Here is a 56971-nt window from a genome sequence, read left to right as displayed (position 1 = left end):
GGGCAGTCGATGGCAGAACTACCCCCTGAGTTGGTTGTTCATTCCCGCGTCGCCGGCTGTTTGCCTTGCCATGGCTGGCCGCCCAGCCCGCTGCCCTACGTTGGCCGGGACCTGCCCATTCTCCCGACCGAAGGACGATTCCGTGTCAGTCACACCGAACAAGCTCACCCGCACCTCCCTGGTGATGATGGGGGCCGCGGTCACCGCCGCAGCCATGGCCTCCGCAGCCCTGCCTGCTTCGGCCACGGATAATAACCATGAGGCTCCGGCCGCCCCGGCCGGCTACACCGTCAAGATCTTCTCCCCCGTGGGCACCGAGTCGGCCCCGGATGACATCACCCGGCTCGGCGATTCGATCTACGTCTCTTACCAGAACGGGGTAGGCCCCCTCGGCGAGACCTCCGCAGCCGGTGCGGCCGCCAGCACCATCCAGCAGTACAGCCTCACCGGAACCCCCGGAAAGTCCTGGCAGGTCACCGGCAAGGTCGACGGCCTGACCGCCGACCCGGCCCACGACCGTCTCCTCCTGACCGCCAACGAAGACGGCAACTCCCGCTTCTCCACCCTCACCCCTGACCAGGCGAAGCCGCTGACCAACTACACCTACTCCGGCCTGACCCATGGCGGCGGCACCGACGCCGTCTCCGTCAACCACGGCACCATCCTCGTCAGCGCCTCCGCCCCCTCCGGCGCCACCGGCCCCGCCGCCTACTCCGTAGACCTCGATGGCACCACCGCAAAACTCACCCCGATCTTCGGCATCAACGCCGCCGCGACCGCCGCCAACGACCCCCACGCCGGACAGCCGACCAGCCTGGCCCTGACCGAGCCGGACTCCAACACCGTGGTCCCCGCCTCAGCCCCACGGTTCAAGAACACCTTCATGCTCGACGCCCAGGCCGACCAGCAACTGATCTTCGCCTCCAACCCCGGCACCGCCCACCAGAGCCTCCAGGCCCTGGCCGTAGCCCAACCCCTGGATGACACCGTCTTCGCCGCCCGCTCCGGCCAGACCCTGCTGATCACGGACCCGAAAGACAATAAGGTCTACTCCGTTACGGGCCCGTTCACCGCCGGCGAGGCAGTCTCGGCCGTGGTCCCCGACGCCGCCCCGTCTTCCCTCGCCGCCCTGGATCTGGGCACCGGCGCCCTCACCCCGATCAAGGAACTCGCCGCCATCCACCCCAAAGGCCTGACATTCACCGCCACTGACGGAGAAAAGCCCGACGCCCACGAGGACGGCAAGTAGCACCGCACCTACGCAAGCAGCACCCACAGACGAAATGGCCGGACCCCCGTCGGGTCCGGCCATTTTCGTCTGCCCGGAATGCGGACCCCGCGTCGGGGACGCCGTGGGTGAAGTGCCTCGATAAGTGTCCTCGCTCACTTCCGCTGAGTGCGGCCGATCATGTGGTGTCAGTGGTCGTCGACCACACGCCAAACCACTGTTCAGCGCCATACTCCTCAAAACGGTCCACCTCGGTGTAACCCAGCTTCGCCGCGACGCGCTTTGACTGTTTGTTGGCTGTCTGAGAACAGAGGACCACCGGTTCGCCCGGGAGCGCGCTGGCGAACCATCGGAGTGCCGCGGCACACGCTTCGGTGGCAAATCCGCGTCCCCACGCGGACGGCAGGAACATGTAACCAAGCTCAGCCTCACCGGCCTCCCGACGGACGTGGCCCGGGCGCTCGGAGTCGCGCCGGTCCAACGTGACCATGCCGATCATCGTTCCGTCCAGTTCGACCACGAAGAAGCCGGCACGTCGTCCGGGCGTCTCCGGCACCGTGCGTTCGAGTTCCTCGCGTGGCTGAGCGCCGCACACGTAGGTGCCGACGTCCGGGGAACTGAATAGCTTGACGAGACATGCGCGGTCACTGGCCTCGGACTCCCGGAGCACGAGGCGCTGGGTCTTGATCGGGAGTGGTGGCCACGCGACTGGTCCGAGATGTGCCATGCGCCTCATGCTAACCGGGCAGAGCAACCGCCGCGCTCCCGACGCACTCACAGTCCGGGTCTGTCCAACGCTCGCAGCTTCCAGATCAAACTCGGGACGACTTTCCCTAATTGAGGGCGCCCGTAAGCCGGTCCCCCCCACCGCGACACCCTCGAGCCGCTCCCAGGCCGCGAAAAATCCCATACAGATGCTGGGATGTGACTTTCGGGATGTAGACGGACACGCCACTTGGTCCCGCGGGCCATCGCTGTTCCTGCAGTTCCGCGGCAGCATCCTTGCCGACGCGCTTGGCCGTGGACAATCCAGATGGTCCCATGCACTTCAGCCGGTGCTCCGGAAGATTCGGGCATGAGCTCCAGGACCTGGCTCCCGCCCTTCGTGAGGGTGCGGAATCTACGTTAGATGAAATAAGCTGCCACCATCGGGCCGGACTTCGCAATGTTGGAGAAGGTATCCGCAACCTCGCCTTGGGACAAACGCGTCCGTCTATCTGAGGATTTCACCGAGCCGAAGAAGGGCTCCAAGAGGATCAGATGTGGGGTTGGATGCTGGGAACAGAGCGGTGGAGAAGCTTGAAGGTGCGCCAGTTTTCTTCGACTGCTATCAGGCTGCGCCTCGTCCTCTCGGGGTCTACAGCCGCAAGCGTCGCCACTATGCCCTGTTGGACAGCCATGGCGGCTGTCAGGGACGGGAAAAAGGAAGTTCCTTCAGCGGGGGTGATGACTATCTCGTCGGCGGACTGTTCGAGCACAGGCGATATGTTGTCGGCCAGGACCACGACTTTCGCTCCTCGCGAGTGGGCTTGGGCTGCGGCAATTACGGCGAGATCGTAGAGCCGCCAGTATGAACAAACAATGAGAACATCCCGCGACGTTATTTGCGAGATGTGATTGGCCACAGACGCCGGTCGATCGAGGAGTTCCCGCACGGGGTAGCCCGCGATCTGAATATTGTGGACAAGTGCATGTCCGACGGCCGAAAAACTTCCCTGAGCTGTGACATAAATACTTTCCGCCTCTGCGATGAGTTGAGCGATCCGCACTATCCGACCCTCGTCTGACTTCCTTAGGGACACGGCCAGAGAGTCGGCATCCTGGCGCAGCGAGGTCTGAAAGGGAGATCCACCGACCACGTGAGCGTCGGACACCTCCAACACCGACAGGTGGGCGATATGTCGCGCACGCAGGTCCCGTTGAAAATCCGGCCAACCACCGTAACCGAAGCGCTGCGCGGCCCGCGTCACGCTAGACACGCTCGTCTGAGCCAAATTAGCCAACTCCGCTGCGGGCATGAAGCTGGCTTTGGCCGGCTCCCGGACGATGAGGTTGAAAAGTTGCTGGGCGCTGGTCCCCAAGCCTTTCGCTGGCAGCAGCGACCGCAACCAGTCTTCCACCGAGTCCTGATCCTCATCATCCGGCGTGTGCGACATATTGCTAGTCAATGTCCGCGCCCCTCCTTCTGCAAAGAAACTTGCAATCGACTATTGCCTGCACTTAGCTTTGCACATTAGTGTGACCTTCACCACCTACACAGGCACTGCATCATCACACTAGCTCTGAAGGAGACCCGAGTGTCACTGACCGCAAGGCTCGACCGGCTGCCACTGAGCAAGCCGCATTACTTATTGCTTCTTATTGGGGGCCTCGGCTACACCTTCGACGGAATGGACGCCGCAGTAGTTGCTTTTCTCATGCCGGCGGTCAAAGGCTTCTTCGCTTTGAGCAACAGCCAACTCGGCCTGGTGGCCTCGGCCGCACCCTTCGGTTTCCTCTTTGGAGCCGCCTTTGCCGGTGTTCTCGGAGACAGGATAGGACGAAAAAAGGTCATGATGCTGGCGTTGGCGGTCTACGCCGTCGCCTCGTTGGTCGCCGCCGTTTCCTGGAACTTCGAAATCTTCCTCATTGCGCGCGTTATTGCAGGGGCCGGGGCCGGCGCAGAGAGCGCAATCATTGCACCGTTCCTCTCGGAATTCGTCCCCAGCAGCCGTCGAGGTTGGTTCGTCGGGGCCTTGGCCGGGTTTTTCTCCTTTGGATTCGTTAGTGCGGCCCTCATCGGCTTGACAGTTGTGCCCCTCCCGGAAGGCTGGCGATGGGCCCAGGTCATCACCTTCCTGCCCATCCTGCTACTTCTGTGGTGGCGACGGTCGCTACCGGAGTCGCCGCGGTTCCTCATTAACGTAGGCAAGGACGCCGAGGCGGAGCGCGTCGTACTGAATTTCGAAAAGCGCGTGCAGAGAGCCACGGGCGCGGACCTGCCTCCGGTCGATCCTGACCACGCAGAAGAGCCAGAGCCGGTGAAGTTTTCCCTGGGCAAGGCTCTTAGGTTCCTGTGGGGCCCGAGAATGTGGCGGATCACGGTGGTTACGTGGCTGATTTGGTTTGTAATCACCTTCTCTTATTACGGTTTCTTCTCGTGGATCCCCACGCTGCTGGTAAGCAAGGGTCTGACCGTTACCACCAGTTTTACGTTCTCGCTCTATATCTACTTGGCCCAGATTCCCGGATATTTCAGTGCCGCCTGGCTGAACGAGAAGTTGGACCGCAAGAACACTATTGCTATTTACCTCGTCGGCTCAGCCATCAGCGCTTACTGGCTGAGCACCATGACGGACCCGGTCTGGATAACCGTGTCGGGCATGTTCTTGTCCTTCTTCCTTAACGGCACCTATGCAGGTCTCTACGCCTACACGCCGGAAGTCTTCCCAACGTGGCTGCGCGCGACCGGCGTCGGACTCAGCTCCTCCTTCGGTCGAATCGGATCGATAACGGCACCCTTAATCATCGGCTTCTTCGCCACCCAATGGGGTTTCGCCGGAGTCTTCGGCATGACCACGGCGGTCCTGGCCGTCGGCGTCGTCTGCACTCTATTGTTCGCCGTCCGAACTGCCGGACGCTCCCTAGAAGACATCACAATCACGGAAACGGCTATGGAACCCGTGGGAGCCCGCAATGAATGAGTATGAAATCGCTTCCCTCGAATCCCTTTATAAAGTGGTGCAGGAGCAACTGGGCGTAAGGCTGTTCACTGTTCTCGTGTTCAGAGACGACGGTGCGGTGATGGAGCGGATCTTCTCTTCCCATCCGGCTGAATACCCTCCGGGAGGACGTAAGGTCGTTGCTCAAGACGTCGCCCCTGACTGGCTGGCGGCCTGCCTGACAGAGCAAGTGCCGTTTTTCGGGCGGACGCCCGAAGATGTGGACCGGATCTTCAAGGACTCGGAGTTGATTCGCAGTCTCGGTTGCGGCTCCATCATCAACGCGCCCATTGTCGACCGGGGTACCACGGTCGCGGCACTGAACATACTCGATGCGACGGGCACCTATACGGACGACGACGTCGCTACCGCCGTCGAAATAGCACGCCGCAGCAAGAACATGATCCTGGAGGCGATCAAGGAAAAATGACTGAACGTAACTTGCTTATCAAAAATGCCACTTACCTCGACGTAATTGAAGGTGTCTACCGGAAAGGCGACCTAAGAGTAAGTGAAGGCGTAATCTCCGAAATAGGCGAAAGCCTCACCAGCGACGGGGCTGCCCAGGAATTGGACGCCAATCAGAGGTTTGTCCTGCCCGGACTCATCGACTGCCACGTGCACGTGACGGCAGCTACGGCAGATCTTGGCCAGCTCGGGGAGTGGTCACCAAACTATGCCGCTCTCAACACTGCCAAGATTATGGGAGCGATGCTGGACCGTGGGTTCACCACGGTACGGGATGCGGCGGGCGCGGACTTCGGCCTTCACGACGCGCAGGCCGACGGCCTACTTCGCGGGCCAAGGCTATTCTTCGGCGGAAAAGCGCTGTCTCAGACCGGCGGCCACGGTGATCCCCGTCCGCGCGGTCGCCACGCACACGACGGGCACTACTGCGCCCCCCACATTGGCAGGATCGCCGACGGCGTGGACGCTGTCCGTCTTGCCGTAAGGGACGAGTTGCGCAAAGGCGCGCACCACATCAAGATCATGGTTGGCGGCGGCGTAGCCTCACCGACCGACCGGATCGATTCCACCCAGTACTCGATTTCAGAAATCGAAGCGGCTGTGGAAGAAGCCGACGCCGCGAACCGGTACGTTACGGCCCATGCCTACACCGGTCGTGCCATCAACCGCGCTTTGCGTGCCGGCGTGCGGGGAATCGAACATGGGAACCTACTGGACGACGAATCCCTGGAATTGTTCAAAGAACACCAGGCGTTCCTGACGATGACCTTGGTGACCTACTGGGCTTTGGAGCGGGAAGGCCGGGATTTCGGGCTGTCCCAGGAGAACTGGGAGAAGGTCGCATCCGTGCTGGACGGCGGCTCCGAGGCCCTTGGCAAAGCTCACCAAGCAGGAGTCAACCTAGCCTACGGAACCGACCTTCTGGGCGGCATGCACCGCTATCAGGCGAAGGAGTTTGCTATCCGGGGCAAGATCATTCCGGCAATAGACGTCATACGCAGTGCGACTGTCAATGCGGCCGCTTTGCTCCAGCGCGAGGGTGACCTTGGCGTGATCGCGGCGGGCGCAGCCGGTGACTTCATCATCACGAAGGAAGACCCAATGAAGGACTTGGACATCCTGGCTGAAAGCCGGCTGGACTTTGTCATCCAGCAAGGGGAGATCGTCAGCTCACCTGGCGCCGACGACTGACTCGACGTCAAATGACCACAGAGAGAGCGGCCCGGGCCTCTGCCCTGGGCCGCTCTCTCCCTTTTCTTGAGCGCCAATAGCTCCTCTATCTACAAGAGGGGGAGGCCCGAGGCGCGCAGATGGACAGGCTACCTAGTCTGAAGGATGACCATTTGGACTCTGCAATTCCGCGATAGCTGGGGTCCGTGCGTTCCTGACTGCGGACAGGCAGGCCAGCGAACCGCCAACTAGCCTCCGACCTCACAGAGAAAGAGGGAGGGGACAGGGACGACCTAAAAGTCCCAGTCGTCATCCTCAGTATTAACAGCCTTGCCAATCACATAGCTCGACCCCGACCCCGAGAAGAAGTCGTGGTTCTCGTCAGCGTTCGGCGACAGGGCCGACAGGATCGCCGGGTTCACGTCGGTGACGGAGGCCGGGAACATGGCCTCGTAGCCCAGGTTCATCAGGGCCTTGTTGGCGTTGTAGTGCAGGAACTTCTTGACGTCCTCGGCCAGGCCGACGGAGTCGTAAAGGTCGTGCGTGTACTGGACTTCGTTTTCGTACAGCTCGAACAGCAGCTCGAAGGTGTAGTCCTTGATCTCCTGCTTACGCTCCTCGGACAGGCCTTCCAGGCCCTTCTGGAACTTGTAGCCGATGTAGTAGCCGTGGACGGCCTCGTCGCGGATGATCAGGCGGATCAGGTCGGCCGTGTTCGTCAGCTTGGCCCGGGAGGACCAGTACATCGGCAGGTAGAAGCCCGAGTAGAACAGGAAGCTCTCCAGCAGCGTCGAGGCCACCTTGCGCTTCAGGGGATCGTCGCCCTGGTAGTAATCCATGACGATCTGGGCCTTCTTCTGCAGGTTCACGTTTTCGGTGGACCAGCGGAATGCCTCGTCGATCTCCTTCGTGGAGGCCAGCGTGGAGAAGATGGAGGAGTAGCTCTTGGCGTGCACGGACTCCATGAACGCGATGTTCGTGTAGACGGCCTCTTCGTGCGGGGTGATCGCATCCGGAATCAGCGAGACGGCGCCGACAGTGCCCTGGATGGTGTCCAGCAGGGTCAAACCGGTGAAGACGCGCATGGTCAGCTGCTGCTCGTCCGGGGTCAGCGTCGCCCACGACTGGACGTCGTTGGACAGCGGGATCTTCTCCGGCAGCCAGAAGTTGTTGACCAGGCGGTTCCAAACGTCCACGTCCTTGTCGTCCTGGATGCGGTTCCAGTTGATCGCCTCGACGTGGGTGAGAAGCTTTACTTTTTCTGTCATGACTCCGACTCGCTTTCTGAAGAGAGACTGGGTTTGGCTGAGTCCTCGACGCAATAGTTGCAGTCGGCTTTCTCAATGCCTTTATTGGTGTGATGTCTGGTGTGGGCGCTGCGCTGGCTGGAAGGCATCGGACGGCCCTTCCGTACTGCTGACATTTTCGCACGGGTTTCAGGGCTGGCCTTCTTCCCGAAGTTCGGGTTGCCGGCACCCTTCTTGGCTTCTGAAAGTGCTTCCCGCGTTTCTTCACTGACCGAGTGTCCAAACCCAGGATGCTCAGCGCCGAACTTGCCGAAGTTTGGGTTGTCCGGGCCCGAATGCGTTCCCTTCCGGTCCGCTGCCCATTTCAGACGCTGCTCGGTGCTGTGCTTACCGCCGTAGAACGGATTGGCAGAACCTGGCCGGCTGAGCCCCTTTCGCCCCGTTGACCTCAACCGGGCGGCTTCACGCTGTTCTTCGGTCCAGACGACGCCGGTCGGCCCCAGGCCGCCAGCCGCAAGGTTCAGCAGGCGGTCCCCTTCACGCCGCAGGTAGCTGATCCACTCAATCTCGGCCTGTCCCAGTTCGGGCAAACCCTCGATCCAGTCCAACTCGTCCGCGATGACGTCCGCCGGGTCTTGCTTTCGGAGCCAATCGTAGAACGGCGTTTTGCGCCCCTCGACGGCCACCCGGAAGTGCTGATGGAAACGACGACTGGCCGTCTTCGTCGTGATACCGACATAGCGGTACTCGACCTCCCGCCGAAGCCGGATGCCGTAGACCAAGCCGCCCGTCGCCGTCGTCGTTTCCATCATTTCAGCCGATTACCAGAATCAACCGATTTCGGTTACAACATACATGAAACACAGTTGTCCACCTCAGTCCCTTCCAGCGCGAGCTGGCGGAGACGGATGTAGTAGATGGTCTTGATGCCCTTCTTCCAGGCGTAGATCTGGGCCTTGTTGATGTCGCGCGTGGTGGCGGTGTCTTTGAAGAACAGCGTCAGGGAAAGGCCCTGGTCCACGTGCTGCGTGGCCGCGGCGTAGGTGTCGATGACCTTCTCGTAGCCGATCTCGTACGCGTCCTGGTAGTACTCCAGGTTGTCGTTCGTCAGGTACGGCGCCGGGTAGTACACGCGGCCCAGCTTGCCTTCCTTGCGGATCTCGATCTTGGACGCCACCGGGTGGATCGAGGAGGTGGAGTTGTTGATGTAGGAGATCGAGCCGGTCGGCGGCACAGCCTGCAGGTTCTGGTTGTAAATGCCGTGCTCCATGACGGAGGCCTTCAGCTCGCGCCAGTCATCCTGCGTGGGGATGTGGATGTTCTTGAACAGCTCCGCGACCTTCTCGGTCTGCGGGACCCATTCCTGGTTCGTGTACTTGTCGAAGAACTCGCCGGACGCGTACTTGGACTTCTCGAAGCCGCCGAAGGTCTGGCCGGTCTGGATGGCCAGCCGGTTGGAGGCGCGGACCGCGTGGAACACGACCGAGTAGAAGTAGATGTTGGTGAAGTCCAGGCCCTCTTCGGAACCGTAGTGGACCCGCTCGCGGGCCAGGTAGCCGTGCAGGTTCATCTGTCCGAGGCCGATCGCGTGGCTCTGGTCGTTGCCGCGGGCAATCGAGGGCACCGAGGTGATGTTGGACATGTCAGACACTGCGGAGAGGGACCGGATGGCCGTCTCGATGGTCAGGCCGAAGTCCGGCGAGTCCATGGTCTTGGCGATGTTCAGCGAGCCCAGGTTGCAGGAGATGTCCTTGCCGGTCTGGTCGTAGGACAGGTCATCGTGGTACGTGGTGGGCTGGGAGACCTGGAGGATCTCGGAGCACAGGTTGGACATAATGATCTTGCCGTCGATCGGGTTTTCCCGGTTCACGGTGTCCTCGAACATGATGTACGGGTAGCCGGATTCGAACTGGATCTCCGCGAGGGTCTGGAAGAACTCGCGGGCCTTGATCTTGGTCTTCTTGATCCGGGAATCGTCCACCATCTCGTAGTACTTCTCGGTGACCGAGACGTCGGAGAACGGCATGCCGTAGACCTTTTCGACGTCGTACGGCGAGAACAGGTACATGTCCTCGTCCTTCTTGGCCAGCTCGAAGGTGATGTCCGGGATGACGACGCCGAGGGAGAGGGTCTTGATGCGGATCTTCTCGTCCGCGTTCTCGCGCTTGGTGTCCAGGAAGCGGTAGATGTCCGGGTGGTGCGCGTGCAGGTACACGGCGCCGGCACCCTGGCGGGCACCGAGCTGGTTGGCGTAGGAGAAGCTGTCCTCGAGGAGCTTCATCACGGGGATGACGCCGGAGGACTGGTTCTCGATCTGCTTGATCGGTGCGCCGACCTCGCGGATGTTGGTCAGCGCGAACGCCACGCCGCCGCCGCGCTTGGACAGCTGCAGCGCGGAGTTGATGGACCGGCCGATCGACTCCATGTTGTCTTCGATGCGGAGCAGGAAGCAGGAGACCAGCTCGCCGCGCTGGCGCTTGCCGGCGTTCAGGAACGTCGGGGTGGCCGGCTGGAAGCGGCCCTCGATGATCTCGTCCACCATCTGGGTGGCGAGCTGCTCGTCGCCGCGGGCCAGGTGCAGGGCCACCATGCAGACGCGGTCCTCGTAGCGCTCCAGGAAGCGCTTTCCGTCAAAGGTCTTCAGCGTGTAGGAGGTGTAGAACTTGAACGCGCCGAGGAACGTCTCGAAGCGGAACTTCTTCTTGTAGGCGCGGTTGTAGAGCTCGCGGATGAAGTTCATCGTGTACTGGTCGAGGGTTTCGCGCTCGTAGTACTCGTTCTTGACGAGGTAGTCGAGCTTTTCCTCGAGGTCGTGGAAGAACACGGTGTTGTTGTTCACGTGCTGCAGGAAGTACTGGTGCGCGGCCTCGCGGTCGGCCTCGAACTGGATCTCCCCGTTCGGACCGTAGAGGTTCAGCATGGCGTTGAGCTCGTGGTAGCCCAAGCCCTGGTACGCGGCCGGCATGGCCGGCTTCTCACCGGGGACCGTGTGCTTCTCGACGTGCTTTTCGACGGCGGGCGCGCCGCTCCGGGTTACTTCTGTGCCTGCGACAGTCGTGTCCAAAATTCTTCCAATCCTTGTTGTACTCGGCTGACGACTTCCGGCGTCCCCATGAGTTCGAAACGATATAGGTGCGGGACCCGGCATTTCGCGGCGATGATGTCGCCGGCCATGCAGTAGTTGTCCCCAAAGTTCGTGTTGCCCGCCCCGATCACTCCACGGAGCTGTTGCCGGTTCCTCGGATCGTTCAGAAAGCGGATGACCTGCTTCGGAACGGATCCCTCTCCCCCGGTGCCCCCGTAGGTGGGAAGCACCAGCACGTAGGGTTCGGTCGCCACCAGCGCGGAATCCCTCGCGTGGAGGGGGATCCGGGCGGCGTCGACGCCCAGCTTCGCAACGAACCGTGCCGTGTTCTCCGACGTGGAGGAGAAGTAGATGAGGTGGCTGTTGGTGGTCCGCGCAGCGTCCGACGCCGGGAGGGCGGCGGGTGCCGTTGCAACAGCTGCCATGGGAGTCACCTCATTTCGAGCAGTGTTTCAGGCTACGGCGACGGAGTACGCCTGCGCCAGTTCTTCGATCTTGTCCGGGCGGAAACCGGACCAGTGGTCCTGGTCCGTGACGACGACCGGGGCCTGCATGTAGCCCAGGGCCTTCAGGCGTTCGAGGGCATCCCCGTCCTGCGAGATGTCGACGCTCTGGTAGGTGATGCCCTTCTTATCCAGCGCGCGGTAGGTCGCGTTGCACTGAACACAGGCCGGCTTCGTGTAAACCGTAACGGTCATGGTCCCTGTCCCCTTTGTTGAAATCTTCTGAGCTGAGTCTCTTGTCCAGCGTCGTTGGTCTAGCGTCGGTTGTCAGCCGTGTCGGTGGCCGATCCGGGTCAGGAATCCTTATCCGTTACTGGCCTTGCCTGGCGGTCTCTGCCGCTCTGCTGGAACTGTATGTCGATACTACATGTAGTGCAAGAGCCGGATGTGGACCCCAAGATGATGTATTACAAGTATGTCATTTAATGCACCGTTAATCCACAGGCGAGGGCCCTCAAAATGTCCGGATTCCAGCCATTTTCGAGGACGAAATCCACACCCTGTGGAGTGGCTATGCACAATTATTTCCCCTGCGTGTCGGTCCGTGGACGGCGTGTCGCACCAGGCCGTGGCAGTGGCGCCAAACACCAGATGTGGTGTCCGGGCACACGAAAAGGCGGACACCTGGGGTGCCCGCCTTGAACGATCGCGATTTTTCTAGCCCGGTAATCCCCGGGCCCTCAGGCCACCGGCCCGGCACCGGTCTCAGGCCGGCTGCAGAGGATCTGTTCCACGCCCATCCGGCGCTCGGCAAAGCTTCGCAGCGCGCCCACGAGGTAGAGCCTCCACACGCGGGCGATCTCCTCGCCCATCATCTCTACTGCGGCGTCATAGTTTTCCTCGAACTTCGCGTACCAGGCCTCGAGGGTGTGCACGTAGTCACGGCGCATGCCCTGGACCCCCTCGACCTCGAGGCCTGCCTCCTCGAGGAAGCCCAGGGTCTCCCCCACCGGGCGCATGTGCATGTCCGGGGCGATGAAGGACTCGATGAACGGGCCGCCGCCGGGGTGCTTGCCGCGCCGGGACATCTGCTGGACCAGGACCCGGCCGCCGGGCCGGACGTTGTTGAACAGTGCCCCGGCATAGACGGGGTAGTTCCGCTGGCCGACGTGCTCGCCCATCTCGAGGGAGGCGACGGCGTCGAACGGCCCGTCCGGGATCTCCCGGTAGTCCTGGACCCGGATCTCCACGTGCCCCTCGAGGCCGCGTTCTGTGATGCGGGCATCGATGAACGATTTCTGCTCGACGGACAGGGTGACCCCGACGACGTCGGCGCCGTAGTGCTGCGCGGCGTGCAGGCTCAGCGAGCCCCACCCGCAGCCGACGTCGAGCATTCGCATGCCCGGCTTGAGTCCGATCTTGCGGCAGACCAGGTCCAGCTTGTCCCGCTGGGCGTCCTCGAGCCCGTACCCGGGCGAGGAGTCGGTCCAGTAGGCGCTGGAGTACGCCATCTGCGGATCCAGGATCAGGGCGTAGAAATCGTTGCTGAGATCGTAGTGGTGGCTGATCGCCGCGCGGTCCCGGATCAGGCTGTGCAGCCGGCCCCTGACCCGGGCCTGGCTGGCCGGCGGCTGGGGCGGGGCGCCCAGCGCTCCGGCGGCCCGTGCGATCCTGCCCACGCCGGCCAGGACAGCCGGCGTGGGCCGGATGCCGGCGAGTCCGCGGTCCCGGACCACCTTCCAGAGGTGTACGAGGGCGGAGTTGAGGTCACCGTCGACGTCCAGCTCACCGGTGACGTAGGCCTGGGCGGCGCCCAGCTCCCCCGGCGCCCAGAGCAGGCGCCGGATCGCGTCCGGTGACTTGAGCCGCACGACCGGCGCCCCGGCCGGGCCGGCCTCGCTGCCGTCCCAGACCACGAGCCGCACGGGGAGCTCCCCGCCGACCACCGGGCGCAGGACCTCCGCGACGGTGTCCGCGAGCGGGGCGGTCATACTGCCGTTCCCTGGGATGCTCCCTGGGATGCGTGGCCCGCGGAGGACGCCCGGTCGAGTACAATCTGCTGGACGTTGAGGTAGCCGGTCTCGAACCCTGCACGGGAGTAGCACAGGTAGAACAGCCACATGCGCTGGAAGATGGGGTCAAAGCCCAGCGCTCCGACGTCCCCGGCGCGGGCCATGAAACGTTCCTCCCAGAGGCGCAGGGTCTGCGCGTAGTGTTCGCCCATGGCGAGTCGTTCCCGGACACGCAGTCCGGTCTGCTTTTCGGTGATGTCCTCAATGGCGCGCACGGACGGGATGACGCCGCCCGGGAAGATGTACTTGTGCACCCACGTGTAGCTCGTGCGGGTGGCGATCAGCCGGTCGTGCGCGATCGTGATGGCCTGGATGGCCACCTTGCCGCCGGGCGCGAGGACCCGCTCGATCGTCTGGAAGTACGTGGCCCAGTATTCGTAACCGACGGCCTCGATCATTTCGACCGACACGACGGCGTCGTACTCCCCTTCCACCGCGCGGTAGTCCTTCAGCTCGATCGTGACGGCATCGGCGTAGCCGGCCTCGGCCACACGCTGGCGGGCCAGCTCCTGCTGCTCGCTGGAGAGGGTCACGGAGTAGACGGTCGCGCCGCGGGCCGCAGCACGCAGGGCCAGTTCGCCCCAGCCCGTGCCGATTTCCAGGACTCGGGTGCCTTCCTTGACGCCGGCCTTGTCCAGGAGACGGTCGATCTTCGCCTGCTGGGCGGCGGCGAGGCCGTCCCAGGCCACGTTCCGCAGGGCGTCGCCGCTGTCCGGGAAGAGGGCGCTGGAGTACGTCATGGTGCTGTCGAGGAACGTCGCAAAGAGCTCGTTGGAGAGGTCGTAGTGCCGCGCGATGTTGGAGCGGGTGTTCTGCTCGGTGTTGCGTTCCTTGCGGGGCTGCCGCGGCAGGTACAGGCCGCGCAGTTTCTGCAGCGGTTCCGGCACGAGCGTGCCGACGCGGGCAGCAAAGACTTCCATGACGGCGGTGAGGTCATCGGCGTCCCAGTCCCCGGCCATGTAGGACTCCCCCAGGCCGATCAGTCCGCCGTCGCCGAGCCGGGCAGCGAAGGCGTCCGGCCGGTTCATGGTCATGACGGGGTAGGCGTGGCCCGGGATGGCGGCCTTGCCGAGCACGGTGCCGTCGGGGAAGCGGACTTCCAGCGGCAGGCTGCGGACGGCAGCCCGGAAGATGGCGTCCGCGGCGCGGCCGGCCACGCGGGCCTTGAGGCTCGAGGGCACCGTGGCGATGCTGGGCCAGATGGCGGCGTCAACGGTGACGGGCGGCTGGGGAACGGTGTAGGGGACCCGGCCGGCGGGGGCCGGGCCCTGTGCCCGGCCCGCGGAGGACCCGGTCGCTTCGGTCATTGTCACTGAACTGCCTCCTGTGAGGGGTGGTGTGGTTTTTTGAAGATGGGCAGCCTGCGTGCCCAAAGCCTGATGCCCTGCCAGCGGATCTGCGCGGAGACCCGCAATGGGGCGAGCGGGACGGCGAGCGCCGCGGCCAGGATGTTCCGGACGGTCGCCTCGCGGCGTTCGCCGTCCATGGTGGCGATGAAGGGCTTGTGCCCTTCCCGCTCCAGGACGATCGAGACCGCCAGCCGTTCGCCGGGTTCCGGGAGCTTCATTTGGTACTGGCCCTCGACGTCGTTGAACGGCGAGACGTAGAACGCCTTCGGGACGCTGGCCCGTCCGGCGTCGTCGGTTTCCAGGAGGTAGCAGTGCCGTTCGCCGTAGGTGTTGTGGACCTCGGCGATCACGCATCGAAGTTGCCCCGCGCTGTCGTGGCACCAGAAGAGGGTCAGCGGATTGAACACGTGCCCGAAGACCCGGGCGCTGGCCAGCATGGTGATCCGGCCGCCATCGAGCCCGATCCCCTGCGTGGCGAGGAACCGTTCAACGTTTTCGCGGAGGGTCCCGTCGGGGTCGCCCAGATGGTCCGCAACCCGGAAGCCGGCGAGCGGCTTCAGGAGGCGCGGCAGCCTGGGGAGATGGTCGACGTCGACGTACCAGCCGTAACTGCGGTAGGTAAAGGCGTTCCTGAGCGGCGTGCGCCGCACATGCCCTATGGAGGTGCGGTAGATGGCAGCCGGGGCGCTCATGGGCCCTCCGCAGCGACGCTTTGCAGGTCCGGGTCGATCGAGACGGCAGCAATAGTGGCCGGAACCCGGTCCCAGTCCCGTCCCAGCCGGGCGGCGGCCTTCACGCCGGACAGGGCGCCGTCCTCGTGGAAACCCCAGCCGTGGTAGGCCCCGGCAAAGGCCAGGCGGGTATCGCCGAGCCCGAGGATCTGCTGCTGGGCCTTCAGCGACTCCGGGGTGTACTGCGGGTGCTCGTAGACCATCCGGTCCAGGACGGTGCCGTCCCCGATGAGCCCGGATTCGCCGAGACTGACGATGTAGCGCCGGCCGTCCGCCGGTTCGAGCCGCTGCAGCCGGGTCATGTCGTAGCTGACCAGTACCTTGTCCGGCCGGGCGTCGCAGGACGGGAGCCGGTAGTTCCAGGACGCCCTGGCGTTGGCACTGGCCGGCAGCACGGCCTCGTCGCGGTGGAAGACGGTGTGATTGACGGAGTAGGGCATGCCGGCCAGGGCCTCGCGCTCGGCGGGTGAGGCGTCCGAAAGCATGCGCAGCGCCTGCTCCGGGTGGGTGGCGATCACGACGGAGTCGAAGTGCTCCGTACTGAAGCGGCCCGTTCCGAGCTGCGTGGTCAGTTCCACCCCGTCAGCATGGCGTCGGACCCCGGTGACGGGGGTGGAGAGCCGGACATCGGGCAGGGTGGCGGCCAGCTTGTCGACGTAGCTGCGTGAGCCGCCCTTGACGGTCCGCCACTGGGGCGAGCCGCTGACGCCGAGGAGCCCGTGGTGGCCCAGGAACGTGAACAGGTAGCGGGCCGGGTAGGCCAGGGCGGTAGTCGGGTCGCAGGACCACACCGCGCTCACCACCGGCGTCATGAAGTGCGAGATGAAATAGGCGCTGAACTTCTCCCTGGCCAGGAAGTCGCCCAGCGTCAGCTCCGGCTCTCCGGTTCGGGACGGTGTTCCGGGCCCGGACGGCGTACCTGGGCGGGACGGCGTACCTGGGCGGGCGAGGAGGGCTCGGGCCCGGCGGTGGAAACGGGTGACTTCCAGCAGCATCAGCAGGTACCGGCCGCGCAGCAGGGTGGAGGGCCGGGGAATGATGCCGCGGCCCTTGGCCCGGGCGCCGGCGTATTCGAGGCCGCAGCCGTCGCAGCGTACGGACATGCTCATTTCCGATTCCTGCGTTTCGACCCCCAGCTCCGCGAAGAGCCGGAGCAGCGTGGGGTAGGTGCGCTCGTTGTGGACGATGAAGCCGGTGTCCACGCCGAGCGTGGAGCCGCCCGCCTGCGGCACGTCGTGGGTGTGGGCGTGGCCGCCGAGCCGGGAATCGGCCTCGAAGAGCGTCACCCGGTCCTGCCCGTTGAGCACGTAGGCAGCGGTCAGGCCCGCCACGCCACTGCCGATGACGGCTACCCGCCGGCCCTCCGGAACCCCTGCTGCTTGCGACACTTTTTCTACTCCTGTTGCTTGGCCTGGCTCGTCCTGGTGAATTCTCTTATGGGCAATTCGAAACCAAGGGGCGGACGGATGAGTGTTAATTCAAAGCGGCCGCCTTCAGGGATTGTCCGTCATGTTTGCCGCCCAGCCCCGGAGACATTCCGCAGGTATGCCGCAGCGCACACCGCGCCGCCCGGATATGCCAGAATGAAGCGGGTTTCCGGTCCGCCATGCGCGGCGCGGCAAGCATTCCCACCAGTCGAAGGGCAGCCCTTGATTAACCCCGTCCATCTGCGGACCCTCGTTGAAGTGATCCGGCTGGGCTCCTTCGCGGCAGCGGCGGGCCGCCTCGGCTACACGGCGTCGGCAGTGTCCCAGCAGATGTCCGCCCTTGAACGCGATACCGGGGTCACGCTCTTCCAGCGTTCGGCCCGCAGCATCCAGCCCACGGACGCCGCAATGGTCATGATGCGCCACGCCGCCAAGGTCCTTACCGACATCGAGGCCCTCATGGCCGCGGCCTCCCGGACGCAGGACTCCACCAGCCAGGAACTCCGCCTGGGCATCTTTCCCAGCCTCGCCACGTATGTCCTGCCGCGGATACTGCAAAACCCTGCCTGGAAGAAGCTTGGCATCGACCTGCGCGTGTCCGTGGCCGAGCCTGCCCAAACCATTCAAGGGCTGCGCACCGGCGGCGATCTGGACGTGGCCCTCGTCTACCAGGTGGGCCAGTCCGGCCTGGCGTGGCCGCACACCGTGAACCGGCAGTGGATCGGCGACGACGACTTCCGGGTGGTGCTGCCCGCGGCCTGGGGCATCGGTACGAACTCGAAGGTGGCCGCGGACCATTTGTCCGACATGCCGTGGATTGTCCACCACCCGGGCACGAGCGATGCCACCGTGATCGAACGGCTGTTCGCCAGCTGCAACCTGCACCCGCGGGTAGTGGCGTACAGCGACGACTTCCACGCCAGCCTGGAGATGGCGGCGGCCGGCCTGGGTGCGGCCCTGGTCCCGGAACTCGCGCTCCTGCACCGCCCGGCCGGCGTCGTGGTACTCGACGTTCCCGAGATCCGGCTGGCCCGGAACGTCTTTGCCCTGCTGATCAATGAGAAGCAGACGGCGCAGGTCCAGCTGTTCGTCGAACTGCTCGCCGACACCATGCACAAGCTCGGGGGTTCCGTTGCGGGCACGGATCGATAAGGATGGGGTCCATGACTGCTACCTATTCAGCCTCCGCCCGCGTCGCCTCGGACAAGCCGGAAGAAGTGGCGGCCGCAGTCCGCGCCGCCACGGAGGAACTTCGCGAGACCCTTCGGCGGCATCAGATCGAGGCGAGCTTTGAAGACATTGCCCTGCTCGGGCACTCGGAATCCTGGGACGGCGAAGGCCAGCGGTGGGTCCACGTCGACTGGGACGCCGAAAAAGGCGCGTAAGCCACGCAAGCAAAGGAGGAACGCAATGGGCATCCAACTGAACAAGGCCGCTCTGAAGCACGCACGGCAACTGATCAGGGACGGCAAAGCCACCCGCGACGTCCGCGATGACTGGAGCGAACACGCCCCCGACGCCGGCCGGGAAAACACGTTCATCGACAACCATGGCTACGCCGAGTACGGCACCTGGCACCTCGGTGAAGACGATGACAAGACGCCGGAGACCAAGGGCCGCTACAGCTTTCCGTTCGGCGACTTCCGCCGGCTGCACCGCTGCGCCATCATTGCCGCGGAAAGCCGGGCTGCCCAAAACAGCCACGATGACATCGCCGCGGCCGCCAAGTCCCTCCTGGCGGAGCTGGACAAGGACTGAAGCTATTCACCGCCGGCTTCGGCGGCGTCCTCAATCCGCTTACGCTGGCGCTCGATTTCCTTCTCGCCCTCGTTCTCGGCGTCGTAGAGCTTCTCGTTGCTGACTTTGAGCTCGAGCATGAGGGCGTCAAGCTTTACGTGCAGGGCCGCGGTGTCCCTGTTCTGGGTGTTCTGGATGATGAACACCATCAGGAACGTCACGATCGTGGTGCTGGTGTTGATGACCAGTTGCCAGGTATCGGAGAACCCGAGCAGAGGGCCGGTGCACGCCCACACAATCAGTGCCGCGACGGCCGCCGCAAACACCCAGGCGTGCCCGAGGACTTTGGCGGTCTTGGTCGTAAACCGCGTGAAAAAGTCCGGCCTGTCATCCTGGCCAGTGGCTGCCATACCGACCTCCTAGTAGGTGAAGTACCCGGGACTTCGGTCCCTCACCAGCACTCTAGACCTCAAAGAACGACGCGACTCCGCAGCAACGTGAGAGCTCTGGTGACCGGCTCCCGCGGCCGCCGGGGACTGTGAACGCGTGCTGGGATCCGCGGCTGTGATCCGGTGCTGAGCCGTTCAGCGCTTCCGCAGCCGGCCGGCCGGTGACACGAGGGCGCTGATGATCCGATGCTTGACCTTGTTATAGGGCGGGTAGATCAGTTCCAGGGTCTCCGGCCACAGCGGTTTGGCCAGGGTGGGACGCTCATGCGAGAACGTCCGCACCGAATGTTCCCCGTGGTAGGCGCCCAGTCCGCTCCCGCCGACACCGCCGAACGGCAGCCCCGGGACCAGCAGGTGCGCCGCCGGAACGTCGAAGCACAGCGCCCCGGAGGAGGTCTGTGCGGCGAAGGCGCGCCGGGTGTCGGCGTCGTCGCTGAACACGTACAGCGCAAGGGGCTTCGCGCGGGCGTTGATCATCCGGATGGCCTCATCACGTCCGCTGACCGGCACCAGCGGAAGCAGCGGGCCGAAGATTTCCTCGTCCATGACCGCGTCCCCCGGCGCCGGACGCAGCAGCGTCGGCGCAAAGTAGCGGGTGGCGGCGTCGCGCTGTCCGCCGTGGACCACGGTGCTGCCGTCGGCCAGCTCGGCGAGCCGCCGGAAGTGGCGGTCATCGATGATCCGGCCGTAGGACTCACTCCGGGCGGGATCCGCGCCGAAAAGTTCCGAGATGGCCCCCGCCAGCTCGCGTTCCAGGGGTTCGAGCACCTCGGGCGCGGCCAGGACATAGTCCGGCGCCACACAGGTCTGTCCGGCGTTCATGAACCTGCCCCAGGCGATCCGTTTCGCGGCCTTGGCCAGGTCCGTCGAGGCATCGACGTAGGCGGGGGACTTGCCGCCCAGCTCCAGCGTCACGGGGGTCAGGTTCTCCGCGGCCGCCCGCATCACCGCCTTGGCCGCTCCCGGGCCGCCGGTGTAGAAGATGTGGTCGAAGCGCTGGGCCAGCAGCGCCGTGGTCTCGGGGATGCCCCCCTCGACAACCTCCGCGGCGCCGGGCAGGTATTCCGGAATCCAGCGGGCCAGGGCCGCCGAGGTGGCCGGGGCGTGCTCGCTGGGCTTGACCACCACGGTGTTCCCGGCGGCCAGGGCGCCGGCCAGCGGCGAGAGCACCAGCTGCACCGGATAATTCCAGGGTCCGATCACCAGCACCACGCCCAGCGGAGTGAGCTCGGTCCAGGCGCGGGCCGGCTGCACGGCCAGCGGAACCGGCACGGGCCGGGGCCGCAGCCAGGCGGCGAGATGTCGTTCCAGGTGCGCGGCTTCGGCCGTGACAAAGCCGATTTCCGTCAGCTGGGCCTCGGTGCGGTGCTTGCCCAGGTCCCGGCCAAGGGCGTCCGCAAAGTCCGCGCGCCGTTCCACCAGCATGCGGCGCAGACTGCCTAATTGCGCCAGCCGCCAGGCCAGCGGACGCGTGGCCCCGGTGTCGAACAGTTCACGTGCGCGGGCGGTGGCGGGGGCTTCGGTCTGCATCCGATCAATGTACCGCCCGGGGGCCGCGGCAACGGTCCGGTACCGGATATAAAACCTTGGGAATGCTGGAATGGGCCGGTGTTGAGGACTATGTTGAAGATATGAGCAAGGTAGCGAGCCAGCACTTCGGAGAGATCGAGCTCAACCACGGGAGGGACCATAACTTCTCCGCCAAGCACGAACTGGCGGGGCAACTCCTGGAGCTTGACCTCAATGTCAACGCGCATGACCACTTCGATGAAGCTGCCATGCACAAAGTTGACTACCGCCTGCGCTTCCTGCCTGAACTTGTGGACCAGGTCCGCGAAATGATCGCCGAGGAGCTGGAGGAGGAAGGAACCAGCCCGCAGGAATACCGGCACTTCCACTGCAGCGCCATCAAGGAAGAGCACCTGCAGAAGGTCTTCGGCGTGCAGGACAAGAGCCAGCTGACCAACGAGGTCTTCCTCAAGGCCCTGAAGCTGGGCCACGTGGGCATCTTCCCCGGCCAGCCTGAGCGGTACTTCGTGCTCGACTTCACCCTCGGAGCGCATTTCACCGACGAAGTCCTGGTCGCCTCCGCGGACGAGGACGGCGTCGTGGACGACGAAATCCTCTGGGAATCCTGAACCTCCCGGCGACCCTGAATCGACTGCTCCGTTACCGCCCTTTTGAGCGCTCAAAACGGCGTCTGCTCAGCAATCGATGAGTAGAACGTACGACGGCGGGCGGCCACCTTAAGGTGACCGCCCGCCGTCGTACGTGGTTGAGCCGGCTTACTTGGCGGCTTCCAGCAGTTCCGCCCGGACCGTCCTGGTGGCGTGGACCAGGTTGCGCAGGGACTCCTCGGTCTCGGCGTAGCCGCGGGTCTTCAGGCCGCAGTCCGGGTTGACCCAGAGCTGGCGGGACGGGACGTGCTTGACGGCGGTACTGAGCAGCTCGGTGACTTCCTGCTCGCCCGGGACACGCGGCGAGTGGATGTCGTAGACGCCCGGCCCCACGCCGCGGCCGAACCCGTGGGATTCGAGGTCATGAACGACCTCCATGCGCGAGCGGGCGGCCTCGATTGAGGTGACGTCGGCGTCGAGGCCGTCGATTGCATCGATGATGGCGCCGAACTCCGAGTAGCACAGGTGCGTGTGGACCTGGGTGGCGTCCCCGGCGCCGGCCGTGGCCAGGCGGAAGGACTTCACCGACCAGTCCAGGTACGCGGCCTGGTCGGCCTTGCGCAGCGGCAGGAGCTCGCGCAGGGCGGGCTCGTCCACCTGGATGACCTTGATGCCGGTGGCTTCGAGGTCGGCGATTTCGTCGCGGAGCGCGAGGGCCACCTGGTTGGCCGTCTCACCGAGGGGCTGGTCGTCACGGACGAAGGACCACGCCAGGATCGTGACCGGACCGGTGAGCATGCCCTTCATCGGCTTGTTGGTCAGGGACTGCGCGTACCTGGCCCATTCGACCGTGATGGGGGCGCTGCGGGTGACATCGCCCCACAGGATCGACGGACGGGTGCAGCGCGAGCCGTAGGACTGGACCCAGCCGTGCACGGTGACGTCGAAACCTTCGAGGTTCTCGGCGAAGTACTGGACCATGTCGTTGCGCTCGGGCTCACCGTGGACAAGGACGTCGAAGCCGAGCTCCTCCTGCAGCTCAACGACGCGCTTGATCTCATTCTTCATGAGCTGCTCATACTGCTCCGTGGTGAGCTCGCCCTTGTTGGCGCGCGCCCGGGCCGTGCGGATCTCCGGGGTCTGCGGGAATGACCCGATGGTGGTGGTGGGCAGCGGCGGCAGGTGCAGCGCCTTCTCCTGGGCTGCTTCCCGGACCGCGTAGTCGGAGCGGTTGAAGTCCGCCGGGGTCAGGGCGGCGATGCGTGCCCGGACGTCGGCGCGGCGCACGCCTTCGGCCTCGTCGCGGGAGGCGATGATGCGCGTGGCTTCGTCGATGGCCGGCTGGACCGCTGCCTCATCGGTCAGCAGCCCTGCAAGGGTGACCACCTCGACGGCCTTCTGGTCGGCGAAGGCCAGCCAGCTGCGCAGCTGGGCGGAGAGCTGGGTTTCCTCGTCCACGTCGTGCGGGACATGCTGCGTGGAGGTGGAGGTGCTGATGGCGAGCTTGGTAACGGTCTTCTTCAGCTCGGCGATCTTGTCCGCCGAAGCCTGGAGGTCATTGCGCCAGATGTTGTGGCCGTCCACGACGCCGGCGACGAGGGTCTTGTTGCCCAGTGCTGCCAGTGCTTCGGCGGAAGGAACGGCACCCTTGAAGACATCGATGTGCAGGGCGTCGATGTTGGTGGCGGCGAGGGGTCCGGACTGGCCGTTCAGGGCACCGTACGGGGTGGAGACAAAAAGCTGCGGGCGGTTGGCCACGGAGGACAGGACCTCGTAGGAGCGCTCGACGGCGGCCTGGACTTCCTCGGCGGAGGTGTCCTGGTCCACCACGAGGGCGGGTTCGTCCAGCTGGACCCAGCTGGCGCCGGCGGCGGCAAGTTTCTCCAACAGGGCGGTGTACACGGGGAGGATGTCCTCAAGGCGGGACAGCGGGCTGAAGCCGGCCGGGGCGCCGTCGGAGGCCTTGCTCAGCAGCAGGAAGGTGACCGGGCCGACGATGTACGGGCGGGTTTCGACGCCGTTGGCGAGGGCGTAGGCGAATTCCTCGACGATCCGGGTGGAGGTCAGCGCGAACGTGGTCTCCGGCCCGATTTCCGGCACGAGGTAGTGGTAGTTGGTGTCGAACCACTTGGTCATTTCCAGCGGCTGCTGGTCCTTGGTGCCGCGGGCCAGCGTGAAGTAGCCGTCGATGTCCAGCTGGCCCCCGGCGCTGAGGAGGTTGCCGAACCGGGCCGGGACGGCGCCGAGGTGGGCGGCGGCGTCGAGGACCTGGTCGTAGTAGGAGAAGGTGCCCGGGACCGCGGCGGGTTCGGTCAGGCCCAGACCCTGGAGGCGCTGGGCGGTGCCGAGCTGGATCTTCCTGGCGGCGGCGTCCAGGGCGGCGGCGTCGATTGTGCCGGCCCAGTAGGCCTCCACGGCCTTTTTGAGTTCGCGGCGCCGGCCGATGCGCGGGTAGCCGAGGATCGAGGCTGCCGGGAACGGGGTGCTGGCGGTGTTCTTTTCAGTCATGGGAAGTCCTTGGGTGGTGGTGAGGGGTGGAAGTTGGCGGTGCTCAGCTGGCGAGCTGGCCGCGGAGGGCGGCGCGCCGTGCGTTCTGCACGGACGTGCGGCGGGGCCGGGGCAGCGCGAGTTTGTCCAGTACCTCGAGGGCGCTGGTGTGCTCGTTGAAGGTGTAGAGGTGCAGACCGGGGGCGCCGGCATCCAGTGCCGCGTTGGCCAGGTCCACAGTGGCGCTGACTCCGATCCGGTTCCGTTCGGCGTCGGTGTCCGCAGCAGCAAGCCGGGCCATGAGTTTCGGCTCCGGTTCCACCCCGGTCAGCTCGCCGAGGCGGGTGAGCCGGCGGATGCTCGTAAGCGGCATAACGCCCGGAATGATCGGGATGGTGACTCCGGCCCGGCGGGCGCGGGACAGGAGGTCCGCGTACTGCTCCGTGTGGAAGAAGACCTGGGTGATGGCGAAGTCGGCGCCGGAACGCTGCTTGGCCAGCAGCACCTCGACGTCGTGGGCCTCACTCGGGGATTCCGGGTGCCTCGTGGGGTAGGCGGCGACGCCGACGGCCACCTTGCCGGCGCACAGCAGAGCCGAGCGGCGCTGTTCCACGCGGCGGATGAGTTCGATCAGGTCCTGGGCGTAGCGCAGTGAGCCCTCAGGCGGTGTGCCGCCGTCTTTGGGCCGGTCGCCGCGCAGGGCCAGGATCCCCCGGACGCCGACGTCGAGCAGTTCGCCGATGATCTCGGCCAGTTCCTGCGGGGAATTCCCGACGCAGGTCAGGTGGGCCAGCGGGCGCAGCGTGGTTTCCTGCACGAGCCGGTTGATGAGCTCGACGGCGGTGCTCCGGTTGGAGCCGCTGGCACCGTACGTCACGGACACGTAGTCCGGGTCCGTGGACTCCAGCTCGCCGATGGTGGTCCAGAGCGATTCGGCGGCGGCCGCCGACCGTGGAGGAAACAGTTCGTAGGACAGCGCAACGGGTGCCGCGCCGGCCAGGTTGGAATGTGCGTCAATAAGGCTTGGTGGTGACATTTGCGTCCTTGGCTGTGAGCCATCGGCGGCAGCCGCCGGAAACCCGGAGAACCGGGGAACGGGAAGACACTGCCGTCGATGAATTGAGTTTGGGAACACGGAGAGAACTCCAGCAGGACGCAGCCGCGACTGTTACGCCTGATACGAAGTTATCCGTGAGCAAATGTCAGGCCCACATGGGGGCACCCACACCCTCCTCGGCTGCCCGGGGGCCAGCCTTCAGCGGAGGATCGCTGACACGTTACTGAGGTAACTTGTATAGAACTTTAGGGGCCCGCCGCGGCGCGATCAAGTCCGCTCCCGAATTAAGACGCGGCTTTACGGTTATTTTCGCGGCCGGGCAGAATATTGTTCGCCGGAAGGGCTGAACCGCGATCCCTCCCCATTGCGGACGTGCGGGGCTATCCTGTTGCCATGATCCAGCTTCCAGCCAGTTACCAGGAGTACCTCGCAGGCAAGAGCGAGAGTTTCATCAACACCGTCAGGCCCGTCCTGATGCAGTCTGCAGCGGAGAAGATGCACGGGGTCCGGATTCTCGTGCTTCCGCACGGCCACCAGGCGCACCTGGACGAGAACCTCCCGTTCGGCACCGTCATCGAAGACATCGACTGAGCCGGTCAGCGGCGCCGGACAGCCGGCGCCGCTGACCGTTGCCTAGCCCTCCAGCAGGAGCCGCTGCGAACGCGGCGCCAGCGTGTGCTCCAGGACCAGGCACGCCGCGCCGACGGCCCCGACGTCCTCACCGACGCCGGTGCCGACCACTTCTAGGCCGTGGATCTTCCGGGTGGCGCTGTTTTCCACGACAAGATCCGGGACCAGCTTCAGGTACGTCTCGGAGAGGCAGCTCCAGAACGGTCCGCCGAAGACTACGCGGTCCACATCCAGGGTGTTGGTGATGACTGAAACCGCCCGGGCCACGAACACGGCGGAGCGGTCGATGATTTCGGCGGCCCTTTTGTCGCCCCCGTAGGCCTGGGCGCACAGCTGGGCGAACCGTTCCTGGACGGCGGGACCGTTGTTTTCCCCGCGCGGCCCATCAAGCACCCCGGCCTCCTCGGCCTGGGCCACGAGCACCTGGGGTATGGCCGTGGACTTCACACAGCCGCGCAGCCCGCAATCGCAGAGGGCGCCACCCGGGTCCACGACAATATGCCCGATTTCGCCGGCGTTTCCGGACGTGCCGCGCACCACCTCGTCGTTGAGGACGATTCCGCAGCCGATCCCGGTGCCCATGTACATGAAGATGAAGCTCCCGGCGCCGCTGGGCCCCCCGGCCCAGGTCTCCGCCACGGCCGCGCTGGTCACGTCCTTGTCCACGAGAGTGGACAGGCCGGTGGCTTTCACGAGGGCGTCCCGCAGCGGAACGCGATCCCAGCCGAGCAGCAGGGGCGGGTCGACCACCGTGCCCTCGTTGAGGTCGATGGGGCCCGGAGACGCGACGCCGAGCCCGGCGATCTTGGCGGGGTCCACGCCGGAATCGGCGATCAGCTGCCCGATTTCGGCGGCAATAGTGTCAATGACGGCGCCGGGGTCGGCCCCGGACGGAGTCTTGATGCGCGAGTGCTTGACTACGGCGCCGACGAGGTCCAGGACCACGAAGGTCGTCACCGCGGGGTCCAGGTGGACGCCGACGGCGTACATGCCGGCGGCGTTGAGGCGCAGCATGGTCCGGGGCTTGCCCGGGCCGGTGCCTTCCTTGCCTGCCTCCACAATCAGGTTCTGGTCCAGGAGGCGGCGGGAAATGTTGGAGATCGTCTGCGGCGACAGCCCGACGATCTGGGCCAGTTCCACCCGGCTCAGGCCGCCCGGCGAACGCCGGATCGCATCCAGGATGACCGTGAGGTTGAAATCCCCCATGCGGGGCAGGTTCGTTCCGCGTCTCGGCGCGGGCTGCCGGATCTCGGTCACTGATACCTCTAACGTCTTCGGCGGAAGCACTGCTGATCTCAGAATCGTACGTTACGAGCGGGCCTGCGCCCACACGTGCGCTTCATGGTCTCCCCGTTTTATTCGGCCTGCCGCCGAGTGCTCGCCGTCACCGTGAATTTCGGGTTCCTGCCCACCTCGCGCGTCGGGCCCACCAGCCGTTCCAGCGCCGGACGGTAGTGCAGGTGGCTGTTGAAGACGGTCCAGAGTTCCCCGCCCGGCGCGAGGACCTTCGCGGCCGCCTCGAACAACTTGATGCCGGCGCCGGAGTGGACCGCCGACTCCAGGTGGAACGGCGGGTTGAGCAGGACCAGGTCCGAGCTTCCCGCGGGCAGCGCGGACATGGCGTCGTCCTGGACAACGTCGATCTGCGCCTCCAGCCCGTTGGCGCGGGCCGTCGCCAGGGCGGAGTCGACGGCGGCCGCGGACCTGTCCGTGGCCGTGACCCTGGCGTCGGGGTTGTGGCGGGCGTACATGGCGGCCAGGATTCCGGTGCCGCAGCCCAGGTCGACGGCGTGCCGGGCGTGCGGCATCTGTGGCAGGAACTCCAGGAGGAAGCGGGTACCGATGTCAAGGCCGGTCCCGGCGAAGACGGCTCCCCGGGCGCAGACCGTCAGCCCAAGCTCGGCGTTGGGCTCGGCGACGGGAAAAGGCGGAGCCGCGGTGACCGGGCGGGGATTCCGGGCCAGCAGGACCCGCGACTTCTGCCGGGCGAGCTGGGGCTGGACCTCGCCGAAGTAGCGGTCCAGTACTGCATTCATGCCGTGGCCCATGTGTTTGACCCGACCTCCGGCGAGCAGCACGACGTCGGACGCCGCATGGCGGGCCACGGCGTCGGCGATTTCCTCCAGCTCCGCCAGGGACTTGGGCAGCTGGACCAGCACCACGGACGCAGCCTCCAGCAAGGCGGCGCCCAGCGGGAGTTGCTCAAAGCCGCCGTCCACGCCCAGGACGTCGGCATTGCGGCGCAGCGCGCGTTCGCCCGTGATGAGGTCCTGGTGCACGCGCACCGGCCTCGGGGCCCCGAGCGCGAGTGCCCCGAGCGTCAGGGCTCCATAGCGGTCCCCCACCACGGCGAGCCTGCTCCCTGGCTCCAGGATCCCGGCGGCGGTGTCCAGCAGCAGCCTGTCGGTGGCGTCCCAGGCCTGCAGGTTGGCCGCCTCGACGTCCGGGATCCTTCTCAGGCGGGAAAAGAGGGATTCGAGATTGATGTCCGCCACGCGCGAGCTTCCGCCTTCTCTGTTCAGTCATGGGTGTTCACGGCCAGCATCAAACCTATCCTGCCCTGCCAGCAGCCGGACGATGCCTGCCACTGCGGCCCGGCCGGCCCGGTTGGCGCCGATGGTCGATGAGGACGGCCCGTAGCCGACGAGGTGGACCCGCGGCTCCGAGGCAACCTGTGTGCCGTCCATGGCGATGCCGCCGCCCGCGCCGCGCAGATGCAGCGGGGCGAGGTGTTCGAGCTCCGCCCGGAAGCCGGTGGCCCACAGGATCACGTCGGCGGCCTGGAACGTGCCGTCGGCCAGCCGCACGCCGTCCGGCTCTATCGCGGTGAACATCGGGTGCCGGTCAAGGACGCCCCGGGCGGCGGCGGCGCGCAGGGCCGGAGTCCAGATCAGTCCGGTCACGGCGACGACGCTCTGCGGCGGGAGGCCCTGGCGGACCCGCTCCTCCACGAGGGCGACGGCGTCGTGCCCTGCCTGGCGGTCGAACGCGGCGTCCCGCCAGAGGGGTTCGCGGCGGGTGAACCAGGTGGTGGAGGTGACCTTGGAGATCTCATCGAGGAGCCCGACAGCCGAAATGCCGCCCCCGACGACGATCACGTGCCGGCCGCGGAATTCTTCGGCGGAGACGTAGTCCGCGACGTGGAGCTGGCGCCCGCGGAACGAGGCCTGCCCCGGGTAGATGGGCCAGAAGGGCCGGGTCCAGGTACCGGTGGCGTTGATGAGGGTCCGGGCGGACCACTCACCGCGCGAGGTGGTGATCCCGAGCAGGCCGGCAGGATCATCATCCTGCCGCCGGACGGTCTGCACCCTGACCGGCCGCTCGATGGCCAGGCCCAGTTCCTCCTCGTAGCCGCCGAAATAGCGGGTGAGGAAGCTGGAACTTGCTTCTGCCGGGTCGACGGCCGGCTGTCCGATACCGGGCAGGTCGCTGATGCCGTTGACGGTTGCCATGAGCAGGCTTTTCCAGCGGTGACGCCAGGCGCCGCCGGGGCCGTCCTCGGCGTCGAGCACGATGTACGTCCCGGCCGGGCCGCCGGCGGCGGGTTGGGGATCCGCGGCACCGGCGGCGGCGGGTTGGGGATCCGCGGCACCGGCGTCAACGGCTCCCGGATTCGTTTGCCCGGGGGTCGACGCCCCGGGAGCCGCGGCGCCCGCGGGTGCGAAGCCGCGGCGCTGCAGGTGGTACGCGGCCGAGAGGCCGGCCTGGCCGGCCCCGATGACGGCGACGTCGGCGAACCGCGGCCCGGATCTTCCTGACGACGCTGGCGTAGAGCTGGGTGGGACCGTCGCCGTCGACTGTGCAGTCGATGTCGTGGTCGCCGACACCGCCGTGGACGCCGGCGACCCGGCCCCGGCCGTCATGACCGGGGGCATGGGAGCAGGACGTCGTTCACGTCCCCCATTTTAGTGGCAGCAGCGGCCGCCCCGATGAGGGAGCGGCCGCTGACGGATCCGTGATGCGAAGAAACGTCCGGGCGGGAGGCTCCTCGCGTCGACAAATTACGTGATTGTGGTGCCGGTGAGCGGGGACCAGGAGATCCGTCCTCCCTGGTAGTTCTGGGTGACGCTGCCGCCGCCGGTGCCGTATTCGTCGGAGGTCGGGTAGCCAAGACGACCGGCCAGGAAGCCAGTGGACGCCCAGGCCTGGCGGATGGCGCCGGCCGTGGGGTGCGCGCCGGTGGTGGCGGACCAGATGATCGCTCCGCCCTGGTAGTCCTGGTAGCAGCCGCCGCCGGGCTGCCCGCAGACCACATCCGAGGTCGGATACCGCAGGATCCCGGTCAGGAATCCCGTCCGGGCCCAGGCCGCGCGGACCTCCCCGGAGGTGGGGTGCGCGCCCGTGGCTGCGGACCAGATGATCGCTCCGCCCTGGTAATCCTGGTAGCAGCCGCCGCCGGGCTGGCCGCAGACCACATCCGAGGTCGGATAGCGCAGGACCCCGGTGAGGAACCCTGTGCGGGCCCAGGCCGCGCGGACGGACCCTGACGTGGGGTGCGCGCCCGTGGCTGCGGACCAGATGATCGCTCCGCCCTGGTAATCCTGGTAGCAGCCGCCGCCGGGCTGCCCGCAGACCACATCAGACATCGGATAGCGCAGGACCCCGGTCAGAAACCCCGTCCGGGCCCACGCCGCGCGGACCTCCCCGGAGGTGGGGTGCGCGCCCGTGGTCGCGGACCAGATGATCGCCCCGCCCTGGTAATCCTGGTAGCAGCCGCCGCCGGGCTGGCCGCAGACGACGTCGCCGGTGGGGTAGCCCATGAATCCGGTGAGGAACCCGGTGCGGGCCCAGGCCGCGCGGACCTCCCCGGAGGTGGGGTGCGCGCCCGTGGTCGCGGACCAGATGATCGCCCCGCCCGGGTAGTCCTGGTAGCAGCCGCCGCCGGGCTGCCCGCAGGTTATTGGTGTGGTTGAGGTGCCGAGGCCCGGGTTCGCGGCCGCCGCCGCCTGGATCTCGGTGGTGGCCGCGGGCGGGACGGTTCCCCCGCCACCGCCGCCGCCGCCTCCTCCTCCGCCGCCGCCGGGGAGCGTGCCCGGAACCGGACCTGGGGTTTCGGAGCCGCTATTGATGATCACGTCGTCGGCGTAGATGTCGCCCATCTGCTGGTCGTGTTCGGCCCCAAGCTGGGCCATATCGAATTTTGTCGCACTGATGCTGACCGTTTGGGCAAAGACAGACTTGTCATCCCACCAGATCTGCACCCCGGTCGTCGCACCCTTGGGCACGACGTGCATCACCAGATGATGCCAGGTGCCCAGGGCAACGGTGGGAACCAGGGTGGTGTAGACGAAGCCCTGCCCGCCAAGCACCCGAAGCACCAGGTCATTGGTGATGTTATGCCGGAAGACGTCGAGGTACCTGATGCCGCCGGAAAAAAACCGGAAGTACGGAACGTCGTTCCCCGCGACACCCTCCGTCGTGATGTTGAACCAGCCGTCCGTGTACGCCTCCTTCATCCCGGATGCCAGGCCCACGGACATTTTGGCGATCGAGCCGTTGTCCGTGGTTGCATGCAGATGAGCCGAGCAACCTGGAGAGTGCGAGAACGCGGAGGAGACCGAGACGGTTCCGGTGAGCGCGGTGAAGGGGGTGAACGGGGACAGGGCGCCCGATTCAAAGTTCGTGGCCGCCGCCGTCGTCCCGGGATATGGATCCGCGGGCGCGGGCGTACCCGGTGTGCACGCCGCGGGGGCAGCCACGGCCGGCCCGCCACTAAATGCGATCGAACCCACCAGCGGTATGCCAAGCGCAATTGCCAGAAACAGCCGAAGAAGCCTTCTCATTGATCTGCCCTCCCACATCGTGATCTGTTGTTCAGCTCCGGGGATGCAAGGTGTCTGCCAATTGGGTCATACCCACGATCGGACCCAGTTCCGGCGGCCACGTACCCCGCCAACGCAAGCGTTCCGCGCCCTCGGGACCAAGCCTCTTCTGTACGGCGCTGCGCGTTATTTAAGTTCACGGATTCCACACACTTCGAGGGGCTCCACTGCCCCGGGCCGCACCGCTCCCGACACTGATCGGGAAGGGCCTGCACTAGTCCCGCACACGAGCCCGGGCCGGCATCAGGGGGCCTCACCTATCGAAGTCTTCACACCGGATCACCAGGCGGGCGGGCCGCCACCAGCGTGTGCGTCTGTAATCGAGGAATGGTCTGATGGCGCATTGTGAGAGACCCGCTTCCGACTGCCAAGTTGTACCAGGCAACTAGTAATGACCACGACCCTAGGAGCCGGGACTGTCCGGCGCACGCGTAGCGACTACTCGGATTGTGGGGATCGCCACGCGTCTGATACTTGTATGTCGGGAACGGACTTCTCGGTAGAACGGGATGCGGACTGTACGCCCGGTCCGAGGCGGGCCGGACCCGGAGGAGGGCACGGGCCGCCGGCCGGGCGTTTCGGCCCATCCCAACCTCCGGGTGGGCTTAAAGAAATGAGGCCCCACTCAGTGAGTGAGGCCCTTTTCGGTGGAGCTGAGGGGACTCGAACCCCTGACCCCCTGCATGCCATGCAGGTGCGCTACCAGCTGCGCCACAGCCCCGAATTTTCTTCGGAAGAGCTGCTCCGGGCTAACTGTCTTCCCGCAAGCAACCTGATCATCTTAAACCACAAATCCGGATCACGCGAATCGGCAGGCGTTTCGGCGGAAACCCTGTTTTGGCTGTAGAACCAATGAAACGCCGGGCAGAAAAAATCCGCCGGAATCTTTCGATTCCGGCGGATTATCCGGTGGAGCTGAGGGGACTCGAACCCCTGACCCCCTGCATGCCATGCAGGTGCGCTACCAGCTGCGCCACAGCCCCGAATTTTCATTGCTTCGTCTCCGTCCGCTGACGCGTCCGAATCCGGATTTTTGTCCGGATCTCTCCGAAGCAACTCAAATATCTTAGAACAGCCTTTCCGAAAATTCCAAATCGGGCATATTCAGGCTGCTCCCGGTACGGCGGTCCGTGCCGTACCGGGCTGCTACTCCGTCTCGGTGCCCGCCGCGGCCTTGGCCGAGGCGTCGTCGCCGAGCTGAAGGTCGACGACGGGGCAGTCTTTCCAGAGGCGTTCCAGGGCGTAGAACACGCGGTCTTCTTCGTGCTGGACATGGATGACGATGTCGCCGTAGTCCAGCAGGACCCAGCGGCCGCCGGAGCGTCCCTCGCGGCGGATCGGCTTGAGGTCGAACTTGGACAGCTCATCCTCAACGCCGTCAACGATCGCGTTGACCTGCCGTTCGGACGGGGCGGATGCGATCAGGAAGATGTCGGCCAGCGCCAGCCGCTCGCTGACGTCCATGGCCATAATATCTTCGGCGAGCTTCTCCGAGGCAGCGCGGGCTGCGTGGCGGGCTGTGGCGATGGCTGAATCTGTTGCAGTCACGGGACTCCTTGTTGTGGTGTAAAACGTGTGATGGTGAAGCTGAATGCGGGCTGCGGCGCTAGCGGGCCAGGCCGGTCACGATCAGGATGATGCCGGCGATGAGGGCACAAAGGCCCAGTGCCAGCACGCCCAGCTGCAGGATGCGGAGGCGGCGGGCCCTGCCGAGGCCGGCCGTGGCTGCGTCGAGGGGGTCGAGGCCGTATGCGGAGTTCGCGGCCACGGGCGCCCTGCCGGGGAAACTCTCCTCCGGCTCCAGCGCTGCCGGATTCCCGGCCGCGGCGCCCGCGGGCGCTGCGGCTCCGGCCGAGGCCAGGGCGGCAGCCTCCGCGCGGGCCAGGACGCCGGCTCGGCCGGTCGTGGGTCCCGACCCCCGCTGGCGGGACAGCCCTGGGCGGCGCGTACCGGACTTCCGTGGCGCCTCGACCCGGGGGCCGGAGTTGGTGACGACCGGAACGTAGGACGTGGCAGGGCGCTTCATGACGGGCCGCTCCACGCCGGGGACCTGGACGAATTCCAGGGGCGTAACCATGGCAAGGTTGTTCGCGGTGGTGGGATCGTTCCGCGGCGGGGCGGGCTGGCTGTTTTGCTCGGCCAGCTTCTGTTTGGCGGCCGCCCGGCGGTTCAGCACGGCGGCACGCTCGGCCAGCGCAATCTGTTCGGCAAGGACCGCGGGATCTACAGCGTCGGAGGCCGTGGCCGCGATGTGCTCCAGCTTTGCCACCTGGTTGTGCGCCTGCTCCACGAGGAGTTCCCGCGCGGCGAGGGCTTGTTCCACCGACATGCCCGCCGGCGGCTGTCCCCCGGCTCCCGGGGCGCCGCCGTCTGTGTCATGCCCAGGAGCCTGCGGCCCCTTGGCGGGCGCGCCGTTGCCTGTTGTGTCATTGCCTGTTGTGTCATTGCCTGTTATGTCATTACCCGACGGCTTCGTGGCGGGCGCGGCGTCGGACGGCGCGACGACGGGGACGGCGCGGGTGCGCGGGGAGACAGGGACGATGGTGTTGGCGGCGGTCGCTGGGGCCGTTTCGGCGGCCAGCTGCAGGAGCCTTAACTGGCGTCGAGTGGGCGGGCCCCCGGCTGCCAGGTGGCCCTCTTTTTCCGCCAGCTCCTTGATGGTGCGGAGCGCGGCACGGTCCCTGGCGCGGACCTGCGAGGACCGTTCCGGGCCGCCGCGGGAAGGGTCGCCCGGGGCATCGACAGCGGCGTTGGGAACCCTGCGGCGCCCGGTAATTTCCGCCTCTGTCGGCTCGCCCGGATCGCGGAGGGCGGAGGGCCCTGGCGTTTGCTTTGAGGCAGGCGGAACCTGTCCCGGAAGGACGGACCCGGGTTCCTGGGTCGCTTCCGGGCGTTCATCTCTGGCCTGGCGCAGTTCGCGGCGGCTGCGGATGGGAGGCTGTTCCTGACTCATTGCAAACTCATTCGGTGCTGGCTGGTTGGTTTATCTCGATGGCTGGCCCGTACGGTGCAGGGTCGGTCCCGCCGGTATTGTCCGTGGCCCCGTCGGCGGGGTCTGCGGTGTCCGGTTCGCCGTCGTACAGGCCGTACTTGGCGATGTACTGGACAACGCCGTCGGGCACGAGGTACCAGACGGGGTTCCCGGCGGCCACCCTGGTCCTGCAGTCTGTGGAGGAGATGGCCATGGCCGGCACCTCGAGCAGGCTGACGTCCTTGCGCCCCATCCCGTCCAGGACGTGCCCGGGGCGGGTGACGCCCACGAAGTGCGCGAGCGACCAGAGTTCGTCGATGTCTTTCCAGGAAAGAATCTGTGCCAGGGCGTCCGCGCCGGTGATGAAGAACAGATCCGCGTCCGGGCGCAGCATGCGCAGGTCGCGGAGGGTGTCGATCGTGTAGGTGGGCCCGGGCCGGTCCACGTCCACCCTGCTGACAGTGAAGCGCGGGTTCGAGGCCGTGGCGATCACGGTCATGAGGTACCGGTGCTCTGCCTCGCTGACCTTTTTGGCCATCTTCTGCCAGGGCTGTCCCGTCGGCACGAACACGACTTCGTCCAAGTCGAACTTGGCCGCGACCTCGCTGGCCGCGACAAGGTGGCCGTGATGGATCGGATCGAACGTGCCGCCCATCACTCCCAGACGCAGACGGTGCCGGGCGCCGTGCTGCTTCATGGTGGCGGAAATATTAGTGGCCTTGGCTGTGGTCGTGCTTGTTCGGGTGCTGGCGGTGCGGGTCCGAGTGTTCGTCGACTGCATCGTGGCGCAGGCCCAGGTTGGAATAGGACAGCGTGATCAGCATCAGGATGACAAGGAGTCCGAACATCGACGCCCCGATCACGAACGGCGGTGCAATGAGCGGGGCCAGTTCCTCGTTGGCGGCTGAGCCAGCGGCGGCGACGAAAGTGGCGATCTGCTGCGAGAGCATGTTCTCCCCTAGTGTGTTCAAAAATTGACGACGGCGGAGGTGTCCGCCGTTCCGGTCTTCCGTTCTATGTTACAGCGTTGCTAGCCCCTGATCTGGCCCTCGCCCTGCACGATCCACTTCGTGGTGGTCAGCTCGGTCAGTCCCATCGGACCGCGCGCGTGCAGCTTCTGGGTTGAAATACCCACCTCGGCCCCGAGGCCCAGCTCGCCACCGTCCGTGAACCGGGTGGAAGCGTTCACGATCACGGCGGCCGAATCGACGTCCGCGATGAAGCGCTCCGCGTTGGCGAGGTCGTTGGTCAGGATGGCCTCCGTGTGCCCGGTGGACCACCTGCGGATGTGCTTGACGGCCTGATCGAGGCTGTCGACCATGGCCACGGCGAGGTCCAGGTCCATGTATTCGGTGGCCCAGTCCTCGTCCGTCGCGGGAACCGAGTCGATCGACGCAGGCAGGGCGGCGCGGATCCGTTCGTCCACATGCAGTGTGACGCCGGCGGCGCGCAGTGCCTGGGCAACGGCGGGCAGCACGGTGGACGAGGAGTGGACCAGCAGCGTCTCCACGGTGTTGCAGACGCTGGGCCGCTGGGTCTTGGCATTCAGCAGGATGTTCACGGCCATTTCCTCGTTCGCTGAGGCGTCAAGGAAGATGTGGACATTGCCTTCCCCGGTCTCGATGACGGGCACCGAGGAGTTCGTCACAACGGTCTGGATCAGGTCGCGGCCGCCCCGGGGAATCAGGACGTCCACGCGGCCGCGGGCCCGCATGAGCGCATTGGCGCCGTCACGGCCGTACTGGTCCACGGTCTGGACAGCGTCGGCGGGCAGACCGACGGAGTCGAGGGCGTCCCGGAGGATCGCGACGAGGGCGGCGTTCGTCGCCGCGGCAGCACTGCCGCCGCGCAGGATCACGGCGTTTCCGCTTTTCAGGGCCAGACCGGCGATATCGACGGTGACGTTGGGACGGGCCTCGTAGATAGCGGCGACAACGCCCATCGGGACGTTAATCTGGCGCAGCCGGAGACCGTTGGGCAGCGTCTGGCCGCGGACCACGTTGCCCACGGGATCGGGCAGGGTGGCGAGCTTTTCCAGGGCCGCGGCGAGGGCATCGATCCGCGTCCCGGTGAGGGTCAGCCGGTCCAGCAGGGCGGCGCTGGTGCCGCGGGCCCGGCCGGCGGCAACGTCGTTGGCATTCGCTGCCAGGATGTGGCTCTTGGCGGCCAGCAGCGCGGCCCCGATAGCGCGCAGGCCGCGGTCCTTCCAGGCCCGGTTGGCGTGCGCCATCTTGCGGGCGGCCTGGCGGGAGCGGTCGGCGATGGCGTGGACGGCAGCCTCGACGTCCGCCGCCGCTGAAGCGGCCGTGGCCTCCGGTCCGGCCTGGACCTCCCGGGCGTCTCCGGACGGTCCGGCAGAGGGCAGGACGTCAGCGGTCACGCCTTCGGCGAGCACGCTTTCGGAGAGCACGGCGGGGCGGGGGGTGAGGGCCTCAGTCATGCTCCCAGTTTAGGCGCGCGGGCAGCTCAGACCAGAACGAGGTCGTCAACATGAACAATTTCACGGTCATATCCGCGGCCCAGTGCCTTGCCGAGTTCCCGCGTCGAGCGGCCCAGCATCTGGGGCAGTTCGGCCGCAGAGTAGTTGACCAGTCCGCGTGCGATCACCGTATTGTCGGCGGACACCATTTCCACGGCGTCGCCTGCCTCGAAGTGGCCGTGGACGGCGGAGATGCCGGCAGGCAGCAGCGACGTGTGGCGGTCGCGCACGGCCTTCACGGCGCCGTCGTCGAGCACCAGCGTGCCCTGCACGGACGCGAGGTGGGCCAGCCACAGCAGCCGGATCGGCTTCCGTGCACCGTTGATGGAGAACCAGGTCCCCACGTCCTCCCCGGCCAGCGCGGCGGCCGCGTTGGCGGTGGACGTGACGAGGGCGTGGATGCCTGAACCGGCTGCGATGCTGGCGGCTTCGACCTTGGTGAGCATTCCACCGGTGCCCACGCCCGCCTTTCCGGCCCGGCCAATGGATACGCCGTCGAGGTCGCCGGGGCCGGCGACGTGGGGGATCCGTTTGGCGCCGTGCGAGGGCGGACCGTCGTAGAGCGAGTCGACGTCGGAGAGAAGGACGAGGGCGTCGGCGCGGACCAGGTGGGCCACGAGGGCGGCGAGCCGGTCGTTGTCGCCGAAACGGATCTCGTGCGTCGCGACAGTGTCGTTCTCGTTCACCACGGGCACGACCCCGAGGTTGAGCAGCCGGTCCAGGGCGCGGAAGGCGTTGGTGTGCTGGCTGCGCCGCATGAAGTCATCAGCGGTCAGGAGCACCTGGCTGACGGTGACGCCGTGCGCCCCGAACGCATGGGTGTAGCGGGCCATGAGCAGACCCTGGCCCACGCTGGCGGCGGCCTGCTGGGTGGCGAGGTCGCGGGGGCGTTTCTCCAGTCCCAGCGGCGCGAGCCCGGCAGCGATCGCCCCAGAGGACACGAGGATGATTTCGGTGCCCTCGTTGCGCTTGTGCGCGAGGGCATCGGCGAGGCCGGTCAGGGCTTCCTCGGAGATGCCGCCCTTGATGGACGTCAGCGAGGACGAACCGACCTTGACCACGATCCGGCGCGCCCCGGACAGCGCTGCGCGGTCGGGGGCTGCGCGGTCCGGGGTGCGGGATGAGCCGGGTTCGTCGACGGTTTTACTCGTCATCTGTTTCGCCCAGTCCACTCTCCTTGAGCGGCTTGGCGACCCTGCGGCTGCTGACGGATTCGGTCCAGATGCCGGCCTTGCGCTCGGCTTCGAGCTCGGCGCGGGCGGCGGCCTTGGCCTCGCGGCGTTCGATCTGCTCGTCGCGCTTCTGCCCGCGGGTGGGGCGGTCGCCGATGTCGGCGAAGCGCACGTCGGTGCCGCGGGGCGCGGCGAGCAGTTCCGCGCCGGCCATCATGGTCGGCTCCCAGTCGAAGACGACGCCGTCGTCCTCGCCGATGACCACCGTGTCGCCCGGCACGGCACCCTGCTTGAAGAGTTCGTTCTCGACACCAAGCTTGGCGAGGCGGTCGGCGAGGTAGCCGATCGCTTCCTCGTTGGTGAAGTCGGTCTGCTTGACCCAGCGGACGGGCTTGTCGCCAATGACGCGGAACAGCGGCTCGAGGTTCTTCTCTTCGCGGCGGATCTTGAAGCCGGACTCGTTGACGGCGCGCGGCTTCAGGATCGGGGCGTGCACCTTGGGCGGCGCGGCGGCGAGGGCGTCGCGGGCGGCCTGGACGATTTCACCCATGGCAAAGCCGAGCTGGCGGAGGCCCTCGTGGCTCGTGGCGGAGATCTCGAAGACCTTGTAGCCGCGGGATTCGAGTTCCGGCCGGACAAACTCGGCCATGTCCTTGCCGTCGGGCAGGTCCACCTTGTTCAGGGCCACGAGGCGGGGGCGGTGGTTCAGCGGAACCACCTGGCCGTCGGCTCCGCTGTAGCTCATGTCCACGGCGTACTTTTCGAGTTCAGCCTCGATGATGGCCAGGTCCGAGAGCGGGTCGCGGTCCGACTCGAGCGTGCCACAGTCCAGCACGTGCACCAGGGCGGCGCAGCGTTCGACATGGCGCAGGAAGTGGTGGCCGAGGCCCTTGCCTTCGCTGGCGCCCTCGATGAGGCCCGGGACGTCGGCAATGGTGAAGCGGACGTCGCCGGACTGGACGACGCCGAGGTTCGGGATGAGCGTGGTGAAGGGGTAGTCGGCGATCTTGGGCCGCGCAGCCGACATGGCGGCGATGAGGCTGGACTTGCCGGCGGAGGGGAAGCCGACGAGGGCGATGTCCGCGATGGACTTCAGTTCCAGGACGACGTCGCTGGACTCGCCTTCGATGCCGAGCAGCGCGAAGCCGGGGGCACGGCGCTTCTGCGAGGAGAGCGAGGCGTTCCCGAGTCCGCCAATGCCGCCGGCGGCCGCGATGTATTCGGCCCCTTCGCCCACGAGGTCGGCCAGGACGGTGCCGTCCTTGGATTTCACCACGGTGCCCACGGGGACCGGAAGGATCAGGGTTTCGCCGTGTTTGCCGGCTCGCCAGTCGCCCATGCCGGGACCGCCGTTGGTGGCGTGCCGGTGCGGGGCGTGGTGGTAATCAAGCAGGGTGGTGGTCTGGGGATCGACACGCAGGATGACGTCGCCGCCGTTGCCGCCGTTGCCGCCGTCGGGACCGCCGAGGGGCTTGAACTTCTCGCGGTGGACGGAGACACAGCCGTGGCCGCCGGTACCGCCGGATACGTGCAGTACTACCCGGTCTACAAAGCTCGCCACGTGGATCTCCTCAGTGCTGTTCCCCGGGGCCCAGAGGGTCCCAAGATGATTGTAATGCGGTTAAAACACCGGTGGAGCGGACCTAATGGCCCGCCCCACCGATTTAGAACTTGTTGTTACTCTGCAGCTGCAGCAGCCACGATGTTCACAACGCGACGACCGCGGCGGGTGCCGAACTCGACGGCGCCGGGGGCCAGGGCGAACAGGGTGTCGTCGCCGCCGCGTCCTACGCCGGCGCCCGGGTGGAAGTGGGTGCCGCGCTGGCGGACGATGATCTCGCCTGCGGAGACTACCTGGCCGCCGAAGCGCTTGACGCCGAGGTACTGGGCGTTTGAGTCACGACCGTTGCGAGTGGAACTCGCGCCTTTTTTATGTGCCATTTGAAATGCCTGCCTTTAAAATTCTGGGGAATCTGCTGAAAACCTGAACAGTAACGAGTGGTTACTTGATACCGGTGATCTTGACCTTGGTCAATTCCTGACGGTGACCCTGGCGCTTCTTGTAGCCGGTCTTGTTCTTGAACTTCTGGATGACGATCTTCGGACCACGAAGGTCTTCGAGGATCTCAGCCGTAACCGTTACCTTGGCCAGGTCCGCGGCAGCGGACGTGACCTTGTCACCGTCTACCAGGAGCAGTGCGGGCAGCTCAAAGGTGCTGCCGGCTCCACCGGGGACGCGGTTCAGGGTAACGAAGTCTCCAACGGAAACCTTCTCTTGGCGGCCGCCTGCGCGGACAATCGCGTACACCACTGGGGAACTCACTTCTCTCGACGTTTATTACTAGATTTGCGTGCGGAACCTGGGGCCAATGTGTTCGGACCGGCTCACGCTGTGCCTCTACGCCGGTGGATTCCCCGGGGGAATCCATGAGCTATCCCGTGGACAACGCCATCCGAAAATCGAATGAACTGTCCTCAAGGTCATAACCCAAGTATTGGCGTAAGCACCGAAGGTCTAGACTACGCTAATTTTGCCTTCGGCCGCAAACGAGGCTGGTTCCGGCGGGCTCTGCGTGATGGACGCCACTCTCTTTGGACAGAGCGATCCTGCAGCGACTTCCCGAACCGTGCCCGACTATCGTACAGGCTGCACGGGCCAGGTCGGTTCAGGCGTGCAGGCGCGGCGCGTCGAAAAATGCGACCTCGTAGCGCGAGGACTGGCGGAAGGCCAGGGCCATGGCCTCCCTCTCGGACGCCGAGGCGTGCCTGGCTGCCGCGTCGGTATACGCGATGGCCTGCCGGGTCGCGGCGGCAAATCCTTCGTCGGCGTAGGTGCGGAGCCACACGGCATAGGGATGGCTTCCCGGGGAACCCGCGGCGAGGAACTGTCCGTGCAGGGCCTCCCCCACCTCGGCGTAGAGCCAGAAGCACGGAAGGGCCGCCGCCACCAGCACCGCGTAGCTGCCGGATGCCGAGGCGGCCAGCAGGTGGTCGACATAGGACTTCGTGACCGGACCCAGGGTGGCTTCGGCGGAGCGGGTGCTGAGCCAGGTCCGGTGCAGCTCCGATTCCACCTCGAGGCATTGCTGCGCCGAGCCGGCCCAGAACAGTTGCTCGGCGTCCGAGGGCGCGAGCGCGGCGGCACGGGCCAGGACCCGTGAGTAGCCGTTGAGGTAGATGGCGTCCTGCGCAAGGTAGTAGGCAAACTCGTTCTCGGGCAGCGTGCCGTCGGCCAGGCCCCGGATGAAGTCGAGGGCATGGATTGCCTCCAGATCGCCGGCCGCCTGGTTCCGGAGCGCCTCTACGAACTCGCCCTCCGCCGGGGCGCGGTCCGGGATGCGGCCGTGCCCCTCCGTGAGGTGCTGAAGATGATGGAAGTGGTGGACGGGGCCGTTACCGGAGCCGACGTCCAGTCCGTTTGCAGCCCGCAACGCACCCTGCAGCCACGGTTTGACCTCCCGCAGCGCTGCCTCCCAGTCCCCCACCCGGGCCTGCACCGTGGCCATGGCCGAGGACAGGGAGCACCCTGTGCCGTGGCTGTTGCGTGTGGCGACGCGCTCCCCCGGCACCACGACGGTCTCCTGTCCCAGCAGTCCTCCGGTGTTGACGAGCGCGTCCGGGCAACCGCCGCCGCTCCCGCCCTCCCGGTCTTTCAGGTGGCCGCCCTTGACGAGGACAGTGGTGCCGACCAGCGCGGCCAGGCGTTTGCCCTGCTCCAGGGCCTCGTCCCAGTCCCCGGCGACGGGTTCATGTAAAAGGATCGCCAGTTCGGCGAGGTTGGGCGTGATCAGGTCGGCGAGCGGCAGTAAGGCGTGGAGCGCGGCTTCAGCGGATTCCTGCAGGAGGCGGTCCCCGCTGGTCGCCACCATCACGGGATCCAGGACCACGACGGCGGGCCTGACCTTTTCGAGCCAGCTGCGGACGGCGTCAATCACCGCGGCGTCGCCCAGCATGCCGATCTTCACGGCGTCGATGCCGATGTCGTCGCTGATCGCGTTCAGCTGCCGGGTAAGGAACGCTGCCGGCGGAACGTGGACCGCCGTGACTCCGCGCGTGTTCTGCGCGGTCAGCGCCGTGATCGCCGCCATGCCGTAGCCCCCGTTCGCGGCGATGCTCTTCAGGTCCGCCTGGATCCCCGCGCCGCCGGACGGGTCGGAACCGGCGATGGCCAGGACGCGGGGAGGCCGGGTTTGCGCGGACCGGCGTGGCGGGTACGGAAGAAATGATGAGGACAAGAGAGACATCCCTTCGCCGGTGCTAGCCGGACAGGTTCAACGGGTCTGGATCTCAGCCGGCCCAATGCGCGGCACCCCGTGTCAGTGCTCCAGCCTAGCCTCATCCGTTAAATAACCGCGGGTGCGGCCCGGTTCCGGCGTATTGCTACGCCGGTCCGGGCCGCACCCGCGGTCCTGCCGGGCCGGGCCGGCTAGAGCTCCGAGGCCGGTACGCCGACGCCGAGGATGATCGGCTCGCTGGCTGCCGGCTTGGCTGCCGGCTTGCCCGCGGCAGGCGCCTTGGCTTCATGAACCGAAACGGCTGCGGCCGATGCCGTTGCCTCGCGGTGCTGGACGGACGTCTCGTTGGCTGCGCCCTGGGCGCGGCTGGCGCTCCGGTTGCGGCGTCCGCGGCGGCCGCCGGACGTGGTGCCGGTCGCGACAGCAGGCTCGGGAACAGCAGGCTCGGAAACCGTGGACTCCGGAACAGTCGCCACGGCCGCAGGGGCCGCGGCTTGGCCCCTCGCCGGACGGCGCTGCGCTTCGGCCCCTGTGCTTTCCCCGGCTTCGCCGAGGTGGGCGAACGCCTCGGTCAGGAGGTCGAGCGTCAGGGAAGGCACCTGCGACTCCTCGGCGTGTTCGACGAAGGGCAGGGCAACCTGCTCGCCGCCGAAGGTCAGGACGGCGCCTGGGCGTCCGGCTGCTTCCTCCGTGGCGGCAAGCTTCGTGACTGCGTCGACGGCGGCCTGGCGGGCCCCCGCTTCGCTGGCAGCGGCTGCCTCCCCGTCGTGCAGGTGGGCGGCGTGTGCTGCCGCGGCGATGTTCGCCAGGGCTGCACGGGTCGCCTCGGCTTTGGCGTGCCGCTCCGCCTCGGTGGGTTCGGCGTGCACTGCTGCCGGCGCGGACGGGGTTGCTTCCGGGGTGCCCTGGCCGCCCTTGCCGCGGCGGCGGCTCTTGCGCTCGGTCCGCGCTGCGGGCTGGGCCTCGGCACGGGGAACGTAGTGTTCGGCGGCGACGGTATTGGCGCGGCGGTGCTCGACGGGCTCGTCGTGGGTGACAATTCCGCGGCCTGCGCAGGCTTCGCACTGTTCGCCGAAGACCTCGAGCAGCCCCGTGCCCATCCGCTTGCGGGTCATCTGAACGAGCCCCAACGAGGTCACCTCGGCCACCTGGTGCTTGGTGCGGTCCCGGCCCAGGCACTCCACCATGCGGCGCAGCACGAGGTCGCGGTTCGATTCCAGCACCATGTCGATGAAGTCGATCACGATGATGCCGCCGATGTCGCGCAGCCGCAGCTGCCGGACGACTTCCTCCGCCGCCTCCAGGTTGTTCTTGGTGACGGTTTCTTCAAGGTTGCCGCCGCTGCCGGTGAACTTTCCGGTGTTGACGTCCACCACGGTCATGGCCTCGGTGCGGTCGATCACGAGGGAACCGCCCGAGGGCAGGAAGACCTTGCGGTCAAGGGCCTTGTGGATCTGCTCGTCGATGCGCCAGGCAGCGAAGATGTCCGTGTCCTTTGTCCACTTCTCGAGCCGGCCCACGAGGTCCGGTGCCACGTAGGTGACGTAGGCCTCGATGGTGTCCCAGGCCTCCTCGCCGGAGACGATCAGCTTGGAGAAGTCCTCGTTGAAGACGTCGCGGACCACCTTGATGGTCAGGTCGGGTTCGCCGTAGAGCAGCTCCGGGGCAAGCATCTTGGTCGAGGTGGCTTGGCTCTCGATGCCCTCCCACTGGGCGCGGAGGCGGTTGATGTCGTGCGTCAGTTCTTCTTCGGAGGCACCTTCGGCCGCGGTGCGGACGATGACGCCGGCGTCTTCTGGCAGGCGGTCCTTGAGGATCCGCTTGAGGCGGTTGCGTTCGACGTCGGGCAGCTTGCGCGAGATGCCCGTCATGGAACCGCCGGGCACGTAGACGAGGTAGCGGCCGGGCAGCGAGATCTGGCTCGTAAGCCGGGCGCCCTTGTGGCCGACCGGGTCCTTGGTGACCTGGACGAGGACTGAGTCGCCGGACTTCAGCGCGTTTTCGATCCGGCGCTGCTTGCCTTCGAGGTTGACGGACTCCCAGTTCACTTCGCCCGCGTACAGCACGGCGTTGCGGCCGCGTCCGATGTCGACGAAGGCCGCTTCCATGGAAGGCAGGACGTTCTGGACCTTGCCCAGGTAGACGTTGCCGATCAGGGAATCCTGCTGGGTCTTGGAGACGAAGTGCTCGGCCAGGACCCCGTCTTCGAGGACGCCGATCTGGATTCTGTCGTCGCGCTGGCGCACGATCATCTGGCGGTCCACGGATTCGCGGCGGGCCAGGAACTCGGCCTCGGTGATGACAGTGCGGCGGCGGCCGGTGTCGCGTGATTCCCTGCGGCGCTGCTTCTTGGCCTCGAGCCGGGTGGATCCCTTGACGGACGTGACGCGGTTGTTGACCGGCGCCTCCGACATCGCGCGGGGCGCACGGACGCGGGTCACGGTGTTGGGCGGATCGTCGTCTCCCCCGCCGGTGAGCTCGAGGTCCTGGTCACCGCGGCGGCGGCGCCGACGGCGGCGCGAGGTCACGCCGTCTTCCAGCATTCCCTCCGGTTCTTCTTCGGCTTCCTCCGCGGAGCCTTCTTCATCGGTTTCGGACTCAGTGCCGGTGCGGCTGGTGCGGCCGCGGCGCCCGCGGCTGCGGCGGCGACGGCGGGACCCGGCGTCCTCGCCTTCCTCGCCCTCTTCCTCATCGGCGTCCTCCGTCTCCGCGGCGTGAGCCGGAACTGGAACCGGGCGAACAACGGTGCTGAGGTCGGGGGCCTGGAAAATCATCGAGGTGACCATGCCGGGCTCGAGGAACAGCGAGGAGGCGGCGGACGGCGCTTCGGCGGGCTTCCCGCCCGCCTCTTCCGCGGGAGTGTCGCGCGTTTCGACGGCTGCTTCGGCGGGAGTTTCGCGCGTTTCGACGGGCGCTTCGGCTGCCTCCGCGGCCGGGGCCCCGGCTGCGGGCACTTCGGCGGCCGGGGCGGCTGCCTTGGCGCGGCTGGCCCGGCGTCGGACGGGCTTGACGGCGGGAGCGTCACCAGCGCCCGTCCCGGCCGCAGCCGCCTCGGCGGCGGGTGCAGTTCCGGCCTCTTCGGCGAACGCGGGCAGCGGTTCGGCGGTTTCGGCGGTCTTGCGGGCCCGGGTGCGGCGGACAGGCGCCTTCTTGGCCTCGGGGGCGGATTCGGCGCCCGGGTTGTCCACGGGGGCTTCAGCCGCGGCGGCGGCTTCAGCAGCAAGCGTTGCTTCCTCGGCGGCGACGACCGGGTCAACGGGGGCTGTCTTGGCGACAACCTTGCGGCGTGTCCGGACGGCCCTCTTGGGCGCTACCGGAGCAGCTGCTTCTGGTGCCTGATCGGGGACGATCGGTTCGTCGTTAACCGTTACAACCTGGTCATTTTCCATATGTGGCGACACTCCTGCCCCCGATGTACCGCCACATCCGGCACCCGTTGGGGCAATTATTTGTCAACACCCGCAGGCATTGACAGAAGTCAATTGGATACCCTCAGGTTCGCACCGGCAGTGGGGTGCGGCAGCCCTGGAGGGCCGGCGAGATTGTTTGTGGAACCCGTTGACGTTCACGCCACAACCAGGTGCCGTCCAATGGCATTGCGGGACAGCCCGGATCAGAGGATCCGCAGCTCCCTGCTCATCATTGGCGGTCTTGAAACAAAATCGCCGGACCGGAATCCGGATGTGGATCGGGTTCCAGCCACGATCATTGTCTCACAGGAGCCGTCGAATCAGGCGGAAGCAGGGCGGGGACAGTTCACGGATCGCCGGGACGGAGGCGGCCGGACGCCGTTCCACGGTGGCGTCCAGCCTGCGGCGATACAATCGGGGCCAGAAGCACCGAGCCAAAGGACCTATATTCCATGCCCAGCATTTCCAGCACCGCCGGCGGTGCAACCATGCACGAGCCGCAGTCCGGTCCGGCCCCGGCGGACCGGAGCCTTCCGACGATGACCCGCGACCGCCCGTTCGCATGGCTGCTGCTGATCACCGGCGTGATCGGCTGGCTTGCCTCCGGGGCGCTGGTGCTCGAGAAGCTGGAAGTGCTGAAGGATCCAAAGCACGTCACGGTTTGCGACGTGAACCCCTGGATTTCGTGCGGGCAGGTCATGCAGACGCCGCAGAGTTCCGCGTTCGGTTTCCCCAACATGTTTATCGGCATCGTGGCCTTCGCGGTCATCATCACCACTGCCATGGGGATCCTCGCGGGCGCAAAGTTTGCCCGGGGGTACTGGCTCGGGCTTCAGGCCGGCGTGACGCTGGGCTTCATCTTTGTGGTGTGGCTCTGGTCCCAGGCCCTGTACGCCATCCACATCCTGTGCCCGTTCTGCATGATCGTCTGGGCCGCCATGATCCCCCTGTTCGTCTGGGTGACCATCCGCAACGTCTCCCACGGAGTGATTCCCCTGCCCGCAGGACCGACGAGGATCCTCGGCGACTCCGGCTGGATCATCGCGGCTCTGCTGTACGTCGCCGTGATCGCCACCATCTTCTTCGCCTTCATCCAGGTCTTCATCGGAACGTCCGGCTACTAGGAGCGCAAACCCCACCGGGTGACAGAAAAGGCCAATGTTCATCGCGAACATTGGCCTTTTCTAGCGCCTCGGTGCCTTAGCGCCTCGGTGCGGGTCAGTCCTGGAACCAGATCTTGATCTCACGCTGGGCGGACTCCACCGAGTCCGAGCCGTGGACCAGGTTCTGCTGCACGGCCAGGCCCCAGTCGCGGCCGAAGTCACCGCGGATGGTGCCCGGCGCCGCCGTCGTCGGATCCGTGGTGCCGGCAAGGGAGCGGAAGCCCTCGATCACGCGGTGCCCCTCGAAGATAGCCGCGACAACCGGGCCGCTCAGCATGAACTCGACCAACGGCTCGTAGAACGGCTTGCCGACGTGCTCCTCGTAGTGCTGCTCCAGCAGTTCACGGCTCGCGTGGACCTTCTTGAGCTCCGCCAGGGTGTAGCCCTTGGCTTCGATGCGGCCGAGGATGGCGCCGGTCAGGTTGCGGGCGACGCCGTCGGGCTTGATCAGGACGAGGGTGCGCTCAATGCTCACAGCTGCTCCAATGTGTCGGGGTGGGGTTCGGGACAAGTCTACGGGTTCGGCGCGCCGGTTTCAGGCTGGCTGCCGGCGGGGTGCGCGGCGTCCCAGGCGGCCTGCTCGCGTTCGCGTTGGGCCGCTTCGCGGTCGATCCGGATACCCGTCCGGATGCCGTACCACCAGGAAAGCGCAAAGAGGGCGCCCACGACGTACATGGTCGGCTCCACGATGCCGGAGAGAATCAGCACGAGCTGCAGGATCCAGCCCAGGCCCACCCCCCACGGCTTGGAGACGACAGCGCACGTGAACACGAGCACGAGAGCCAGCCCGATCCCCACGGCGAAGATCAGCACCGGCGGGACCTCACTGCGGCGAAGGCCGAACACGGCCAGGGTGCCGAAGAGGACCACGAACGCTTCCAGCAGCAGGACCGTGGAAGCGAACATGACCTTCGTGGAGCGGCGCTTCCTGGGCATGCCCGGGCGCCACTCGCGCTGGGCTTTGGTCAGTCTGGGCATGGCTTAGGCATCCGCCTTTCCCAGCAGGATCCGCGCTTCCGCCACGAGGGTTATGGAGCCGGTGACGAGCACGCCGCCGGCCAGGTCCTCGTTGGCTTCCGCCCGTTCCACGGCCCATTCGAGGGCGTCGTCGAGTTTCTCCGCGACGTGGATGTTGTCCTCGCCGAAGCCCAGATCGATGGCGAGTTCCGCCAGGTCTTCCGCCGGAACGGCCCGGGGCGAGTTGGACTGCGTGAAGCAGTACTCCTCGGCGAGGTCGCCCAGGGACTCCTTGAGCTGGCGGAGGATTTCCTCGGCGTCCTTTTCCTTCAGGACCCCCACCACCACGACAAGCTTGGTGAAGCTGAAGGCCTCATGGATGGCCTCGGCCGAGACCCGGACGCCTTCAGGGTTGTGCGCGGCGTCCACAATGATGGTGGGCGCCGTGCGGACCACCTCGAGCCGGCCCGGTGAGCTGACAGACGCGAAGGCCTCCTGCAGGATCTCGGGATCGAGCGCTTTTTCGCCCCCGAAGAACGCCTCCAGCGCGGCAATGGCCACAGCGGCGTTCTCGGCCTGGTGTGCCCCGTGCAAAGGCAGCAGCAGGTCTTCGTAGCGCCCGGCGATGCCCTTGATGTCCACCACCTGGCCGCCCACGGCCACGGTGCGGGACTCGACGCCGAACTCCACGCCCTCGAAGCGGAACGGTACCTGCAGCTCCTTGGCCTTTTCGAGCAGCACCTGGGCAGCATCCATCGGCTGCGCGGCACTGATGAGGAAGCCGCCGGGCTTGATGATCCCAGCCTTTTCGTAGGCGATGTCCGCGGTGGTGTCGCCGAGGAGCTCCGTGTGGTCCAGGGAGATGGGGGTGACCACGGAGACCTGGCCGTCACCGACGTTGGTGGCGTCGGTGATGCCGCCCAGGCCCACTTCGATCACGGCGACGTTCACCGGCTGGTCGGCGAAAATCGCGAACCCCAGGATAGTCAGGCACTCGAAGTAGGTCAGCCGGGGCTGGTCCTCGGCCTCAAGCTCCGCGTCCACAATCTGCAGGTACGGGCGGATCTCGTCCCAGATCCGGACGAAGGTCGCATCCGATACGGGGTCGCCGTCGATGCTGATCCGCTCCGTGACCTTGGACAGGTGCGGGCTCGTGTACCGCCCGGTGCTGAGCCCGTGGGCGCGCAGCCCGGCCTCGATCATGCGCGCCGTGGACGTCTTGCCGTTGGTGCCGGTGATGTGGATGATCGGGTAGGCCTTCTGCGGCTCCCCCAGGATGTCCATGGCCCGGCGCAACGGCGCCAGCCGGGGCTCCATCTTGTTTTCCGGCGCCCGGCCCAGCAGCTCGGCGTAGACGCTTTCTACGGAGAATTCGTCGGTCATTGCTTAGGCCTCTACTTTTTCGGCGGCATGTTCAGCGGCTACTTTTTCGACGCTGACCTGCGGTTCCTTGACGTCGGCCGGAACGGTTTCCAGCCGGACCGTCAGGGTTTCGGTCTTGACGAGGTCTGCGTTGGACAACAGGGCCTCAAGGATGTGCTGCGCCGCGGTGACGGTGGTGCGGATCCGGTCGCTGACGTTGAGCCCGGCATCCTTGCGGGCCTGTTGGATGGCGCGGACCATGTCGCGGGCCGCGCCCTCGGCCTCAAGTTCCGGTGTGACTTCGGTGTTGAGGACCACGAACCCGCCGCCCGGCAGCACGGCAGCCGCTCGTGAGCCTTCGCCTTCCGCCGCTTCCGCAACCACGGTCTCAAGGGTGTATTCCTGCGGCTCGAGCTCGAGACCGCCGGAAACAACGACACCGTCGACACCGTCGATTGTTTGGACCGACCAGTCGCCGGATTTGGAGCCCTTGATGGCCTGCTGGACGTTCTTGCCCAGGCGCGGACCCGCGGCCCGGGCGTTGACCACGAGCTTCTGTTCGATGCCGAACTCCTCCGGGGAGGCGCTCCCGGCGTCGAGCAGGCGCACCGAGCGCAGGTTCAGTTCATCGGCGACGACGGCGGCAAAGCCTGCCAGCGCGTCCGCTCCGGGTGCCACGACGGTGAGTTCCTGAAGGGGCAGGCGCACCCGGAGGTTCGCGGCCTTGCGCAGCGAGGATCCGGTGGAGCAGATCTGCTGGACGCGGTCCATCGCCTCGACGAGTCCGGCGTTCGCCGGGAACCGGTCCGCGTCCGGCCAGTCGGCCAGGTGCACGGAGCGGCCGCCGGTGAGGCCGCGCCAGATCTCCTCGGAGACCAGCGGCAGCAGCGACGCGGCCACGCGGCATACGGTCTCGAGCGCGGTGTAGAGCGCGTCGAAGGCGTCCACGTTCTCGTCGAAGAAGCGCTGGCGGCTGCGGCGGACGTACCAGTTGGTGAGCATGTCCAGGTAGCCGCGCAGTTCGTCGCACGCGCCGGAGATGTCGTAGCTGTCCAGCTGCGCGGTCATGTTGCGCACCAGGTCACCGGTGTTGGCCATGAGGTACTGGTCCAGCGTGTCCGTGTAGCCGTCGTACCGCAGCTTCGCGTCGTACCCCATCCCGCCGGCTGCGGCATTGGTGTAGAGCGTGAAGAAGCTGTACACGTTCCACAGCGGCAGGATGACCTGCCGGACGCCGTCGCGGATGCCCTGCTCGGTGACCACAAGGTTGCCGCCGCGCAGGATCGGGCTGGACATGAGGAACCAGCGCATCGCGTCGGAGCCGTCCCGGTCCAGGACCTCGGAGACGTCCGGGTAGTTGTGCAGGCTCTTGGACATCTTCTGCCCGTCGGAGCCCAGGACGATGCCGTGGCTGATGACGTTGCGGAACGCCGGCCGGTCGAACAGCGCGGTGGAGAGGATGTGCAGCATGTAGAACCAGCCGCGGGTCTGGCCGATGTACTCCACGATGAAGTCCGCGGGGTTGTGGGTGTCGAACCATTCCTCGTTCTGGAAGGGGTAGTGCACCTGGCCGTAGGGCATGGAGCCGGAGTCGAACCAAACGTCCAGCACGTCCTCGACGCGGCGCATGACGGACTGGCCCTGTTCCGGGGTGCGGGGGTCGTCGGGGTTGGGCCGGGTGAGCTCGTCGATGAAGGGCCGGTGGAGGTCGACCTGGCCTGCCTTGTTCAGCGGCAGGCGGCCGAAGTCGGCCTCGATCTCGGCGAGCGAGCCGTAAACGTCGGTGCGCGGGTAGTCCGGGTCGCTGGACTGCCAGACCGGGATGGGGCTGCCCCAGTAGCGGTTGCGGCTGATGGACCAGTCGCGGGCGTTGGCCAGCCACTTGCCGAACTGGCCGTCCTTGACGTTGCCCGGGATCCAGTTGATCTCCTGGTTCAGCTCGGACATGCGGTCCTTGAACTTGGTGACCTCGACGTACCAGGAGGACACGGCGCGGTAGATCAGCGGGTTGCGGCAGCGCCAGCAGTGCGGGTAGCTGTGCTCGTAGCTCGCCTGGCGGACCAGCCGGCCCTGGGCGCGCAGCACCTGGGTGATCGGCTTGTTGGCCTCGAACACCTGCAGACCGGCGATCCCGGCGAGATCTCCATGGCCGAACAGCGGCAGGAACTTCGCGCCTTCGTCGACGGAAAGGACGACGGGGATGCCGGCCTCTTCACAGACCTTCTGGTCGTCTTCACCGTAGGCCGGGGCCTGGTGGACGATGCCCGTGCCGTCGGTGGTGGTGACGTAGTCTGCCACGAGGAAACGCCAGGCGTTCTCGGTGCCGTACTTCTCGGCGTCGTGGAAGTAGTCCCACAGGGGCTCATACTCCAGGCCTTCGAGCTCCGTGCCGATGTGGCGGGAGGTGACGGCTGCCTCGGCGGCGGCGGCGCCTTCGGTGCCGTCTCCGTAGCCGAGGTCCTTGGCGTAGGCGCCGAGCAGGTCCTCCGCGAGCAGGAAGCGGCCCGTGACGGGCGCCTCGGCCGTGGCGGCCTTGACGCCGTTCGGGCCTGCCGGCAGGACCACGTAGGTGATGGCGGGCCCGACGGCGAGCGCCAGGTTGGTGGGCAGCGTCCACGGCGTCGTGGTCCAGGCGAGCGCCTGGACGCCTTCGAGCTGCCTGGACAGCTCCGACTTCCCTGCGGTGATGGGGAACGTGACCGTGACGGTCTGGTCCTGGCGGTTCTTGTAGACGTCGTCGTCCATGCGCAGTTCATGGTTGGACAGCGGCGTCTCGTCCTTCCAGCAGTACGGTAGCACGCGGTAGCCGTTGTACGTCAGGCCCTTTTCGTGCAGCTGCTTGAAGGCCCACAGCACGGATTCCATGTACTCGACGTTGAGGGTCTTGTAGTCGTTCTCGAAGTCCACCCAGCGTGCCTGCCGGGTGACGTAGCTCTTCCACTCGTCGGCGTACTTCATCACGGAGGCGCGGCAGGCGTCGTTGAACTTGTCGATGCCCATGGCTTCGATCTGGGTCTTGTCCGTCATGCCCAGCTGCTTCATGGCCTCCAGCTCGGCCGGCAGCCCGTGGGTGTCCCAGCCGAACCGGCGCTCCACCCGGCGTCCGCGCTGGGTCCGGTAGCGGCCCACGAGGTCCTTGGCGTAGCCGGTCAGCAGGTGGCCGTAGTGCGGGAGTCCGTTGGCGAAGGGAGGCCCGTCGTAGAAGACGAACTCGTTGCTGCCGGGCTTTCCGCCGGGAAGGTCGGAATCGCGCTGGTCGATGCTCGCCTGGAAGGTGCCGTCCTCGTCCCAGTACTTGAGGATGCGCTCCTCGATCTCCGGGAACTTCACGGAGGCGGATACGCCTGCGGCGCTGGAAGCTGCGTTGGACGCGGAGGTGGTGGCGCCGGCGCCTGTCGGTGCGGCTGAGGCCTTGGGGTAGTAAGTCATCTCGACATCCTGGGTTGAGCGGTGAACAAAACAATCATTCAGGATGCGAGGACGGCCCGTGCGCTGTTGTCCAACTGCTGGACGACGCCACCCGGCACCGCGGTACCACCTCACTTACCGCACCGGACCGCCACCTTCAGGGAAGGAGGAGCACCGGCGTCGGCCGCTCAATTACTGCTGTGACGGGCTTACCCGTCCGGTTCTACTGGTCCTGCCGCGTTCGCACCACGTCTGTTGTGCCGCGCCCGCGCCGGGGCGTTCTTCCGGAAGCTCACCGGTGATGGCCGGGTCAAAGCTGCTGTCCCAAGTCTAACTGGTGTGCCGGAGGGCTCCGCAACCTAGACTCATCCCATGATCTTGCCAGTTCCCGGCGGCATCCGGTGGTGAGGCCGCGGCGCGGCCGGGTCCTCTCATGGGACGTCCTGGCTTCGCTGAGCGCCGCCCCGGTGGCGGCCCTCTCCGTGTTCCGTGCGGTGCCGGCAAAGTGGCCCACGCCGGTGGTCCAGTTGCTGTCCTTCACCCCGTGGCTCGTCCTGCCTGCCACAGCGGCCGTCCTGTCCGGGTTGCTGAGCTATCGCAGGTGGCTCGCCCCGGCAACGACCGCGCTCCTGGCGGTGCAGCTGTTCTGGCTGTTTCCGCGGGAGCGGTTCTTGTTCCCCGTCCGCAGCCAGGACCCGCCGGATCAAGGCGTCGCCCTGGTGGAACTGAAGGTGATGAGCATCAACGCCAAGCTGGGCAGGGCGGATGCGGCCGGGATCGTCCGGCTGGTCCGCGGGGAGGGCATCGGGCTGCTGGCCGTCCAGGAACACACGCAGGCGCTGGAGGACCGGCTGGCCGCCGAGGGTCTGGCCGCGCTTCTTCCCCACCGGATCAGCCGTCCCGTTAAGGGTGCAGCCGGGAGCGCCGTGTACTCGGCTCACCCGATCCGGCTGATGGGATTACTGCCGGATGCACCGTTCCAGATCCCCACGGTCCGCGTCGCCGTGGAAGCCGGCGGGCAATCCGCGTCCCTGGACGTCACGAACGTGCATACCCAGGCACCGGTTGGTGCGCGGATAGCGCAGTGGCGCGGCGACCTGGCGGCCCTGGGCAGGCTCATGGCCAGCCCCGGGAACCTGCTGCTGATGGGGGACTTCAACGCCACGTACGACCACCTCGAGTTCCGGCAGCTCCTCGCGGGCGGTGCCGGCGGCGCGAAACCTGTGGATGTCGGAATGGCGGAAGGATGCCGGCTTGTTCCTACCTGGCCCATGGACGGCCTGGCGCTGCCGGGCATCGTCATTGACCACTTGATCACGAGCCCGCAGGTCCGGAGTGCGGCGTATTCGGTGCACCCTGTGGCCGGGACCGACCACGCCGCCATCGTGGCGACGCTCGCCGTCCCGGCTGCGCCATAGGGCCCGCCGTGGCAGCCTGCCCGGCCCGGAGCAGACCGCGTCAGCTTGTGCGGATGACCTTGAAGTTGGAGGCCTGCGCCACCGGGCGGATCACGATCTGGTCCAGGTTGACATGGTGCGGCGCCACGACGGCGTACCGGACGACATCGGCGACGTCGGCGGCCGTCAGCGGTTTCTCCACCCCGGCGTACACGTTGGCGGCCGCTTCCTGGTCGCCGAGACGGTTCAGCGCGAATTCCTCGGTGTAGACCATGCCGGGGGCCACCTCGATCACGCGGAGGTTGTGCTCGGCCTCCTCCAGGCGGAGGGCGCCGGTGAGGGCATGCTGGGCGAACTTCGCAGCGTTGTAGCCGCCGCCGCCCTCGTAGGCGGACAGCCCTGCCGTCGATGTGAGGTTCAGGACGGTGCCTTCCCCGCAGGCTCGCAGCATCGGCAGGAACGCCCGGGTGAGCTTCATGGTGCCGAGGACGTTGACCTCGAACATCCATTCCCAGTCCTCGGTCCGGGCGCCACCGATCTTGTCCGCACCCCGGGCACCGCCGGCGATGTTGATGAGGGTGTCGATGCCGCCGGCGCGGGTCACTTCGTCGAGCAGCCGGGCGACGTCGGCGTCGTCCGTCACGTCAGCCGGGATGGCGACGGCGCCGGTTTCGGCCGCGAGCGCCTCAAGGCGGTCCGCGCGGCGGGCCACGGCGAAGACCGTCCACCCTTCGGTGCGCAGCGCGCGCACGGTGGCCTCTCCGATTCCGGTGCTGGCGCCTGTGACTACTGCTGCTCGATTTGCAGTTCCTGCGTTTTGGATTCCCTCAGTCATGGGACCACCCTAACCGCAATTCCCGGCCCGTTGCCTGCAGCGCAACGACTCGGTCAGTGCGCCTGGCTAGTGCCGGCCGCTTCGTTGCAGGAACTCCATCAGGACCCGGGCGTGGTTGGTCTCCGGGTCCCGGGCCCCGAACAGCAAGGTCACTTTCCCGTGGTCGGCCGCGAGCTCCCGCAGGGTCTGCACGGCCGGGTTGGTTTCGAGTTCCGCTTCGTAGGCGGTGCGGAAGTCCGCAAACCGTTCCTGCATGTGCGCGAACTCCGTCCGGAGCGGCGGTGACGGCGCAACTTCCTTGAGCCACAGTTCCAGGTGGGCGCGCTCCTTGCTGACCCCCCGGGGCCAGAGCCGGTCCACCAGAACCCGCCAGCCGTCGTCGTCCGCGGGTTCGTCATAGACGCGCTTGATCGCAAAAGTTCCGGCAGATTTCTCCATAGTGCGCATGCTACTGCAGGTCAGCGCCGCGGTACGTGAAAGAATTGGCGCATGGCTGAAGACAATCAGGGTACAGACACGCCCACCACCGCCCCCATCAACGTTCCGGACAAGCCCGCCCTCGAGGGGCTCGAAGACGCCCTCACCCGGCGCTGGCTTGACGACGGGACCTACAAGTTCAACCCTGACACCACCCGCGAGCAGGTGTACTCGATCGACACCCCACCGCCCACGGCGTCGGGGTCCTTGCACGTCGGCCACATGTTCTCCTACACGCAGACGGACGTCCTGGCGCGCTACCAGCGCATGACCGGCAAGAACGTCTTCTACCCGATGGGCTGGGACGACAACGGCCTGCCCACCGAACGCCGCGTCCAGAACTACTACGGCGTGCGCTGCGATCCCTCCATTCGGTACGACGCCGGCTACCGTCCGCCGGCAGAGCCCGCCAAGAACCAGCGCGATTTCGACGTCATCTCCCGCCGGAACTTCATCGAACTGTGCGAGGAACTCGCCGTCGAGGACGAGAAAGTCTTCGAAAACCTCTTCCAGACGCTGGGCCTGTCCGTCGACTGGGACCTCACGTACCGGACCATCGACGATAACTCCCGCGCCGTTTCGCAGCGCGCGTTCCTGGCCAACCTCGCCGCCGGCGACGCCTACATGGCCGAAGCCCCCACCCTGTGGGATGTCACTTTCCGCACAGCGGTGGCCCAGGCCGAGCTGGAGGACCGCGAAGTCGCGGGCGCGTACTACCGCTACCCGTTCTTCACCGCCGAGGGCGAGAAGATTTTCATCGAGACCACCCGCCCCGAACTGCTGGCCGCCTGCGCCGCGCTCGTGGCAAACCCCGACGATGAGCGGTACCAGCCGCTGTTCGGCAAGAAGGTCACTTCACCCCTCTTCGGCGTGGAGGTGGAGGTCAAGGCCCACCCGCTCGCCAAGGCGGACAAGGGATCCGGCATCGCCATGGTCTGCACGTTCGGCGACCTGACCGACGTCACCTGGTGGCGTGAACTCCAGTTGCCGACGCGCGCGATCGTGGGCCGTGACGGCCGCATCATCGGCGAGACCCCGGACTGGATCACCACCGAAGAAGGCCGCGCCAGCTTTGAGGCAATCGCCGGCAAGACAGTCTTCAGCGCCAAGGAAACAGTGGTGGAGCGCCTGGCCGGGGCGGAACTGCTCGACGGCGAGCCCAAGAAGATCATGCACCCCGTCAACTTCTTCGAAAAGGGCGACAAGCCCCTCGAAGTCGTGACCTCGCGCCAGTGGTACATCCGCAACGGCGGACGTGACCAGGAACGCCGTGAACGGCTCATCGGCCGCGGCCACGAAATCGACTTCCACCCGGCGTTCATGCGGTCCCGCTACGAGAACTGGATCTCCGGACTGAACGGTGACTGGCTGGTCTCCCGCCAGCGTTTCTTCGGCGTGCCGGTTCCCGTCTGGTACCCGCTGGACGCCGACGGGAACCCGGACTTCGCCGCCCCCATCGTTCCGGCCGACGCGCAGCTCCCGGTGGACCCTGCGGCGGATGCGGCGCCCGGCTACGAGGAAGCCCAGCGCAATATCCCGGGCGGCTTCACCGGCGACGCCGATGTGCTCGACACCTGGGCCACGTCCTCGCTGACGCCGCAGATTGTCGGCGGCTGGAGCACCGACGAGGCACTCTTCGCCAAGGTCTACCCCTTCGACCTGCGTCCCCAGGGCCACGACATCATCCGGACCTGGCTGTTCTCCTCCGCAGTGCGTGCCGATGCCCTGCAGAACACCGCGCCGTGGAAACATGCCGCGATCTCCGGCTGGATCCTGGACCCGGACCGCAAGAAGATGTCCAAGTCCAAGGGCAATGTGGTGGTTCCGACCGACGTGCTCGAGGAGTACGGCTCGGACGCCGTGCGGTACTGGGCCGCCTCGGCCA

Annotated in this window: 48 protein-coding genes, 2 tRNA genes and 1 riboswitch (1 of these 51 running past the window's edge); of the genes, 12 read left to right on the top strand and 38 right to left on the bottom strand. The window is 66.5% G+C overall.

The genetic code is table 11. The features are described from left to right. Nucleotides 1-142: 142 nt before the first annotated feature. The gene (locus AC1DCZ_RS10245; protein ID WP_476974479.1) at nucleotides 143-1249 is read left to right on the top strand and encodes a hypothetical protein; all 1107 of its coding nucleotides are present in this window, start codon (nucleotides 143-145) and stop codon (nucleotides 1247-1249) included. A gap of 157 nt (nucleotides 1250-1406) precedes the next feature. Here AC1DCZ_RS10245 and AC1DCZ_RS10240 read toward each other — a convergent pair whose 3' ends face one another. Together AC1DCZ_RS10240 and AC1DCZ_RS10235 are read right to left on the bottom strand one after the other, a co-directional pair. Further along, on the bottom strand, nucleotides 1407-1955 hold the full coding sequence (locus AC1DCZ_RS10240; protein ID WP_476974478.1) for a GNAT family N-acetyltransferase: 549 nt from the start codon (nucleotides 1953-1955) through the stop codon (nucleotides 1407-1409). Between the two features lie 529 nt (nucleotides 1956-2484). Further along, the gene (locus tag AC1DCZ_RS10235; RefSeq protein ID WP_476974477.1) at nucleotides 2485-3396 is read right to left on the bottom strand and encodes a MurR/RpiR family transcriptional regulator; all 912 of its coding nucleotides are present in this window, start codon (nucleotides 3394-3396) and stop codon (nucleotides 2485-2487) included. Nucleotides 3397-3525: 129 nt separating this feature from the next. Here AC1DCZ_RS10235 and AC1DCZ_RS10230 point away from each other — a divergent pair, with 129 nt between their 5' ends. The 3 genes from AC1DCZ_RS10230 to AC1DCZ_RS10220 are packed head-to-tail and all read left to right on the top strand — an operon-like array spanning nucleotide 3526 to nucleotide 6588. Then, nucleotides 3526-4911 carry an MFS transporter gene (locus AC1DCZ_RS10230; protein WP_476974476.1) on the top strand — a complete coding sequence of 462 codons (1386 nt, stop codon included), beginning with the start codon at nucleotides 3526-3528 and terminating at the stop codon, nucleotides 4909-4911. Beyond that, a complete protein-coding gene (locus AC1DCZ_RS10225) occupies nucleotides 4904-5359 on the top strand; it encodes a GAF domain-containing protein (protein ID WP_476974475.1) in 456 nt (151 codons plus the stop codon). Before AC1DCZ_RS10230 ends, AC1DCZ_RS10225 begins: the two co-directional genes overlap by 8 nt. Beyond that, nucleotides 5356-6588 (top strand): metal-dependent hydrolase family protein, encoded by a 1233-nt coding sequence (locus AC1DCZ_RS10220; RefSeq protein ID WP_476974474.1) that lies wholly within the window; start codon nucleotides 5356-5358, stop codon nucleotides 6586-6588. Before AC1DCZ_RS10225 ends, AC1DCZ_RS10220 begins: the two co-directional genes overlap by 4 nt. 272 nt (nucleotides 6589-6860) lie before the next feature. On the opposite strand, the gene nrdF is transcribed toward AC1DCZ_RS10220, so the two are convergent. The 9 genes from nrdF to AC1DCZ_RS10175 all read right to left on the bottom strand — a co-directional run bounded on the left by nrdF (nucleotide 6861) and on the right by AC1DCZ_RS10175 (nucleotide 16882). After that, nucleotides 6861-7835 carry a class 1b ribonucleoside-diphosphate reductase subunit beta gene (nrdF, locus tag AC1DCZ_RS10215; protein ID WP_476974473.1) on the bottom strand — a complete coding sequence of 325 codons (975 nt, stop codon included), beginning with the start codon at nucleotides 7833-7835 and terminating at the stop codon, nucleotides 6861-6863. Further along, entirely contained in the window at nucleotides 7832-8626 is a 795-nt protein-coding gene (locus tag AC1DCZ_RS10210) for an NUMOD3 domain-containing DNA-binding protein (RefSeq protein WP_476974472.1), read from the bottom strand. The genes nrdF and AC1DCZ_RS10210 overlap by 4 nt, the downstream gene beginning before the upstream one ends. A gap of 32 nt (nucleotides 8627-8658) precedes the next feature. Further along, nucleotides 8659-10779, bottom strand: a complete 2121-nt coding sequence (nrdE, locus tag AC1DCZ_RS10205) for a class 1b ribonucleoside-diphosphate reductase subunit alpha (RefSeq protein WP_476974499.1) — start codon at nucleotides 10777-10779, stop codon at nucleotides 8659-8661. A 68-nt stretch (nucleotides 10780-10847) separates the two neighbouring features. Beyond that, complete coding sequence (gene nrdI, locus AC1DCZ_RS10200; RefSeq protein ID WP_476974471.1) at nucleotides 10848-11324, bottom strand: class Ib ribonucleoside-diphosphate reductase assembly flavoprotein NrdI; 477 nt, start codon at nucleotides 11322-11324, stop codon at nucleotides 10848-10850. A 27-nt stretch (nucleotides 11325-11351) separates the two neighbouring features. Continuing rightward, on the bottom strand, nucleotides 11352-11597 hold the full coding sequence (nrdH, locus tag AC1DCZ_RS10195; RefSeq protein WP_476974470.1) for a glutaredoxin-like protein NrdH: 246 nt from the start codon (nucleotides 11595-11597) through the stop codon (nucleotides 11352-11354). A 485-nt stretch (nucleotides 11598-12082) separates the two neighbouring features. Continuing rightward, nucleotides 12083-13333, bottom strand: coding sequence for a class I SAM-dependent methyltransferase (locus AC1DCZ_RS10190; RefSeq protein ID WP_476974469.1), 1251 nt, complete (start codon nucleotides 13331-13333; stop codon nucleotides 12083-12085). Continuing rightward, entirely contained in the window at nucleotides 13330-14721 is a 1392-nt protein-coding gene (locus AC1DCZ_RS10185) for a class I SAM-dependent methyltransferase (protein ID WP_476974498.1), read from the bottom strand. Before AC1DCZ_RS10185 ends, AC1DCZ_RS10190 begins: the two co-directional genes overlap by 4 nt. Nucleotides 14722-14723: 2 nt before the next feature. After that, complete coding sequence (locus AC1DCZ_RS10180) at nucleotides 14724-15455, bottom strand: DUF1365 domain-containing protein (protein WP_476974468.1); 732 nt, start codon at nucleotides 15453-15455, stop codon at nucleotides 14724-14726. Then, a complete protein-coding gene (locus AC1DCZ_RS10175) occupies nucleotides 15452-16882 on the bottom strand; it encodes an NAD(P)/FAD-dependent oxidoreductase (protein ID WP_476974467.1) in 1431 nt (476 codons plus the stop codon). Before AC1DCZ_RS10175 ends, AC1DCZ_RS10180 begins: the two co-directional genes overlap by 4 nt. 261 nt (nucleotides 16883-17143) lie before the next feature. Between AC1DCZ_RS10175 and AC1DCZ_RS10170 the strand changes: the two genes are divergently transcribed. Genes AC1DCZ_RS10170 through AC1DCZ_RS10160 form a run of 3 tightly spaced genes read left to right on the top strand, consistent with a single transcriptional unit; the run spans nucleotide 17144 to nucleotide 18679 of the window. Beyond that, nucleotides 17144-18073, top strand: a complete 930-nt coding sequence (locus AC1DCZ_RS10170; RefSeq protein ID WP_476974466.1) for a LysR family transcriptional regulator — start codon at nucleotides 17144-17146, stop codon at nucleotides 18071-18073. 11 nt (nucleotides 18074-18084) lie between these two features. Beyond that, complete coding sequence (locus AC1DCZ_RS10165; protein ID WP_476895740.1) at nucleotides 18085-18306, top strand: hypothetical protein; 222 nt, start codon at nucleotides 18085-18087, stop codon at nucleotides 18304-18306. A gap of 25 nt (nucleotides 18307-18331) precedes the next feature. Further along, nucleotides 18332-18679 carry a hypothetical protein gene (locus tag AC1DCZ_RS10160; protein WP_476974465.1) on the top strand — a complete coding sequence of 116 codons (348 nt, stop codon included), beginning with the start codon at nucleotides 18332-18334 and terminating at the stop codon, nucleotides 18677-18679. Nucleotides 18680-18681: 2 nt separating this feature from the next. On the opposite strand, the gene AC1DCZ_RS10155 is transcribed toward AC1DCZ_RS10160, so the two are convergent. Together AC1DCZ_RS10155 and AC1DCZ_RS10150 are read right to left on the bottom strand one after the other, a co-directional pair. After that, nucleotides 18682-19068 (bottom strand): low affinity iron permease family protein, encoded by a 387-nt coding sequence (locus AC1DCZ_RS10155; protein WP_476974464.1) that lies wholly within the window; start codon nucleotides 19066-19068, stop codon nucleotides 18682-18684. Between the two features lie 174 nt (nucleotides 19069-19242). Beyond that, nucleotides 19243-20637 (bottom strand): aldehyde dehydrogenase family protein, encoded by a 1395-nt coding sequence (locus AC1DCZ_RS10150; protein WP_476974463.1) that lies wholly within the window; start codon nucleotides 20635-20637, stop codon nucleotides 19243-19245. Nucleotides 20638-20738: 101 nt separating this feature from the next. Between AC1DCZ_RS10150 and AC1DCZ_RS10145 the strand changes: the two genes are divergently transcribed. Then, nucleotides 20739-21245, top strand: coding sequence for a DUF2004 domain-containing protein (locus AC1DCZ_RS10145; RefSeq protein ID WP_476895736.1), 507 nt, complete (start codon nucleotides 20739-20741; stop codon nucleotides 21243-21245). Between the two features lie 147 nt (nucleotides 21246-21392). On the opposite strand, the gene metE is transcribed toward AC1DCZ_RS10145, so the two are convergent. Both metE and AC1DCZ_RS10135 read right to left on the bottom strand, forming a co-directional pair. Next, nucleotides 21393-23732 carry a 5-methyltetrahydropteroyltriglutamate--homocysteine S-methyltransferase gene (gene metE, locus AC1DCZ_RS10140; protein ID WP_476974462.1) on the bottom strand — a complete coding sequence of 780 codons (2340 nt, stop codon included), beginning with the start codon at nucleotides 23730-23732 and terminating at the stop codon, nucleotides 21393-21395. 43 nt (nucleotides 23733-23775) lie between these two features. Beyond that, a complete protein-coding gene (locus AC1DCZ_RS10135; RefSeq protein ID WP_476974461.1) occupies nucleotides 23776-24747 on the bottom strand; it encodes a methylenetetrahydrofolate reductase in 972 nt (323 codons plus the stop codon). A gap of 414 nt (nucleotides 24748-25161) precedes the next feature. Here AC1DCZ_RS10135 and AC1DCZ_RS10130 point away from each other — a divergent pair, with 414 nt between their 5' ends. Then, nucleotides 25162-25359: a hypothetical protein gene (locus tag AC1DCZ_RS10130; RefSeq protein ID WP_476895733.1), complete on the top strand. Its 198-nt coding sequence runs from the start codon at nucleotides 25162-25164 to the stop codon at nucleotides 25357-25359. 42 nt (nucleotides 25360-25401) lie between these two features. Here AC1DCZ_RS10130 and AC1DCZ_RS10125 read toward each other — a convergent pair whose 3' ends face one another. From AC1DCZ_RS10125 to AC1DCZ_RS10045, 17 genes are all read right to left on the bottom strand, one after another. Beyond that, nucleotides 25402-26604, bottom strand: coding sequence for an ROK family transcriptional regulator (locus AC1DCZ_RS10125; protein ID WP_476974460.1), 1203 nt, complete (start codon nucleotides 26602-26604; stop codon nucleotides 25402-25404). A gap of 149 nt (nucleotides 26605-26753) precedes the next feature. Next, nucleotides 26754-27893 carry a class I SAM-dependent methyltransferase gene (locus AC1DCZ_RS10120; RefSeq protein ID WP_476974459.1) on the bottom strand — a complete coding sequence of 380 codons (1140 nt, stop codon included), beginning with the start codon at nucleotides 27891-27893 and terminating at the stop codon, nucleotides 26754-26756. A 27-nt stretch (nucleotides 27894-27920) separates the two neighbouring features. After that, on the bottom strand, nucleotides 27921-29273 hold the full coding sequence (locus AC1DCZ_RS10115) for an NAD(P)-binding domain-containing protein (RefSeq protein WP_476974458.1): 1353 nt from the start codon (nucleotides 29271-29273) through the stop codon (nucleotides 27921-27923). 126 nt (nucleotides 29274-29399) lie between these two features. Next, nucleotides 29400-31181 (bottom strand): hypothetical protein, encoded by a 1782-nt coding sequence (locus AC1DCZ_RS10110; RefSeq protein WP_476974457.1) that lies wholly within the window; start codon nucleotides 31179-31181, stop codon nucleotides 29400-29402. A 687-nt stretch (nucleotides 31182-31868) separates the two neighbouring features. Then, nucleotides 31869-31941 (bottom strand) — tRNA-Ala (locus AC1DCZ_RS10105). 189 nt (nucleotides 31942-32130) lie between these two features. Further along, a tRNA-Ala gene (locus AC1DCZ_RS10100) sits at nucleotides 32131-32203 on the bottom strand. A gap of 163 nt (nucleotides 32204-32366) precedes the next feature. Next, nucleotides 32367-32768: a ribosome silencing factor gene (gene rsfS, locus AC1DCZ_RS10095; protein ID WP_476895728.1), complete on the bottom strand. Its 402-nt coding sequence runs from the start codon at nucleotides 32766-32768 to the stop codon at nucleotides 32367-32369. A 58-nt stretch (nucleotides 32769-32826) separates the two neighbouring features. Then, nucleotides 32827-34173: a hypothetical protein gene (locus AC1DCZ_RS10090; protein ID WP_476974456.1), complete on the bottom strand. Its 1347-nt coding sequence runs from the start codon at nucleotides 34171-34173 to the stop codon at nucleotides 32827-32829. Nucleotides 34174-34180: 7 nt separating this feature from the next. Then, entirely contained in the window at nucleotides 34181-34888 is a 708-nt protein-coding gene (gene nadD, locus AC1DCZ_RS10085) for a nicotinate-nucleotide adenylyltransferase (protein ID WP_476974455.1), read from the bottom strand. 13 nt (nucleotides 34889-34901) lie between these two features. Next, complete coding sequence (locus tag AC1DCZ_RS10080) at nucleotides 34902-35141, bottom strand: hypothetical protein (RefSeq protein WP_476974454.1); 240 nt, start codon at nucleotides 35139-35141, stop codon at nucleotides 34902-34904. An 80-nt stretch (nucleotides 35142-35221) separates the two neighbouring features. Further along, complete coding sequence (locus AC1DCZ_RS10075; protein WP_476974453.1) at nucleotides 35222-36631, bottom strand: glutamate-5-semialdehyde dehydrogenase; 1410 nt, start codon at nucleotides 36629-36631, stop codon at nucleotides 35222-35224. A gap of 26 nt (nucleotides 36632-36657) precedes the next feature. Continuing rightward, nucleotides 36658-37824: a glutamate 5-kinase gene (proB, locus tag AC1DCZ_RS10070; protein ID WP_476974452.1), complete on the bottom strand. Its 1167-nt coding sequence runs from the start codon at nucleotides 37822-37824 to the stop codon at nucleotides 36658-36660. Next, the gene (gene obgE, locus AC1DCZ_RS10065; protein WP_476895723.1) at nucleotides 37814-39403 is read right to left on the bottom strand and encodes a GTPase ObgE; all 1590 of its coding nucleotides are present in this window, start codon (nucleotides 39401-39403) and stop codon (nucleotides 37814-37816) included. Before obgE ends, proB begins: the two co-directional genes overlap by 11 nt. Before the next feature lie 116 nt (nucleotides 39404-39519). Then, nucleotides 39520-39783 carry a 50S ribosomal protein L27 gene (rpmA, locus tag AC1DCZ_RS10060; protein ID WP_069952019.1) on the bottom strand — a complete coding sequence of 88 codons (264 nt, stop codon included), beginning with the start codon at nucleotides 39781-39783 and terminating at the stop codon, nucleotides 39520-39522. A gap of 61 nt (nucleotides 39784-39844) precedes the next feature. Continuing rightward, on the bottom strand, nucleotides 39845-40153 hold the full coding sequence (gene rplU / locus AC1DCZ_RS10055; protein WP_018773353.1) for a 50S ribosomal protein L21: 309 nt from the start codon (nucleotides 40151-40153) through the stop codon (nucleotides 39845-39847). Nucleotides 40154-40508: 355 nt separating this feature from the next. Further along, nucleotides 40509-42086 (bottom strand): bifunctional hydroxymethylpyrimidine kinase/phosphomethylpyrimidine kinase, encoded by a 1578-nt coding sequence (locus AC1DCZ_RS10050; protein WP_476974451.1) that lies wholly within the window; start codon nucleotides 42084-42086, stop codon nucleotides 40509-40511. Continuing rightward, nucleotides 42069-42166: riboswitch (TPP riboswitch) on the bottom strand. (Overlaps the previous gene by 18 nt.) A 102-nt stretch (nucleotides 42167-42268) precedes the next feature. Beyond that, nucleotides 42269-45466: an Rne/Rng family ribonuclease gene (locus AC1DCZ_RS10045; protein ID WP_476974450.1), complete on the bottom strand. Its 3198-nt coding sequence runs from the start codon at nucleotides 45464-45466 to the stop codon at nucleotides 42269-42271. A gap of 473 nt (nucleotides 45467-45939) precedes the next feature. On the opposite strand from AC1DCZ_RS10045, the gene AC1DCZ_RS10040 reads away from it, so the two are divergent. Beyond that, nucleotides 45940-46611: a vitamin K epoxide reductase family protein gene (locus AC1DCZ_RS10040; protein WP_476974449.1), complete on the top strand. Its 672-nt coding sequence runs from the start codon at nucleotides 45940-45942 to the stop codon at nucleotides 46609-46611. Between the two features lie 94 nt (nucleotides 46612-46705). Here the strand turns inward: AC1DCZ_RS10040 and ndk are convergent, their stop codons facing one another. The 4 genes from ndk to ileS are packed head-to-tail and all read right to left on the bottom strand — an operon-like array spanning nucleotide 46706 to nucleotide 52398. Further along, nucleotides 46706-47125: a nucleoside-diphosphate kinase gene (gene ndk / locus AC1DCZ_RS10035; protein WP_476895719.1), complete on the bottom strand. Its 420-nt coding sequence runs from the start codon at nucleotides 47123-47125 to the stop codon at nucleotides 46706-46708. Between the two features lie 38 nt (nucleotides 47126-47163). Beyond that, nucleotides 47164-47628, bottom strand: coding sequence for a DUF4233 domain-containing protein (locus tag AC1DCZ_RS10030; protein WP_476895718.1), 465 nt, complete (start codon nucleotides 47626-47628; stop codon nucleotides 47164-47166). A 3-nt stretch (nucleotides 47629-47631) separates the two neighbouring features. Next, nucleotides 47632-48990, bottom strand: a complete 1359-nt coding sequence (locus tag AC1DCZ_RS10025) for a bifunctional folylpolyglutamate synthase/dihydrofolate synthase (RefSeq protein ID WP_476974448.1) — start codon at nucleotides 48988-48990, stop codon at nucleotides 47632-47634. 3 nt (nucleotides 48991-48993) lie between these two features. Then, the gene (gene ileS / locus AC1DCZ_RS10020) at nucleotides 48994-52398 is read right to left on the bottom strand and encodes an isoleucine--tRNA ligase (protein ID WP_476974447.1); all 3405 of its coding nucleotides are present in this window, start codon (nucleotides 52396-52398) and stop codon (nucleotides 48994-48996) included. Between the two features lie 383 nt (nucleotides 52399-52781). On the opposite strand from ileS, the gene AC1DCZ_RS10015 reads away from it, so the two are divergent. Further along, a complete protein-coding gene (locus AC1DCZ_RS10015) occupies nucleotides 52782-53795 on the top strand; it encodes an endonuclease/exonuclease/phosphatase family protein (RefSeq protein ID WP_476974446.1) in 1014 nt (337 codons plus the stop codon). 40 nt (nucleotides 53796-53835) lie between these two features. Here AC1DCZ_RS10015 and AC1DCZ_RS10010 read toward each other — a convergent pair whose 3' ends face one another. Next, entirely contained in the window at nucleotides 53836-54609 is a 774-nt protein-coding gene (locus AC1DCZ_RS10010; protein WP_476974445.1) for an SDR family oxidoreductase, read from the bottom strand. A 66-nt stretch (nucleotides 54610-54675) separates the two neighbouring features. After that, nucleotides 54676-55047, bottom strand: coding sequence for a DUF488 domain-containing protein (locus tag AC1DCZ_RS10005; protein WP_476974444.1), 372 nt, complete (start codon nucleotides 55045-55047; stop codon nucleotides 54676-54678). 51 nt (nucleotides 55048-55098) lie between these two features. Here AC1DCZ_RS10005 and valS point away from each other — a divergent pair, with 51 nt between their 5' ends. Then, nucleotides 55099-56971, top strand: partial view of a valine--tRNA ligase gene (gene valS / locus AC1DCZ_RS10000; protein WP_476974443.1) — the 5' portion only. The gene runs 764 nt beyond the window's last position; 1873 of the gene's 2637 nt are visible here — the first part of the coding sequence; its start codon is at nucleotides 55099-55101; its stop codon lies beyond the right edge, outside the window.

The sequence above is a fragment of the Arthrobacter sp. 10N418 genome, assembly GCF_056394725.1.
The sequence above is the reverse complement of the archived record's forward strand: the minus strand, read 5'-3'. Positions and strand labels throughout refer to the sequence as shown.

Bases quoted from the DNA above. Each gene is read 5' to 3' on its own strand.
- AC1DCZ_RS10240 (WP_476974478.1), bottom strand. From the start codon at position 1,955: ATGGCACATCTCGGACCAGTCGCGTGGCCACCACTCCCGATCAAGACC.
- AC1DCZ_RS10225 (WP_476974475.1), top strand. From the start codon at position 4,904: ATGAATGAGTATGAAATCGCTTCCCTCGAATCCCTTTATAAAGTGGTG.
- AC1DCZ_RS10220 (WP_476974474.1), top strand. From the start codon at position 5,356: ATGACTGAACGTAACTTGCTTATCAAAAATGCCACTTACCTCGACGTA.
- nrdF (WP_476974473.1), bottom strand. From the start codon at position 7,835: ATGACAGAAAAAGTAAAGCTTCTCACCCACGTCGAGGCGATCAACTGG.
- AC1DCZ_RS10210 (WP_476974472.1), bottom strand. From the start codon at position 8,626: ATGATGGAAACGACGACGGCGACGGGCGGCTTGGTCTACGGCATCCGG.
- nrdE (WP_476974499.1), bottom strand. From the start codon at position 10,779: ATGCCGGCCGCGTACCAGGGCTTGGGCTACCACGAGCTCAACGCCATG.
- nrdI (WP_476974471.1), bottom strand. From the start codon at position 11,324: ATGGCAGCTGTTGCAACGGCACCCGCCGCCCTCCCGGCGTCGGACGCT.
- nrdH (WP_476974470.1), bottom strand. From the start codon at position 11,597: ATGACCGTTACGGTTTACACGAAGCCGGCCTGTGTTCAGTGCAACGCG.
- AC1DCZ_RS10190 (WP_476974469.1), bottom strand. From the start codon at position 13,333: ATGACCGCCCCGCTCGCGGACACCGTCGCGGAGGTCCTGCGCCCGGTG.
- AC1DCZ_RS10185 (WP_476974498.1), bottom strand. From the start codon at position 14,721: ATGACCGAAGCGACCGGGTCCTCCGCGGGCCGGGCACAGGGCCCGGCC.
- AC1DCZ_RS10180 (WP_476974468.1), bottom strand. From the start codon at position 15,455: ATGAGCGCCCCGGCTGCCATCTACCGCACCTCCATAGGGCATGTGCGG.
- AC1DCZ_RS10165 (WP_476895740.1), top strand. From the start codon at position 18,085: ATGACTGCTACCTATTCAGCCTCCGCCCGCGTCGCCTCGGACAAGCCG.
- AC1DCZ_RS10160 (WP_476974465.1), top strand. From the start codon at position 18,332: ATGGGCATCCAACTGAACAAGGCCGCTCTGAAGCACGCACGGCAACTG.
- AC1DCZ_RS10155 (WP_476974464.1), bottom strand. From the start codon at position 19,068: ATGGCAGCCACTGGCCAGGATGACAGGCCGGACTTTTTCACGCGGTTT.
- AC1DCZ_RS10150 (WP_476974463.1), bottom strand. From the start codon at position 20,637: ATGCAGACCGAAGCCCCCGCCACCGCCCGCGCACGTGAACTGTTCGAC.
- AC1DCZ_RS10145 (WP_476895736.1), top strand. From the start codon at position 20,739: ATGAGCAAGGTAGCGAGCCAGCACTTCGGAGAGATCGAGCTCAACCAC.
- metE (WP_476974462.1), bottom strand. From the start codon at position 23,732: ATGACTGAAAAGAACACCGCCAGCACCCCGTTCCCGGCAGCCTCGATC.
- AC1DCZ_RS10135 (WP_476974461.1), bottom strand. From the start codon at position 24,747: ATGTCACCACCAAGCCTTATTGACGCACATTCCAACCTGGCCGGCGCG.
- AC1DCZ_RS10130 (WP_476895733.1), top strand. From the start codon at position 25,162: ATGATCCAGCTTCCAGCCAGTTACCAGGAGTACCTCGCAGGCAAGAGC.
- AC1DCZ_RS10125 (WP_476974460.1), bottom strand. From the start codon at position 26,604: ATGGGGGATTTCAACCTCACGGTCATCCTGGATGCGATCCGGCGTTCG.
- AC1DCZ_RS10115 (WP_476974458.1), bottom strand. From the start codon at position 29,273: ATGCCCCCGGTCATGACGGCCGGGGCCGGGTCGCCGGCGTCCACGGCG.
- AC1DCZ_RS10110 (WP_476974457.1), bottom strand. From the start codon at position 31,181: ATGAGAAGGCTTCTTCGGCTGTTTCTGGCAATTGCGCTTGGCATACCG.
- AC1DCZ_RS10090 (WP_476974456.1), bottom strand. From the start codon at position 34,173: ATGAGTCAGGAACAGCCTCCCATCCGCAGCCGCCGCGAACTGCGCCAG.
- nadD (WP_476974455.1), bottom strand. From the start codon at position 34,888: ATGAAGCAGCACGGCGCCCGGCACCGTCTGCGTCTGGGAGTGATGGGC.
- AC1DCZ_RS10080 (WP_476974454.1), bottom strand. From the start codon at position 35,141: ATGCTCTCGCAGCAGATCGCCACTTTCGTCGCCGCCGCTGGCTCAGCC.
- AC1DCZ_RS10075 (WP_476974453.1), bottom strand. From the start codon at position 36,631: ATGACTGAGGCCCTCACCCCCCGCCCCGCCGTGCTCTCCGAAAGCGTG.
- proB (WP_476974452.1), bottom strand. From the start codon at position 37,824: ATGACGAGTAAAACCGTCGACGAACCCGGCTCATCCCGCACCCCGGAC.
- rpmA (WP_069952019.1), bottom strand. From the start codon at position 39,783: ATGGCACATAAAAAAGGCGCGAGTTCCACTCGCAACGGTCGTGACTCA.
- AC1DCZ_RS10050 (WP_476974451.1), bottom strand. From the start codon at position 42,086: ATGTCTCTCTTGTCCTCATCATTTCTTCCGTACCCGCCACGCCGGTCC.
- AC1DCZ_RS10045 (WP_476974450.1), bottom strand. From the start codon at position 45,466: ATGGAAAATGACCAGGTTGTAACGGTTAACGACGAACCGATCGTCCCC.
- AC1DCZ_RS10040 (WP_476974449.1), top strand. From the start codon at position 45,940: ATGCCCAGCATTTCCAGCACCGCCGGCGGTGCAACCATGCACGAGCCG.
- AC1DCZ_RS10030 (WP_476895718.1), bottom strand. From the start codon at position 47,628: ATGCCCAGACTGACCAAAGCCCAGCGCGAGTGGCGCCCGGGCATGCCC.
- AC1DCZ_RS10025 (WP_476974448.1), bottom strand. From the start codon at position 48,990: ATGACCGACGAATTCTCCGTAGAAAGCGTCTACGCCGAGCTGCTGGGC.
- ileS (WP_476974447.1), bottom strand. From the start codon at position 52,398: ATGACTTACTACCCCAAGGCCTCAGCCGCACCGACAGGCGCCGGCGCC.
- AC1DCZ_RS10010 (WP_476974445.1), bottom strand. From the start codon at position 54,609: ATGACTGAGGGAATCCAAAACGCAGGAACTGCAAATCGAGCAGCAGTA.
- AC1DCZ_RS10005 (WP_476974444.1), bottom strand. From the start codon at position 55,047: ATGGAGAAATCTGCCGGAACTTTTGCGATCAAGCGCGTCTATGACGAA.